This window comes from Prauserella sp. PE36, from assembly GCF_003311655.1.
Lineage (GTDB): Bacteria > Actinomycetota > Actinomycetes > Mycobacteriales > Pseudonocardiaceae > Prauserella_A > Prauserella_A endophytica.
Map to the genome: position 1 here is coordinate 1 of NZ_QEQT01000065.1, position 56,409 is coordinate 56,409.

General features: G+C 68.2%; 56 protein-coding genes and 1 pseudogene. 24 read left to right on the forward strand and 33 right to left on the reverse strand.

Translation table 11 applies throughout. The features are described from left to right. Positions 1-111 precede the first annotated feature (111 nt). Positions 112-1,374, forward strand: a complete 1,263-nt coding sequence (locus DI005_RS18000) for an IS256 family transposase (RefSeq protein WP_369973599.1) — start codon at positions 112-114, stop codon at positions 1,372-1,374. A gap of 130 nt (positions 1,375-1,504) precedes the next feature. On the opposite strand, the gene DI005_RS18005 is transcribed toward DI005_RS18000, so the two are convergent. From DI005_RS18005 to DI005_RS18040, 8 genes are all read right to left on the reverse strand, one after another. Next, positions 1,505-2,020 carry an NUDIX hydrolase gene (locus DI005_RS18005; RefSeq protein WP_091679574.1) on the reverse strand — a complete coding sequence of 172 codons (516 nt, stop codon included), beginning with the start codon at positions 2,018-2,020 and terminating at the stop codon, positions 1,505-1,507. Between the two features lie 9 nt (positions 2,021-2,029). Continuing rightward, positions 2,030-2,497 carry a hypothetical protein gene (locus DI005_RS18010; RefSeq protein ID WP_112276282.1) on the reverse strand — a complete coding sequence of 156 codons (468 nt, stop codon included), beginning with the start codon at positions 2,495-2,497 and terminating at the stop codon, positions 2,030-2,032. Next, complete coding sequence (locus DI005_RS18015; protein WP_113642908.1) at positions 2,497-4,968, reverse strand: hypothetical protein; 2,472 nt, start codon at positions 4,966-4,968, stop codon at positions 2,497-2,499. The genes DI005_RS18010 and DI005_RS18015 overlap by 1 nt, the downstream gene beginning before the upstream one ends. After that, positions 4,965-6,830, reverse strand: coding sequence for a hypothetical protein (locus DI005_RS18020; RefSeq protein ID WP_091679566.1), 1,866 nt, complete (start codon positions 6,828-6,830; stop codon positions 4,965-4,967). Before DI005_RS18020 ends, DI005_RS18015 begins: the two co-directional genes overlap by 4 nt. Positions 6,831-6,949: 119 nt before the next feature. Continuing rightward, a complete protein-coding gene (locus DI005_RS18025) occupies positions 6,950-8,404 on the reverse strand; it encodes a site-specific integrase (protein WP_091679564.1) in 1,455 nt (484 codons plus the stop codon). A 99-nt stretch (positions 8,405-8,503) separates the two neighbouring features. Beyond that, positions 8,504-8,716, reverse strand: coding sequence for a hypothetical protein (locus tag DI005_RS18030; RefSeq protein WP_199542942.1), 213 nt, complete (start codon positions 8,714-8,716; stop codon positions 8,504-8,506). Then, on the reverse strand, positions 8,709-9,083 hold the full coding sequence (locus tag DI005_RS18035) for a hypothetical protein (RefSeq protein ID WP_233520190.1): 375 nt from the start codon (positions 9,081-9,083) through the stop codon (positions 8,709-8,711). Before DI005_RS18035 ends, DI005_RS18030 begins: the two co-directional genes overlap by 8 nt. Beyond that, a complete protein-coding gene (locus tag DI005_RS18040) occupies positions 9,083-10,366 on the reverse strand; it encodes a helix-turn-helix domain-containing protein (RefSeq protein WP_091679590.1) in 1,284 nt (427 codons plus the stop codon). Before DI005_RS18040 ends, DI005_RS18035 begins: the two co-directional genes overlap by 1 nt. A 450-nt stretch (positions 10,367-10,816) precedes the next feature. Here DI005_RS18040 and DI005_RS18045 point away from each other — a divergent pair, with 450 nt between their 5' ends. From DI005_RS18045 to DI005_RS38605, 6 genes and pseudogenes are all read left to right on the forward strand, one after another. Beyond that, positions 10,817-11,002: an FxLD family lanthipeptide gene (locus tag DI005_RS18045; RefSeq protein ID WP_009151814.1), complete on the forward strand. Its 186-nt coding sequence runs from the start codon at positions 10,817-10,819 to the stop codon at positions 11,000-11,002. Between the two features lie 81 nt (positions 11,003-11,083). Next, a complete protein-coding gene (locus tag DI005_RS18050) occupies positions 11,084-14,197 on the forward strand; it encodes a lantibiotic dehydratase (RefSeq protein ID WP_177242877.1) in 3,114 nt (1,037 codons plus the stop codon). Beyond that, a complete protein-coding gene (locus tag DI005_RS18055) occupies positions 14,194-15,444 on the forward strand; it encodes a lanthionine synthetase C family protein (RefSeq protein ID WP_113642909.1) in 1,251 nt (416 codons plus the stop codon). Before DI005_RS18050 ends, DI005_RS18055 begins: the two co-directional genes overlap by 4 nt. A 45-nt stretch (positions 15,445-15,489) precedes the next feature. Then, the gene (fxlM, locus tag DI005_RS18060) at positions 15,490-17,583 is read left to right on the forward strand and encodes a methyltransferase, FxLD system (protein WP_091679559.1); all 2,094 of its coding nucleotides are present in this window, start codon (positions 15,490-15,492) and stop codon (positions 17,581-17,583) included. 227 nt (positions 17,584-17,810) lie between these two features. Beyond that, complete coding sequence (locus tag DI005_RS18065) at positions 17,811-18,713, forward strand: hypothetical protein (RefSeq protein WP_233520183.1); 903 nt, start codon at positions 17,811-17,813, stop codon at positions 18,711-18,713. Positions 18,714-18,872: 159 nt separating this feature from the next. Then, positions 18,873-19,424: pseudogene (locus DI005_RS38605) on the forward strand (methyltransferase domain-containing protein). Positions 19,425-19,558: 134 nt separating this feature from the next. Here the strand turns inward: DI005_RS38605 and DI005_RS18075 are convergent. From DI005_RS18075 to DI005_RS18100, 8 genes are read right to left on the reverse strand one after another with little or no spacing between them, the layout of a single operon-like run. Then, positions 19,559-20,164 carry a copper resistance CopC family protein gene (locus DI005_RS18075; RefSeq protein WP_113642910.1) on the reverse strand — a complete coding sequence of 202 codons (606 nt, stop codon included), beginning with the start codon at positions 20,162-20,164 and terminating at the stop codon, positions 19,559-19,561. Continuing rightward, positions 20,161-20,592 carry a chromate resistance protein ChrB domain-containing protein gene (locus tag DI005_RS18080; RefSeq protein ID WP_113642911.1) on the reverse strand — a complete coding sequence of 144 codons (432 nt, stop codon included), beginning with the start codon at positions 20,590-20,592 and terminating at the stop codon, positions 20,161-20,163. Before DI005_RS18080 ends, DI005_RS18075 begins: the two co-directional genes overlap by 4 nt. Continuing rightward, positions 20,589-21,134, reverse strand: a complete 546-nt coding sequence (locus tag DI005_RS18085) for a Chromate resistance protein ChrB (protein ID WP_233520184.1) — start codon at positions 21,132-21,134, stop codon at positions 20,589-20,591. Before DI005_RS18085 ends, DI005_RS18080 begins: the two co-directional genes overlap by 4 nt. Continuing rightward, positions 21,131-21,343 (reverse strand): DUF378 domain-containing protein, encoded by a 213-nt coding sequence (locus tag DI005_RS18090; RefSeq protein WP_091679556.1) that lies wholly within the window; start codon positions 21,341-21,343, stop codon positions 21,131-21,133. Before DI005_RS18090 ends, DI005_RS18085 begins: the two co-directional genes overlap by 4 nt. A 44-nt stretch (positions 21,344-21,387) precedes the next feature. Further along, positions 21,388-21,546 (reverse strand): hypothetical protein, encoded by a 159-nt coding sequence (locus tag DI005_RS38230; protein ID WP_158559835.1) that lies wholly within the window; start codon positions 21,544-21,546, stop codon positions 21,388-21,390. A 4-nt stretch (positions 21,547-21,550) separates the two neighbouring features. Continuing rightward, a complete protein-coding gene (locus tag DI005_RS38615; RefSeq protein ID WP_233520191.1) occupies positions 21,551-21,916 on the reverse strand; it encodes a DUF1259 domain-containing protein in 366 nt (121 codons plus the stop codon). Continuing rightward, positions 21,811-22,524 (reverse strand): DUF1259 domain-containing protein, encoded by a 714-nt coding sequence (locus DI005_RS39000; RefSeq protein ID WP_233520185.1) that lies wholly within the window; start codon positions 22,522-22,524, stop codon positions 21,811-21,813. The genes DI005_RS38615 and DI005_RS39000 overlap by 106 nt, the downstream gene beginning before the upstream one ends. 59 nt (positions 22,525-22,583) lie before the next feature. Continuing rightward, complete coding sequence (locus DI005_RS18100; RefSeq protein WP_113642912.1) at positions 22,584-22,916, reverse strand: PepSY domain-containing protein; 333 nt, start codon at positions 22,914-22,916, stop codon at positions 22,584-22,586. 188 nt (positions 22,917-23,104) lie between these two features. Between DI005_RS18100 and DI005_RS18105 the strand changes: the two genes are divergently transcribed. Genes DI005_RS18105 through DI005_RS18125 form a run of 3 tightly spaced genes read left to right on the forward strand, consistent with a single transcriptional unit; the run spans position 23,105 to position 27,242 of the window. Further along, positions 23,105-23,809 carry a response regulator transcription factor gene (locus DI005_RS18105; protein ID WP_199542961.1) on the forward strand — a complete coding sequence of 235 codons (705 nt, stop codon included), beginning with the start codon at positions 23,105-23,107 and terminating at the stop codon, positions 23,807-23,809. Beyond that, positions 23,806-25,203 carry a cell wall metabolism sensor histidine kinase WalK gene (locus tag DI005_RS18110; protein ID WP_091679549.1) on the forward strand — a complete coding sequence of 466 codons (1,398 nt, stop codon included), beginning with the start codon at positions 23,806-23,808 and terminating at the stop codon, positions 25,201-25,203. The genes DI005_RS18105 and DI005_RS18110 overlap by 4 nt, the downstream gene beginning before the upstream one ends. Then, positions 25,200-27,242 carry an ABC transporter permease gene (locus tag DI005_RS18125; RefSeq protein ID WP_091679546.1) on the forward strand — a complete coding sequence of 681 codons (2,043 nt, stop codon included), beginning with the start codon at positions 25,200-25,202 and terminating at the stop codon, positions 27,240-27,242. Before DI005_RS18110 ends, DI005_RS18125 begins: the two co-directional genes overlap by 4 nt. 120 nt (positions 27,243-27,362) lie before the next feature. Here the strand turns inward: DI005_RS18125 and DI005_RS18130 are convergent, their stop codons facing one another. After that, the gene (locus DI005_RS18130; RefSeq protein WP_177242876.1) at positions 27,363-27,782 is read right to left on the reverse strand and encodes a hypothetical protein; all 420 of its coding nucleotides are present in this window, start codon (positions 27,780-27,782) and stop codon (positions 27,363-27,365) included. After that, a complete protein-coding gene (locus DI005_RS38235; protein WP_113642913.1) occupies positions 27,779-28,633 on the reverse strand; it encodes a hypothetical protein in 855 nt (284 codons plus the stop codon). Before DI005_RS38235 ends, DI005_RS18130 begins: the two co-directional genes overlap by 4 nt. Between DI005_RS38235 and DI005_RS18140 the strand changes: the two genes are divergently transcribed. The 3 genes from DI005_RS18140 to DI005_RS18145 all read left to right on the forward strand — a co-directional run bounded on the left by DI005_RS18140 (position 28,632) and on the right by DI005_RS18145 (position 29,681). Further along, the gene (locus DI005_RS18140; RefSeq protein ID WP_113642914.1) at positions 28,632-28,862 is read left to right on the forward strand and encodes an OST-HTH/LOTUS domain-containing protein; all 231 of its coding nucleotides are present in this window, start codon (positions 28,632-28,634) and stop codon (positions 28,860-28,862) included. The two genes, DI005_RS38235 and DI005_RS18140, sit on opposite strands and share 2 nt — an antisense overlap. Before the next feature lie 92 nt (positions 28,863-28,954). Then, positions 28,955-29,077, forward strand: coding sequence for a hypothetical protein (locus DI005_RS39470; protein ID WP_255565718.1), 123 nt, complete (start codon positions 28,955-28,957; stop codon positions 29,075-29,077). Positions 29,078-29,237: 160 nt separating this feature from the next. Then, positions 29,238-29,681, forward strand: a complete 444-nt coding sequence (locus DI005_RS18145) for an ATP-binding protein (protein WP_342741757.1) — start codon at positions 29,238-29,240, stop codon at positions 29,679-29,681. A gap of 885 nt (positions 29,682-30,566) precedes the next feature. Here the strand turns inward: DI005_RS18145 and DI005_RS18150 are convergent. The 4 genes from DI005_RS18150 to DI005_RS18165 all read right to left on the reverse strand — a co-directional run bounded on the left by DI005_RS18150 (position 30,567) and on the right by DI005_RS18165 (position 32,819). Then, positions 30,567-30,842, reverse strand: a complete 276-nt coding sequence (locus tag DI005_RS18150; protein ID WP_091680110.1) for a hypothetical protein — start codon at positions 30,840-30,842, stop codon at positions 30,567-30,569. A gap of 13 nt (positions 30,843-30,855) precedes the next feature. Next, entirely contained in the window at positions 30,856-31,734 is an 879-nt protein-coding gene (locus tag DI005_RS18155; RefSeq protein WP_113642915.1) for an inositol monophosphatase family protein, read from the reverse strand. 62 nt (positions 31,735-31,796) lie between these two features. Continuing rightward, entirely contained in the window at positions 31,797-32,243 is a 447-nt protein-coding gene (locus tag DI005_RS18160; protein ID WP_113642916.1) for an NUDIX domain-containing protein, read from the reverse strand. A 90-nt stretch (positions 32,244-32,333) separates the two neighbouring features. Then, positions 32,334-32,819 carry a 6-carboxytetrahydropterin synthase gene (locus DI005_RS18165; RefSeq protein WP_091675155.1) on the reverse strand — a complete coding sequence of 162 codons (486 nt, stop codon included), beginning with the start codon at positions 32,817-32,819 and terminating at the stop codon, positions 32,334-32,336. Between the two features lie 440 nt (positions 32,820-33,259). On the opposite strand from DI005_RS18165, the gene DI005_RS39005 reads away from it, so the two are divergent. After that, on the forward strand, positions 33,260-34,540 hold the full coding sequence (locus tag DI005_RS39005) for a helix-turn-helix transcriptional regulator (protein WP_091675156.1): 1,281 nt from the start codon (positions 33,260-33,262) through the stop codon (positions 34,538-34,540). A gap of 15 nt (positions 34,541-34,555) precedes the next feature. Here DI005_RS39005 and DI005_RS18175 read toward each other — a convergent pair whose 3' ends face one another. Further along, positions 34,556-35,200: an HAD family hydrolase gene (locus DI005_RS18175; protein WP_091675157.1), complete on the reverse strand. Its 645-nt coding sequence runs from the start codon at positions 35,198-35,200 to the stop codon at positions 34,556-34,558. 172 nt (positions 35,201-35,372) lie between these two features. On the opposite strand from DI005_RS18175, the gene DI005_RS18180 reads away from it, so the two are divergent. After that, the gene (locus DI005_RS18180) at positions 35,373-36,236 is read left to right on the forward strand and encodes a hypothetical protein (protein ID WP_091675158.1); all 864 of its coding nucleotides are present in this window, start codon (positions 35,373-35,375) and stop codon (positions 36,234-36,236) included. Between the two features lie 76 nt (positions 36,237-36,312). Here the strand turns inward: DI005_RS18180 and DI005_RS18185 are convergent, their stop codons facing one another. Beyond that, entirely contained in the window at positions 36,313-36,909 is a 597-nt protein-coding gene (locus DI005_RS18185) for a hypothetical protein (protein ID WP_091675159.1), read from the reverse strand. A gap of 77 nt (positions 36,910-36,986) precedes the next feature. Here DI005_RS18185 and DI005_RS18190 point away from each other — a divergent pair, with 77 nt between their 5' ends. Genes DI005_RS18190 through DI005_RS18205 form a run of 5 tightly spaced genes read left to right on the forward strand, consistent with a single transcriptional unit; the run spans position 36,987 to position 43,986 of the window. Further along, the gene (locus DI005_RS18190) at positions 36,987-38,273 is read left to right on the forward strand and encodes a site-specific integrase (protein ID WP_199542952.1); all 1,287 of its coding nucleotides are present in this window, start codon (positions 36,987-36,989) and stop codon (positions 38,271-38,273) included. Further along, positions 38,270-38,578 carry a hypothetical protein gene (locus DI005_RS38625; RefSeq protein WP_199542954.1) on the forward strand — a complete coding sequence of 103 codons (309 nt, stop codon included), beginning with the start codon at positions 38,270-38,272 and terminating at the stop codon, positions 38,576-38,578. The genes DI005_RS18190 and DI005_RS38625 overlap by 4 nt, the downstream gene beginning before the upstream one ends. 8 nt (positions 38,579-38,586) lie before the next feature. Next, positions 38,587-40,365 (forward strand): hypothetical protein, encoded by a 1,779-nt coding sequence (locus DI005_RS18195; RefSeq protein ID WP_143101884.1) that lies wholly within the window; start codon positions 38,587-38,589, stop codon positions 40,363-40,365. Next, a complete protein-coding gene (locus DI005_RS18200) occupies positions 40,362-41,621 on the forward strand; it encodes a hypothetical protein (protein WP_091675161.1) in 1,260 nt (419 codons plus the stop codon). Before DI005_RS18195 ends, DI005_RS18200 begins: the two co-directional genes overlap by 4 nt. A 46-nt stretch (positions 41,622-41,667) precedes the next feature. Beyond that, complete coding sequence (locus tag DI005_RS18205; RefSeq protein WP_091675162.1) at positions 41,668-43,986, forward strand: site-specific integrase; 2,319 nt, start codon at positions 41,668-41,670, stop codon at positions 43,984-43,986. Between the two features lie 182 nt (positions 43,987-44,168). Here DI005_RS18205 and DI005_RS18210 read toward each other — a convergent pair whose 3' ends face one another. The 4 genes from DI005_RS18210 to DI005_RS18225 are packed head-to-tail and all read right to left on the reverse strand — an operon-like array spanning position 44,169 to position 49,205. Beyond that, positions 44,169-45,386, reverse strand: coding sequence for a PLP-dependent aspartate aminotransferase family protein (locus DI005_RS18210; protein ID WP_199542956.1), 1,218 nt, complete (start codon positions 45,384-45,386; stop codon positions 44,169-44,171). Further along, a complete protein-coding gene (locus tag DI005_RS18215) occupies positions 45,386-46,549 on the reverse strand; it encodes a cysteine desulfurase family protein (RefSeq protein WP_091675163.1) in 1,164 nt (387 codons plus the stop codon). The genes DI005_RS18210 and DI005_RS18215 overlap by 1 nt, the downstream gene beginning before the upstream one ends. Next, entirely contained in the window at positions 46,546-47,850 is a 1,305-nt protein-coding gene (locus tag DI005_RS18220) for an MFS transporter (protein WP_091675164.1), read from the reverse strand. Before DI005_RS18220 ends, DI005_RS18215 begins: the two co-directional genes overlap by 4 nt. Then, positions 47,847-49,205 (reverse strand): rhodanese-like domain-containing protein, encoded by a 1,359-nt coding sequence (locus DI005_RS18225; protein WP_091675165.1) that lies wholly within the window; start codon positions 49,203-49,205, stop codon positions 47,847-47,849. Before DI005_RS18225 ends, DI005_RS18220 begins: the two co-directional genes overlap by 4 nt. A gap of 82 nt (positions 49,206-49,287) precedes the next feature. On the opposite strand from DI005_RS18225, the gene DI005_RS18230 reads away from it, so the two are divergent. Together DI005_RS18230 and DI005_RS18235 are read left to right on the forward strand one after the other, a co-directional pair. Beyond that, positions 49,288-49,941 carry a metalloregulator ArsR/SmtB family transcription factor gene (locus DI005_RS18230; RefSeq protein WP_091675166.1) on the forward strand — a complete coding sequence of 218 codons (654 nt, stop codon included), beginning with the start codon at positions 49,288-49,290 and terminating at the stop codon, positions 49,939-49,941. A gap of 58 nt (positions 49,942-49,999) precedes the next feature. Continuing rightward, positions 50,000-50,248 (forward strand): hypothetical protein, encoded by a 249-nt coding sequence (locus tag DI005_RS18235; RefSeq protein WP_091675167.1) that lies wholly within the window; start codon positions 50,000-50,002, stop codon positions 50,246-50,248. Here DI005_RS18235 and DI005_RS18240 read toward each other — a convergent pair. The 3 genes from DI005_RS18240 to DI005_RS18250 form a co-directional block, all read right to left on the reverse strand. Continuing rightward, positions 50,245-50,883, reverse strand: coding sequence for a class I SAM-dependent methyltransferase (locus DI005_RS18240; protein ID WP_091675168.1), 639 nt, complete (start codon positions 50,881-50,883; stop codon positions 50,245-50,247). The genes DI005_RS18235 and DI005_RS18240 overlap by 4 nt on opposite strands. Beyond that, positions 50,876-51,607: a TetR/AcrR family transcriptional regulator gene (locus DI005_RS18245; protein ID WP_091675169.1), complete on the reverse strand. Its 732-nt coding sequence runs from the start codon at positions 51,605-51,607 to the stop codon at positions 50,876-50,878. The genes DI005_RS18240 and DI005_RS18245 overlap by 8 nt, the downstream gene beginning before the upstream one ends. A 108-nt stretch (positions 51,608-51,715) precedes the next feature. Next, positions 51,716-52,891, reverse strand: a complete 1,176-nt coding sequence (locus DI005_RS18250; RefSeq protein WP_091675324.1) for a cytochrome P450 — start codon at positions 52,889-52,891, stop codon at positions 51,716-51,718. Between the two features lie 152 nt (positions 52,892-53,043). Here DI005_RS18250 and DI005_RS18255 point away from each other — a divergent pair, with 152 nt between their 5' ends. Then, complete coding sequence (locus DI005_RS18255) at positions 53,044-53,640, forward strand: TetR/AcrR family transcriptional regulator (RefSeq protein WP_233520186.1); 597 nt, start codon at positions 53,044-53,046, stop codon at positions 53,638-53,640. Here the strand turns inward: DI005_RS18255 and DI005_RS18260 are convergent. Continuing rightward, positions 53,621-54,205, reverse strand: a complete 585-nt coding sequence (locus tag DI005_RS18260) for an NYN domain-containing protein (RefSeq protein WP_199542958.1) — start codon at positions 54,203-54,205, stop codon at positions 53,621-53,623. The genes DI005_RS18255 and DI005_RS18260 overlap by 20 nt on opposite strands. A gap of 201 nt (positions 54,206-54,406) precedes the next feature. Here DI005_RS18260 and DI005_RS18265 point away from each other — a divergent pair, with 201 nt between their 5' ends. After that, positions 54,407-55,051, forward strand: coding sequence for an HAD family hydrolase (locus DI005_RS18265; RefSeq protein ID WP_113642917.1), 645 nt, complete (start codon positions 54,407-54,409; stop codon positions 55,049-55,051). An 11-nt stretch (positions 55,052-55,062) separates the two neighbouring features. On the opposite strand, the gene DI005_RS18270 is transcribed toward DI005_RS18265, so the two are convergent. After that, positions 55,063-56,361 (reverse strand): helix-turn-helix transcriptional regulator, encoded by a 1,299-nt coding sequence (locus DI005_RS18270; protein WP_091675172.1) that lies wholly within the window; start codon positions 56,359-56,361, stop codon positions 55,063-55,065. Positions 56,362-56,409: the final 48 nt, after the last annotated feature.

Sequence of the window (56,409 nt, forward strand, 5' to 3'; positions counted from 1 at the left end):
CGGGACTGTGTCGTGAGCGGTGTTTCCGGCCCGACACGCCGGGGGTGAAATCCGGCGGGATGGGTACGGACAGTGATGGCATCCGATGCTGTGAGCGCGGATCAGAGGAAGATGAGGAAGTCGGAGCGGGAGCGGTCGGCCGAGCAGGCTGCCGCGGCGGCGATGGTGGCGCAGGCGCGGGAACGTGGCCTGTCGCTCACTGGGCCGGACGGGCTGTTGAAGCTGTTCACTAAGAACGTTCTGGAAGCGGCGCTGAACGAGGAGATGACCGAGCATCTCGGGCACGCGAAGAATCGTGCCGATTCGAATCGTGATTCGGCGAATGTGCGGAATGGGGCCCGGGGGAAGACGGTGGTTTCGGACGCGGCTGGAGAGGTGAACATCGTGGTTCCCCGGGATCGGGAATCGACTTTCGAGCCGAAGATCGTGAAGAAACGTCAGCGTCGACTGACTGACGTGGATGAGATCGTGTTGTCGTTGTATGCGAAGGGGTTGACCACGGGCGAAATTTCGGCGCATTTCGCCGAGATTTACGGCGCGTCGGTGTCGAAGGAGACGGTGTCTCGGATTACCGACAAGGTGATCGAGGAGATGCAGGACTGGGCAAGCCGTCCACTGGAGCCGGTCTACGCCGCGGTGTTCGTGGACGCGATCGTGGTCAAGGTGCGGGACGGCCAGGTCGCCAACCGGCCGTTCTACGCCGCGATCGGCGTCACCACCGACGGCCGCAAGGACGTGCTCGGATTGTGGGCCGGTACCGGCGGCGAGGGCGCCAAGTTCTGGATGAGTGTGCTGGTGGATCTCAAGAACCGCGGCGTTAAGGACGTGTTCTTCCTGGTTTGTGACGGCCTCAAGGGGTTACCGGAGGTGGTGGAGCAGGTGTGGCCACAAACGATCGTCCAGACGTGCGTTCTGCATTTAATTCGTAATTCGTTTCGGCTGACTTCCCGGAAATACACGGACGCGTTGAAACGCGACCTGAAAGAAATCCACACGGCACCCAACGCCGACGCCGCCGCAACGGCACTGGACGAACTGGACGAGAAATGGTCGAAGAAATACCCAGCCATGGTTCGACTCTGGCGTAACGCCTGGACCGAATTCGTTCCTTTTCTGGACTACGATATCGAGATCAGGAGGATGATCTGCTCGACGAACGCGATCGAGTCGTTGAACGCACGCTACCGGCGCGCGATCCGGGCACGTGGGCACTTCACCACCGAGCAAGCGGCGATGAAGTGCTTGTATCTTGTGACCCGCAGCCTCGACCCCACAGGGACCGGGGCGGCACGATGGATGATGCGTTGGAAGCCAGTGATCAACGCGTTCTCCATCACCTTCGGTGACCGCTGGCCGGTGACCGAGACCTACTAATCGACACCGCCGGAAACACCGTTCGCGTTACGGACCCGCCTCGTCTCGATGCTCGACAAGATTGAAAGGCCGCCGACCACCAGGACGAGCCGATGGTCTATCGCCCCGGCGGCATCCCACGAGTGCCCGACTACTGCGCTGATGCCCCTGCCTGGGCGTAGCGTCGGATTCTTGTGATGTCCTCGGGAAAGGCGCCTGTCCAGTCCTGCGCTAATGGGTTCCATGCTGCGGATTGATGACGTTCGCCGTTCAGGGGAAGCGAGGGGTCGACAACGGCGGCATAGGTCAGCCCGAGCGTGGGTGTCCAATCCGAGCGGTAGGAACGGACGGTCACCGCAGCAGGGAGTTCGAGGAGGTCGGCGGCCATCCCCGTTTCCTCCTCCAGCTCACGGCGCGCTGCCTGTCGAGGTGTCTCTCCTCGTTCGACCATTCCTCCAGGGACAACCCAGCCCCGCCACCGGTGGCGGACAAGAAGGATGTGCTGGAAGGTGCTGTCAAAGGCCCAGACGTCGGCGGCAAAAGGGGCCATGGGGCCGTGGCACGCGTTCTTCAGCCACATTCGTGCGTCGTCGAACTCGAACTCCGCGAGACCGGCGTCGACGATGGCCGCGTGCAGTGTGTCCGGACCAGGGGCGTGAGGGGTCACCGATCCAGGCTAGAGCGGGCGGGTTTGCCGATGACCTCGTGCACGCTCGATGCCACGAACAGGTGAAGATTCGGACCTGGCTGCTCTGGTATCCATTGAGGTCACTGGAGGTTGTTTGTCAAGCCTCTTCCTCAGCGTCAGGTTCTCGTGGTAGAGGTCGGCGGTCACGCTAGCGAGCGCATCGAGCTTCCCCTGCAGTTCGGTGACGGCCCGCTTTTCGGCGCGTAGCGCGGCTGTGAGTGCCTCGATCTTCTCGTCCCGACGAACCTCACCGGTGGAGCGCAGGACCGGCCGGGCAACTCGGGTGTCCCACTCGGCCAGAATCTCGCCAGCACGGTGAACGGTGGCATGGCTGACGCCCGCTTCGCGGGCCAGATTTTCTTTGGTCAGTGCGCCGTCTGTGTGGATCGGAACTCCGTCGAGCAGTCGTTGTATCGCTGCTCGGAGCTTGGTCTCGGTCGGGGGCGAGACGGCCATCAGGGGCGCTCCTTGGTCAGCCAGGTACCGGTGATCAGCCGGACTTCGGACAGGCGGTTCTCGAGGGCTGCGCGGCGGGGTGTGGCCAGCCGCGGGTCGCGGAGCATGCGCGTCAGATCGGCGTCCTCGGCGAGCCAGACTGGGCCGTGCTTGTCCTGGTCTACTGCCGAGTTTCGACACCGTGCGGGCTGGCAGGCTCCCAGGACGGGCGTTTTCCCTCGCTGCCCTTCGGGTAGCGAGTTCTGGCATTCCGCCTGAGCGGGGTCCCAGAGACAGTGGTTGACCGTGCCGAAATGCAGGTCAGCAAACTCATCCCGTAACAGCAGGACCTCGATTTGCTCGTCAGCGAGTTGAGCTCGCAGAGCTGGGGCTCTGTTCATCGTCGCAATCACGTTGTCGAGGCCGGAGTGGAGCTTGGCCGCTGCGGGACCGACTGCGACGTCGGTGCCGGACCGGCGGGATTTGAGGAGTTCGACGAGTCGCCCAGCGGCGGCGAGTTCGAGCTGGTTGTCGAACTCCTTGGCCCAGTGGGTATCCATGCGGGAGTAGCCCTGGGTGATTCGGTTGGCCAAGGTACGACGGGCCAGGTGCTTGAGTTGATGGCCGAGGGCGATCTCGGAGTCGGGCTCTTGACTGCAGATGATCGACATGGTTCTTCGGAACATATGCGGACGGATGCGGCCGGCCGGGATCTCTTCCAAACCCGTTCGTTCGAGGGAAGCGTTGACTCCCGCGACGAAGAAGTCGATCTCGCCGGCGGCATCGATTCCGCGCACCGTGTCCTCGTTGTGAGCGGTCACCCTGGGCGGATCGAGAGCGACGAACAGGTGAGTGTGATGCCAGGACAACCGGTCAAGAACTGCCAGAGTTTCGACGACCGGCGCGCTGATCCACCAGTTGAGTTCCGGTTGCGCCGGGTCGTGCTTGAGCTTTCGGGACTTGACTGCGGGCGCTCCGTAATAGGCAGTGAGGGATCCGCGCTCGATTTCCTGGATCTCTGAGTCCCGCATCATCGTCAGTCCTGCCATGAACACATAACATGCCGCCCTGACCATGCGGATTTCGTCCGCGAGTTCCTCGACGCTGATCTGGCCGCGCCACGGCCGCGTGGTTCCGTCCTGACGGGTGACTGAGGTGAAGTCCTTGCAGGGCATCGGAAGTGAGCGGGTCGTCATGGTTCCGGCGAGCTTCTGTACCCGCCCGGCCGCGGCAGCGTCCTCGACCTTCTGTCTGCGCGCGGCGCTAGTCACGGAGCGCTGTGTAAAGGGTGCTGTGCCCGCGGTGCCGTAGATCAGTGCTTCCAGTGCAGTCCAAATGATCGTTCCAGGTTCGAGGTCGGAGCGCGGCGCACGTGGCTGCTTGGTGCGGATTGGGATCAGGTTGTCGGGATTGGTAAGCCAGTCGTCGAGAACCTGATCGAGTGCAGCTGTGCTTCGGCCGAGGTAAATGGCGGGATGGTTGACCACGTCGGTCCGGGCCCGCGTCTCTGACCAGGAGTAGGCCTGTACCTGCCCCCGTTCCACGGCTCGAAGGACGGCGTCTCGCCGGCGCTGCGCCGCTCCCTTCCTTGTGGTCTGGAAGAGCCCCGTGTTGGTGCCGCCTGTGATCGTCAGCGCGAGATGATGCCAGATCGGCTCCCCAGCCGACTTCGTCTGGTGGTCGTACTTGTGGACTGGAACGAGGTTGTCGGGGTTCGCGAGCCAGTTGTCCACCAGCTCGTCGTTTCCCGCCGGAGTGCGGAAGGCCGGTCGACGTTCAGGGCTGTCGCCAGGATCTGGTTGCTGCGCCAGCTGATCGCGTAGGTCGAGGATGTGCGGCGAGAACTCGTGGATGTAGGCCCATGCGGCCCGCAGAAGCGGCCACCACGTTGATGGCGGTATGGATGCCGTCGACGGAGTATCGCTGCGGTGCCTGATCTCCCGGAAAGTATCGGTGTTCCACAGCCCTTGAGCCATGCCGCCGTGAGTGAGTACCGGCGCGAGCGTCGAGAGCCAGCTCAGTGCCGTCGCGTCGGGTTTGAGCGCGTTCGCCCTGGCGGTGATGTGTTCCACGAATCCGGCCCAGTCTTCTTCGCGCCAGGCCGCGATGTCGGCGGGCATGTCGTTGGCCAACGCCCAGGCAGCGAGTTTGCCCAGTGTGTAGGCGCATTGCCGGACCGTGCTGTGCGCCGCCGGCTCGGCGACAAGAGCGATCCCCGCGTCCCGAATGACTTTGTGCGTGGGGTTGAGCATGCTGAAGCAGATTTCCCGGATCCGCAGGTTCCAGACGGAATCGATCACCGTGAAGTTGACCTTCCACGCCGCCGGGCGGACGTTGCTCGGACGGCGAATACACCCGAAACTCCAGGACCTGCTCTCGCCGAACTCGGGAATAGGGACGCCTTCCACGAGCGGGTGGCCGGATCCGAAGACCGCCTCATCAGCGGAAACAAGGGTGGAAGTCACTGCCGTCGGCTGGGGCGTCGTGCTCACCGGTCATACTCCGTCCTCATACCCAGCGGCAGGTCCAGCCGCAGCCCCTGGTCGCCTATCGCTTCGTGGGCGTCGTGGAGCTGCTGTGCTGTGCATTCCGCGAACACCTCGGCCAGGGCTGTGGCCTGGGTCCCCCAGATTGCCGTCCAGCGGATCGGGTCCAGGGCGTCGCGCATCCGCTCGATGTGGGCTGCCAGCAGCAGCAGCCTCGGCAGCTGCGAGATGAATACGACGGCGTTGCGGCAGATCATGCACATCGCCGGGGCGACGTGGCAGGGCTTCCCGCCAGGGGTGAATGGCGAATCGTAGGGATCACGGCAGTGAGTCAGGCCCATGTCGTACTCCCCGGCGCGCATCGCGGCGGCGTGTTCCACAGTCATCCCCGCGGCCTCGGCGACCTCGGGTTCGGCCAATCGATGCTCTGCTTGAGTGTCGAGGAGCATCGGCTTGGTCGTGATCGTGTGGAAGACGCGTTCTTGTGCGCGGTTGATGGATCGTCCGGCGAGTGTTAGCGCCGTCGTTCCGTGGGCGTAATGGTGACGGAAGACCTCGATGTGATGGTCGTCCGCCGCCACATCGGTGAGGGTTCCGCCGAGGGCGGCCACACGGGCGGTTTTCACGGTCTTGCGGAGCCTTCGGGCGTAGTGCGGCTGAGAGATCGCCATAGCGGGTGTGCCGTCGTCGTTGCGATGCCAGCTGATCCACGCGCTGAACCCGTTGTGGTCCTCAGTCCATGTGGCGACTCTGGCCCGCATAGTGGTCCTGGGACGGCCCGCTTCGACCGCGAGGAACAGCACGTCCTCGGAGTCGAACGATTCGCGTGCCTGCCAGGTGACCTCCATCAACCGCCGTAGGAGCCCACCGACATCCCACCTGCCGACGGCAAGATACACCTCGCTTCCGGTGTCCCCATCCAGATCCGCGACATCGCCTGTGCTGGCCTTGCTATCAGGAAGGTCCGGGTGGAAATCAGCCCGGATGCGATTCGCGCGGAGTTTGGTCTGCCGCACTCGCACGCCCGCGTCAGAGAACTCCAGGTCCGCCATACGCAGGTCGAGGAGTTCCTCGGGGGTGCAGTCGGCCATGCCCAGCAGCAGGAGTACCCGGAAGGGCTGCAGGTCCTGCTCGGACGGGAACAGCAACCGGTTGATCGCTTTCAAGCAGGCATAGACTCCACGTTCCCTGCCAGGCGGGTTCGCTTCGATAACGTCCTTGATCGGCTGCGACCACGATGACGAATTCATGGGCAGGTGCTCGAGGAGATCTGTGGTCGTCAGAAGGCGATGCTTGGCGGCCCAGACCAGGTTGGCGAGGTCATGCCAGCCTTCGCGGCGGGGGTCAGCTCCGGATCTCAGCAGATGCTGCCCCCGAGTGAGGCGTTTCTCCAGTGCCCGGACGTCGGCCCTTGCGGCCTCCTGCAGTGCCAACCGTTCCTCGTTGGAGTATTCGTCAAGGACCGCGTTGGGGCGGCGCTTGTATGTCGGAGGCCCCGCCGCGCGACGACGAAGGGTCTCCGGAACATTCGGGTCGCGCTCCGCACGCATATCGATCAGCGCCAGCACAGCCGCGGCCTTGCGGTAGGGCTCCGCTGATCGCAGCCCGTGCCGCCTCCGCAGATCTGCCTCCCAGCAGAAGAGGGCTTCGATCAGATCGATTTTCATCCCGGCCAAACGCGCCTCTGCAGGCTCGCACCCGACGGTCGGCAAGTGTTCATCGAGGAACGTTCCCAGCTCCCGCACGGCCGTGAAATAGCAATCGGGCTTGCGCAGCGAGACCCGATGGGCGTACGCCACAGCCTCGTCCGCCAGCTCCGCGACCAGGACGGAACATCGGAACAGGGAGGGGGCGATACTCAACCGCACCGTTCGCCCTCGCCGTTCCCGGACTATAACCCGGTCCCCGATCCTATCGGAGTTGGCGGGTTTCACTTCTGGCACCACCATCGTACGTGGGCGCGAAGCACGTTCGCCTCTGCGGGCCATCACAGGACCGCGCGTTCCGCGGCAAGAGCCGCGTACTCCGCGTAGGTCTTGTCTGATTCATTCCACTCGGCAATAGCTTGGGCCACAAGAACGTTGGTGTTCCGGACGTAACGCAAATACTTCATCGTCGACCCAGGATTCAGATGTCCGAGTAGCCGCTGCAAGATCAACTGCGGATTGCGGCAGATGTGGTCGGCCAGGTAAGCATTGTGCCCACCGTTGAGTCTGCGGTCCGTCTCCTGTGCAATCACCAACTGGGTGAGCTGCTCCAACATGTAAACCGAGAACGTGTGCCGTAGATCGTGGATTCTGAACCTGCGCGGCATCACCATATCGACACCGTTTTCAGCTGCAATCCGAAGAGATCTGGCGTGCGCATCATCGAAGATCTGTTCCCACCGTTGCTTACTGAGCATCCGGCCACCACGGCCGACGAACAACGCCATCGGCTCCAGACCGCAAGGCCCTTCGGTCACCGCGATTCTCCGCAGCTCCGCGGTCATCTTCTCGATCGAGAACGTCCGGCGTCTCCCATGCAGCCGCCCGCTGACCTTCATCTGCCGCTCGTCGATATCGGTGACGACGAACAGCTCGGCTCTGCGCCTGGTCAACGCCGGTGCCGCCCTGCGAATCGTGGCGGCCCGCTCGGTGCGCCGGTAAAGGTCGAGCTCTTTCATCACGGAATGCTGGATCGTCACATCGCGGGGCAGGCTGTACTTCGCGATCATCTCCAGCCGTACGTCGACCGGCAGGCAGTCACGACGCGGGAGTCCGACCTCGATGTCCAGTAGCGAGGTGAATTCCCTCAAGCGCATCCCTGTCGTCACCGCGAGCTCCGCTGCCGCCGCGTTCCTGAGCGGAGCCGAACCTCGGAACGACAGGTCGACCCGGTCTGCTGGAAGCATTCCCCGCAAGCCGACCTGCTTGAGGAATCGCCACTGCCGGTGGGTCAGATGGCGAATGTCCAGATCCGATACCGCACCCCAGGCCAGGACGTCCCGGCCGTTGCGCAGCCGGCGATAAGGCTTGCGGTCCAGCCACTGGGCCTCGACCGCCCACTCATAGAAGTTGTTGATCAGCGCTCGTCGGCGCTTCCAGGTCGCCGGCGCGTTCGGCTTGTCCTGTAGCTCGGTCCGCTCAGCGCGGTAGGCGATCAGGTTTTCCTCAGTCGCCGACAGGACGTCAGTCGACGGTTCCAGCTGAGCCAGGAAGTCGACGAGGTCGAGCAGGTCGTAGGTGTAATCGGACAACGTCTTAGGTTGGTGAGTCTTGGCCATTTCGAACATGAACGAACACAGTGGCTCGACCGGCCGCATATCCCGTCCGAGGAAGAACGGAGTCCCATCCTGCGGCGAACCCTTCCGCCGCAGGACAGTGAGACCGTCAACGCCAAGACCAGGCACGGGCTCAAAATATCGACGGACCTTGTCCCTCGACACGAAGAAGTGATCCATCGTTCGCCCCTCAGTGAGAGCTATACGGCTCCCAGAACCTAGCGGGCACGAATCAAAGGCGACAGAGCGGTACGAACGCCACGGAACGGTGAGACAGGCTCAAATACTTGCCATAACAGGCGGTACCCAGCCTCGCACCCGGTGCCGCACGAGCAGCACGTGGCGGTGCTCCGGGTCGGTGACCCAGACCTCGGCTGCGAGCGGCTCCAACGCGGTCGAACGTGCGTGTAGCCACGCCTGAGCGTCGTCGTACTCGGTCTCGGCAAGGCGAGCATCGACGGCCGCAGCGTCGATCGTCGCCTGGTCAGGCATCGCGTTCGATGCGCTCGAAGATGTCGATATCCGTCGCCTTCTGCCAGTCCGGCAAATCGTTCCAGTCCGCGACGTACGACGGCTTCGGCTCGGGGAAGTGCTTGAAGATCTGGCCGATCCAGCACAACGCCACAAAGCGGCCTTTCTGGTCTGGGGTCAGTTTGGTGGTGGCGCCGTCGGTGGCCTTGATGAAGGCGACGACCTGGTCGTACACGGCGGTCGCGGCGTCGCGTTCCCAGTCGGGGGTCTGGTCCCACGGGGTGATGTAGCCAGGCTTCGGCTCACCGGGGTAGTGCTTGGTGACTCCGGCGATCCACGCCTCGCGGAACACGCGGCCACGGTCGTTGTGCATTCGGTCGTCCTCCATCACGCGGCGCGGTTGCCGACGAGTTTGGTGATCTCGGCATCGAGTCGCTGGATTTGTTGGTCGTTGAGCAAGGAAGCAAGGTGTGGCTGAAGGACCCGCAGCTTCTGTGCGATGACCCCCGAGCGGGTCTGGCGGGCGGTAGTCAGGACGGTGTCGGCGTAGGTGACGACCTGGTCCGGGTCGCGACGGTGCACGCCGATCATCGCCAGGTCGGTCAGGACGCCTGCTTTCCGGCGGGCGGTCAAGGTGCCCTGCAGGGCGTCGACCAGAGCCGCTTCAGCTAGGTCGTGGCGGCCCAGCGTGACGTAGCAGGTTCCGCGTTCTTCAGCCAAGCGGGAGCCATCAAACCGGAGCCAGCCGCCGTTGTGCACCTGGCCCCGTAGGCGCTGGACCTCAGCAGCGGTGTCGAGGGCATGTTGGCAGGAGTCAAAGTCGCCGAGGCCGGCGAAGGTCTCGGCCTGCACCACGGCGACCCAGTGTCGGGTCGACAGGCTGGGGTCGCCTCGACGTGCGATGGTGGCGGCCACGTCGAGCATCGGCGCGGCATCCGCGAATCGGCGCTCGTACACGGCGACGAAAGCATGCCTGGTCAACGCGCAGGCCCACAGGTCGGAAGCGACGGCCTCCTTGCTCGCTGTTGCCGCAAGCGTGTAGCAGTGAGCGGCGTCGGTGTATCGGTTGCCGTCGAAGAAGATTTCCCCCGCCAACTGGAAGAGGTCGGCGGTCAGCTCGCAGAGCCGTTGTCGGATGGTCGGTGTCTGCGGTCGTCGCAAGGAGTCGCTGAGTACACCGAGTTGGGCTCGGACCAGCGGCAGCACCTGGGCCTTGGTCGGCGACAGTGCGTACACGCGCCACAGGTGGGAGTTGAGCTGGGCGAACTCCGCTGCTCCCGCCGTGTCCACCGTGCCCGCGTGAGCTGTGGCGGCGAGCCGGTCGACGTCGCCGAGTACTGTCTCGCCAGCAGGCAGCGCGAGCAACGCGCCGGTCATGCTGAACAAGCGCAGCAGGTCACGACGGTTCATGTCGTCGGCCTCCGCAGGGTCGGCTGGTTCAGTGGCAATGGTAGAAGCTTGCCGGTTCGGCGTGAGCAACGCATCCAACTGGTCGAGGCTCACATCGAGGGTCTTAGCCAAACACGGTCGACGGTACGGCTGCGGGGTCAGGGTGCCGCGTTCCCAGCGTCCGACCGTGGAGAACTCCACGCCCACCGCCGCGCCGAAGCTCTCCTGGGTGTAGCCCATCTGCTCACGCCGCGCGGCGAAGGCATCTCGTCGGTCACTCATGAACACCACCTCACCCCGTCGGTCACCTGCCACGATAGCCAGCTACGGGTCAAGGCTGATCACCCGCTCGGCGAGCTGTACCCGTTCGGACTACCGCCTCTGAAAAGGCGTTTATGCAGGTCAGAGGTGATGACGCCTCATTGCCGCCTCATCGACGCCGCGTCGGCGCTCTGGCTATCGTTGATCACCAGGGGTTTGACTGATATCGCTGCGGTCCGGGCGAGCTTCCGCTTCGGCGCAGCCCGAGTATCCGGAAGCGTCTTTCACCGGGACGTGCCGTCGAGGGGTGTGTGGTGGTAGGACTGCCCTCCACTTCGATGGAATTCCGCTCGCGGGTGTGCTGGCGGGAGCGCTCGGTACCTCGGTCGAGTTCCGGGCTGGTCCGCCTGGCGGGCGAAGTCACGGCCGACTCGCCGGGACTCGGAGCGTAAAACCCACGAAGGAGGATCTGTGACGGTTCAGATGGAGTGGTCGCCGACCACGGTGGCCACGCCCGCCGCGGAGGTCGAGATGGGCTCGGAGTTCGACCTCGACATCACGCTGGTCGAGGTGGTGGACCCGGCGCATCTGATCAACATGACGGATGACGGCTGCGGGACGACGTGCGAGAAGTCGACCTGCATCAGCGCCGCCTGATTGTCACGAGCGACCGGACGCCCGCCAGGGGCTTCTTGGGCGGGCGTCCGGTTTCCATCCGTCGCTTTGGAGAGGTGTCCCGTGTCCACGGCCTTGCCCGACCGCGTCGGCTTTCGAGCCGCGGGTGGCCTGTTGGTCCGGGCTGTTGCAGAGGGCGAGCTGAAACTTCCGCCGTGGCCGACGCTGACCGCGACCGGGGCCGACGCCGTCACCGCGTGGGTGGACTGGCTGCGCGAAGTGTGGGAGGTCGAAGCCGTCCGTGACGCCATCGGCCTGGCCAGCCCTGTCCTTGCTGACCGCGTCCACAACCTGTGTGGCGCTCAGGTTGCCAGCGAGCGCGAATCCCGGCGCGTGGTGCTGTCCGTTCTGCGGTACCTGGCACGGTTGACCGGCCGTCCGACTCCCAACGGCTTGTTCGCCGGGGTCACCGCCGCGCGGTTCGACGCGGATCCCTCTCAGCGTTGGGGTGATGATCATCGCGCGGACGCTGCGGCCGACGCCGGGTGGCTGGCTGAGGTCATCCGACGGTTGGAAGGTCAGGCCGAGATCCTGGAGCGCTTGGTCCTCGTCGCGAACTCCACGTTGATGGTGCGCGGTGAGCGGCTTGTGGTTCCGTACCAGCCGACCGTCAACCATCGAGGCACCGGCGCAGTCGAAGTCGAACTTCGCTACACCGGCCCGGTGCGCGCGGCCGTGCGAGCTGCGCGGACACCGATTCCTTTCGATGACATGCGCGAGCAGGTACAGGCCGAGTTCCCGAGCACCGCCGGGAGCACGGTGACCGGCTTGCTGGCCACGTTGGTCGCTCGTCGCGTGCTCGTCACCAACCTCCATGCGCCGAGCACGGAGCCCGACGCACTTGGCCACTTGGTGCGCGAGCTGGCCACGGTCGGCGAGGCTGCCACCGAGCGGTGCATGACGCTGAACGACATCCACGACATGTTGCGGCGACATCGGAACAGCCCAGCGGAAGCGCGGCGCAGGCTACGGACCGACGCCGCCGCGTCCATGAGCCGCCTGGCTCCGTCACGGCGGAGCCCAGTCACGGTCGACCTGCGGCTGGACCTGGACGTCGTGCTCCCCAGCGCAGTCGCCCGCGAAGCGGAACGTGCCGCGCTGGTCCTGGCGCGCCTGACCTCCCGCGCCAGCAGTACGGCAGCCTGGGCGGACTTCCACCGACGCTTCTACCAGCGGTTCGGCACCGGCGCACAGGTGCCACTGCTCGAGGTCATTGCCGACAGCGGGATCGGCTGGCCTGACGGCTACCCCGGCACCAGCGGAGTGGTCACACGACCCCAGCAGACGCCTCGGGACGAACGGCTGCTGGCGTTGGCCCAGGCCGCCGCGTTGGACGGTCAGCAAGAGGTCGTCCTCGGCGAGAGGTTGATCGCCGAGCTGGAGCTGGCGCCTGTGCACTCGATGCGGCTGCCCTCGCACCTCGAGTTGTGCGCCCGTGTCGACTCCCCGAGCCTGCAAGCCCTGAAGCAGGGCAACTTCCAGCTCGTCGTTACCTCAGTCTCGCGATCGGCCGGCGTCGTCAGCGGCCGTTTCCTGCACCTGTTCGACGAACACGACCGCCGAATGCTGATCACGCCGCTCGCCCCGCCCGCGTCTGACGGGGTAATCCAGGCCCAGTTGTCATTCCCGCCTCTGGACCCCGCCACCGCACACGTCGCCCGCAGCGCCCAGGTCCTGCCAACCATCGTCAGCCTCGCCGAACACCGCGACACCGCCGCGTCAACGGCGGTCCTCACGGCGGCGGACTTGGCGGTCAGTTGCGACAGCGACCGCCTGTATCTGACCGCACCCGCCCTCGGCGCGAGGGTCGAAGCGTGGGGCTTGCACGCACTCAACCTACGCAAACACACTCCGCCGCTGGCCCGCCTCCTGGTCGAACTGACCCGCGCACACTGCGCGGAGGTCACCGACTTCGACTGGGGCACGGCGGCCACGTTGCCGTTTCTTCCTCGGCTGCGCTTCGGCCGCATCGTGCTGTCCCCGGCCCGGTGGCGGTTGGCCGCAGCCGACCTTCCCGACCGGACCTCCAGCTGGGCGACCTGGGACAGCGCCCTGGCCGAGTGGCGCACCCGCCGCCGCCTCCCGCAGGCGGTGTTCCTGGTCGACGGGGACTGGCGGTTGCCGCTCGATCTCGTCGAGGACGCACACCGGGTCCTGCTGCGCGAGCACCTCGGTACCCACCCCCACGCGGTGCTGGAGGAAGGACCCGCTGAGGACGCCGCCGGATGGCTCGATGGCCGTGCTCACGACGTCGTCGTGCCCATGGCCAGCTGTCAGCCGCAGGCCACGACGCGGCCACCGCGCCCGACGCCCCAGCGGATCGTCCGGCCAGGTGAGCACGGGCTGTCGCCGGGTGGTTCCCCCATGCTGTTCGCCAAGCTCTACGGCGACCCGCAACGTCACAACACCGTGCTCGCCAAGCACCTGCCCGCACTGCTGGCGGAGTGGGGCGATGCCCAACCGCGGTGGTGGTTTCTGCGATTCCGCGAGGGCAACGAGCACTACCTGCGCTTGCGGATCAGTCTCCTCAGCACTGAGCCAGTGGTGTTCGGCGAGGCGGCCGGCCGGGTCAGCGCCTGGGCCGACCGGCTCCGCCGCCTCGGCCTGCTGCGCGACATCGCTTTCGCGACCTCCTACCCGGAGACCGGCCGCTGGGGCTCAGGTGCGGCACTATCAGCCGTCGAGGCGTTCTTCACGGCTGACTCCCGCGCCGTGCTCGCCGAGCTCGCCTGGCCCGCGCGACCGCACGACCATGCTCTGGCCGCGGCGAACTTCGCCGCCATCGCCGTCGCCTTCATGGGAGGGACCGAGGCCGGGATGCGGTGGCTGGTCGACCATGTCCCGGCCAAACCTCCTACCGTCGTGCCCCGGCCGGTGTTCACCGAGGCACAATGCCTCGCCGACCCCTCCGAGAATTTCCGCGCCTTGCGCAGCACGCCGGGTGCGGCTTCGGTCGTCGCGACATGGGCCGAGCGCGCCCAGACCGTAGCTGCCTACCGAGCGCACCTGTCCGGGGCTGAGGCCGAGGGCGTCGACCCGGACGCCGCCTTGGGCTCGTTGCTGCACACGCACTTCCTGCGGGCCTACGGCATCGAGCCCGACGACAAGGCGGTGTGCCTTTACCTGGCCCGGACCGCGGCCCTGACCTTCGCCGCCCGCACCGGAGGACCGCGATGAACGCCGACCTCGCCTCGGATGCCGCGGTCGAGTACGCGACGGGGATCGCCGATCGCCTCGCCCGGCCGGACGCCCCCCACCTGCCCACGGACGAGCCGTGGTGGCACCAATCCCTCGCCCACGGCGCTCCTGGTGTGGCACTGCTGCACATCGAGCTGGCAGCCGCCGGGATACGGCCGTTCGACCGCGCCCATGACTGGCTGACCGCCGTCACCAGCAAGCCGATCACCGCCGGAGCGAGCACCGGCTTGTTCTACGGCGCGCCGGCAGTCGCGCGCGCCCTCGCGGGAGCCGCCACAGTCCGTCCCGGCACGTACCAGTCCGCCCTCACGCCCTTGACCCGGCAGATCGCCGCCGCCGCCCACAACCGCGTCGACAAGGCCCACGAGCGCATGGACGTCGTCGGGATGTTGCCGCAGATGGCCGAGTTCGACACGATTCGGGGCCTCGCTGGTCTCGGTGCCCATCTGCTGCACCACGACCCCGACGGCACCGCCCTGCCGGCCGTTCTGGGCGCCCTCGTGCGGCTCACCCAACCGGTGATGGTCGAAGGAGAGGCCCTGCCGGGGTGGTGGACCCTCACCGGTCCCACCGGCCACGAGGACGACGAGTTCCCCGGAGGCCACGGCAACTTCGGCGTAGCACACGGCATCGGCGGCCCGCTGGCACTGCTGGCCCAGGCCCTGCGCCGGGGCATCGCCGTGGACGGGCAGCGCCAGGCCGTCGCGACGATCTGCGCGTGGCTGGACTCCTGGCGCATAAGCACTCCGAGCGGGCACCGGTGGCCCTACATGGTCACCCGAGACGAGGCGCGTTCGACGCCGATGTACGTGCGGCACAGCGGGGCCAGCCGACGCCCGAGCTGGTGCTACGGAACAGCGGGCATCGCCCGCACCCTGCACCTCGCCGCCCTGGCCCTCGACGACGCCGATCGCCGCCAGATCGCCGAGGAAGCCGTGATCAGTGCGGTGACCGACCCGGAACAGGATGCGTTGATCAGCGACGCTTCGCTGTGCCACGGCTACGCCGGACTCGCCCGGATCACCGCTCATACCGCCATCGACACACCGGAGCCGGCCGCTTCCCGACTCCGCGCGCTGGCCACCGAGATGCTGCACCGCGCCTGCGCCCAGGCCGTTCCCGAAGGCCCCGGCTTCCTCGAAGGCGCTGCCGGGGTCGGCCTAGCTGCCCTCGCCGCTGAGATCGAGCCCGCGACAGGCTGGGGCACCGGCCTGCTCATCACCTGATCCGTCCGAACGCGATCCGTCCGACCGAGAGGAGATTCCGCGCTGATGCTGCCGGACAGCTGGCACCACTACCTGGTCGAGTTCGCCGACCCGACCACGGCCGAGCACACCGCCGCGACCCTGCTCGTACCCGCTCTCGACCAGGCCCAACAGGACGGCGAACTCGACACGTGGTGGCACCTGCGCAAGACACCCGCCTGGCGGCTGCGTTACCAACCGGTCAACCCCGAGACGAAAGCGGTCGACACGCTGCTGTCCGACCTGGAGGCCGATGGGCATCTCGCGCGCTGGACTCGCGGCATCTACGAACCCGAAACCCTTGCCTTCGGTGGACCCGCCGCGATGGACATCGCGCACTCGCTGTTTCACCACGACAGTCGCCACTGCCTCGCCCGTGCCACGAAACCCGCTGCCTTGGGTCAGAGAGAGACCACCGTCCTGCTGTTCAGCTCGATGCTGCGCGCCGCCGGGCTGGACTGGTTCGAGCAGGGCGACGTCTGGGACAAGGTGGCTGCGCTCCGGCCCACCGCCCAACCCCACTCCAACAACTCTCCGCACACCGAGCGGTTGAGCCAAGCCGTGCGCCGACTGATGACCACCAACACGCACAAGGTCGCCGACGTCGCCCCCGACGTGGTTCCCGAGACCTGGTGGACAGCGTTCGACACGGCCGGCCGCCAACTCGCCGAACTCGCTCGCGCCGGACACCTCGAGCGGGGCCTGCGCGCCGTCCTGGCGCACCACTTCATCTTCCACGCCAACCGCGCCGGTCTCTCCGGCACCGACCAGGCCACCCTCGCCGCGCTGGCCGTCGACACCGTTTTTTACAGCACGCCTACCCGGCAGGCACCAGCCGGGACCACCTCCAACACCGTTAGGGTTCCCGCAATGACAACCACCGTCAGTGACGCTTCCACCGGCTCCGCCGACGAGCTGCGTACCAAGCTCGCCGACCGCCTCGTCAAGGACGGCACCGTCCGCACCGACGCTGTGGAGGCCGCGTTCCGGCAGGTGCCCCGACACCTGTTCCTGCCCGACGTCCCCCTGGTCGAGGCGTACGCCGACGAGCCCGTCTACACCAAACACGAGGGCGACGGCACCCGAATCAGCGCCGCGTCCCAGCCCAAGATCGTCGCCATGATGCTCGAACAGCTCGGCATCCAGCCCGGCGAACGGCTGCTCGAACTCGGCGCGGCCACCGGCTACAACGCCGCCCTGATGGCCACCCTCACCGGCGCCGACGGGCATGTCACCACGATCGACATCGACGAGGACCTCGTCGCCGGAGCACGCGAGCACCTGGCCGCAGCCAGCATCGACAACGTCGAGGCGGTCGCCGCCGACGGCGCACTCGGCCACCCAGAAACTGCGCCTTTCGACCGCGTCATCGCTACCGTCGGTGCCCACGAGGTCCCGGCTGCCTGGCTCGACCAGCTCACACCCGGCGGACGTCTGGTAGCTCCGGTGCGCCTGCGTGGTTGTGCCTCTCGCAGCATCGTCTTCGAACGCGACCAGGACGGCTGGCGCAGCCTGGGCAGCGAGATGGCGATCTTCATGCCGCTGCGTGGCCTTGGCGACGACGCTCGCCGCGTTCTGGACCTCACCGGCACCGGGGAGGTGACGCTGCAAATCCATAAGGACAACAACCACGCCACCGACCCGGACACCCTGACCGGCGTCTTCGACAGCCCTGCCTGCGAAGTGTGGACCGGCGTGCACTTCGTCCCGATGGAATCCTTCGAATGGCTGGATCTCTGGCTGGCTTGCCACCTGCCCAACCCGCTGATGCGCATGGAGGTCGCTCCCGCTGCGAAGGAAAGCGGCCTTGTGCGGCCGATGTTCCCCTCGGTGGCGATGGCCACCACCGCCGCCGACGGCAGCCTCGCCTACCTCACCATCCGCGCCGCGGACCCCGATCCGGACGGCGGCCGACGCTACGAGGTCGGCGTCATCGGCCACGGCCCCAACGCGCAGGAACTCGCCGAGCAGGTCTCGGTCGAGATCTCGACTTGGGACCAGGGCTTCCGCGCCAGCACCGTCCGATTCGCCATTCCCGACACCGCGCCCCAGCCGGACACCAACCCCGGCTTCGTGGTCCTGGACCGCCCCACCAAGCCCATGACCGTCACCTGGGAGTGACGCCCGTGGACCCCGCCGGCCAGTTCGCCCGCCGCTTCCCCCTCGTTGCCCGAACCCGCCCGGCCTGCCTCCCGCTGGCCCGGCGGGTGGCCGAGCTGTGCGACCGAGCACGCCAAGTCGAGCACAGCGGCGAGCTCGCCGAAGCCGCCGCCGTGCACAACAACGCGGCGCTCATCGCCTCCGACTGCGGCCTGCCCGAACTGGCCCGGCGGTGGTGCCACCAGCAGGTGAACATCTACCTGCGCGCCCGCCCCTTGGGCGCGCAGGTAGCCCGCCTCGCTCTCGAACCGATCACCAACCTCGCCCGCCTCTACATCCGCGAGGGTCAGGGCGAGCGCGCCTTCGCGCTGATCGACACCCTGTTCACCGCGGTCTCCGCCCGAACTGACGCCATCGTCGACGGCATCGAGATCCCGGCCGACCTCACCGACTCCGCCGAGACGCACCAGCACATCCGCAGCTGGCTGTGGGCAGTCCTGCTGGCCACCGGTGGCCGCGCTCTGGCCGCAGCCGGCCGCTGGGCGGAGGCACGCGCCCGGCTCGACGCGTACAAGGGCGTCGGGCGACGGATGCTTGACGGTCGCCAGATCGCGGTCATCGCCCACGCCGTATCCGGGGACACCGACAGCGCCCTCACCCTCTTGGCCGACACAACACCAGGAGACCCTTGGGAGAACGCCGTGACCGCCTGCCTGACCATCCAGTGCCACGGCGCCTCGGGCGTCGCCGATCTGCCCACGCTCCTGAACCAGTACCACCGACTCGACACCTCCGCGCCCGGCTTGGCGGTCTTCCACACACGGCTCGGGTTGTCCTTCATCGACGCCATCGGCACCGTTGACGATCCACCCGTGCACCAGATCGCCGTTGATCTGATCGACTACGCCGCCGCGACACGAGACGGATACGTCGCTCGCGATGTACTCGCCCACAATGGTTGCCGCGAGCTGCTCACCGACTCCCAAGCGCGCGAGTTGTCCGATTCGGTCGAAGCGTGCGCGCTCGGCAGCGGCACGCTCCCGGCCACACTGCTGGCAGACCTCACGACAGCACTAGCCTGCGCCGAAGAGGCCATGGCACGCAGCGTGAAGACGATGTCCTGCAACGTCAACGCTCCAGCGAACCCGTAGCGCGGGTCCTAGTGAAGCCGTTGCACCACAACGGGTTTGCTTCCTCGGCCCGAGAAACAGCCCGTGTCGATCACTAACGATGCCCGCCAACCCGACGATCGTTGATACGAAGGAACGATGCACACCACCACTACTTCGCCGGAAGCGCTACGTGCGGCAATGGTCGAGAGGATCCAGAAGGCCGGGCACGCAAAGCACAGCGACGTCGAGCGGGTTTTGCGCGACACACCGCGGCACGAGTTCGTGCCGGACGCCGACCTGGCGGTCGCTTACGACCCGTGGCAGGCGGTGGTCACCCACCGGTTCGAGGACGGCCGGTCGTTGTCCTGCGCGTCGGCACCTTGGCTAGTAGCCGCGATGCTCGACCAACTCGACGTCCAGCCGGGCAACCGCATCCTGGAGATCGGAGCGGGGACCGGTTACAACGCCAGCCTGCTCGCCCAGTTGACCGGCCGCGCGGACCTGGTGACCACCATCGACGTCGACCCGGACGTGACCGCGAAAGCCTCACAAGCGCTGGCCGCCGCCGGCTAGGGCGACGTGCACGTGATCACTGGCGACGGCGGGCTCGGCTACCCCGACCACGCCCCGTACGACCGCATGATCGCCACGGTCTCACCGTGGGACATCCCCGCCCAGTGGTGGAAGCAGCTCGCACCTGGAGGACGGCTGGTCGCCCCGTTGCGGTTCCCTGTCAAGTCAGCTTGTTGAGCTTCTCACGGCCAGGCTGGCGGTGAGTCGATGGCTCTGGTGTTGTTGGAATCTGACACCGCATTGGCTTTCGCGCTGGTAGGCCAGGACTACGGGAGCTATGCCGACCGAACGTCTCGTGACAGCGGTTGTCGTCATGTCCGGTCTGGCCGCTGCGCACGTGATGCACGGACGCGTCGACGGCGACGCATGGTGAGCAGAGTTAGTCCTGCCAGGAGGCTGAGTGCGATCGTGGCGGCCAGCGGCGTGGTGATCGTGGACTGGTTGGTGGCTGGTGGCGCTGTCGGCGGTACTGAGTGGGGGGTGGTGGCTGGTGTGGTGGCAGTGTTTTCGGGGGTCGTGGTGACGCCGGGGGTGATGGTGAAGCTGTGTGATCCGCTGGCCTGGTGGCCGTCGAGGTCGATGACCTGCCAGGTGACGCGGTAGGTGCCCGGCTGGGTGAGTGTGTGCAGTGGCTGGGAGATCATGTCGTGCTTGACGATGGCGTTGTCGCGGGCGACGTCGTGGCCGTTGGGGCCGGTGACCCGGATGCTGAACGTGTTGATCAGTCGGTCGAAGGTCAGGTACACCCAGTCGACCGGTTCGGTGAGGACGGCATTCGCTGGTGGGGTGGCTTCTTCCAGCAAGGGCACCGCTGATGAGGGGGTCGCTGTCGCGGGGTGATCGGTGCCGAGCAGGCTTGCACAGAGCAGGGCGGCCAGGATGCCGAGGGTGGCGCGGCGGATGTTCCCTGCGGTCATGCGGGTTCGCGGCCGAGCATCTGAGCGCGGTGGTAGTACTCGTAGAGGCCGTCGAAGATGGGTTTGGTGATGGTGAGGGTGTGCTGGTCGTCGCCGATCATGGATAGGCCGCGGAGGATGGCGTCGAGGCCGGGGGCTTCGGGGGCGTCGTAGCGTTCGTCGTCGAGGTCGGCTTCGTGGATGATTTCGGCGATGCGCCAGAGCACGGGGTCGGTGAGGTCGTGGCGGCGCAGGATGGTTTCGAAGCTGCAGTCGTCGCCGTGGTGGCCGAGGTCGACGCCGCGCATGTCGAACGGGGTGGCGTCTGCTGGGACGTCGGCGGGGTCGGTGACGAACACGAAGGCGGCGTCCGGGTCGATGCATCGGCGGATGAGCCAGGCGCAGGCGGCGCGGTCGATGTGGATGTGTTCGCGGGTGGCCCACTTCATGCGGTCTCCTCGGTGTGGAGGTCGGGGTGCAGGGCGTCCACAGCGGCCTGCGCAGTGTCGCGTTCGGGTGGGGGGAAGTAGTCGCGGCGGTGGATACGCCGCAGCTCGGCGCGCAGGGTGCGCAGGGCGCGGCGGCGCTCGGCCTCGCGCAGCGAGCGAGCCTGTTCGGCTTCGGTGAGCACAGCGCGGTACTCGGCGGCGCGGGCGGCGGCCATGGTCTGGGCCAGGCCGCGTTCCTGTCCCAGACTGGTTGGTTGGGCCAGCCACACGTCGGCGGTGCCGCCGGCGGCGAGGATCTCCTCGGCGATCCAGTCGAGGTGTTCGCGGGTGCGGGCGTCGGCGGGCAGCGCGACCAGCCCGTCGCCGAGTTGGGCGACACCGAGGCGTTTGAGTTTGCGCCAGACCGTGATCCGCGGGGTAGACGGCTCGCGGGGCATGCGGTAGGACAGCAACACCCACTGCCCTGCCCGCTGCCCGGCCCGCTTCTGCGCTGCCGATCCCGTCGATAGTCGCTCGTGCGCTGGATCGGTGGAGTTGCTCACTGATGTGTTCGGTCTCCGACGACGACGCGGCCGATCCAGTACAGGCCCGCGAGTCCGATCAGCACGAACACGATGTCGTCGAGCGGATCGGCGATGGGTTCCAGTGCCCGATCCAGCACGTTGATGTCGGTGACGAACGCCGCCCAGGCGAACGCGCCGATCAGCAGTAGCACGAAAGCGATCCAGTCCAAAACGGTGCGTGGCCGCATCCTGTGTTCCTTCCCGTTGGTGTGCCTGTTGTCATGGTGAGGGTTCACCCGGCGGGCTTGATCTTGGTGGGCGTCGGTCGCGCGCCGCAGCGGGCGACCAGGTCGCGAAGGTTCATCGTGTCGTTGTGGCCCTGCCAGGGCACGGCCGTCCCGTGCTGCGGACGATACGAGCCCGTCGGGTAGCGGGGGACGGCCGCTGCCATCGTGTCAGCTTGGGGGTTGCAGGTTGGTGGCGTCCAGCGCGGGGCGGAGGGCTTTGGCGAGGGTGACGCCGTCGTCGACGGCCCAGAAGTGCATGTAGAACAGGCGGGGTTGTTCGGTGAGGCTGTGGTTGTGCACTTCGACCAGGTTGATCCCGCCTTTACGCAGCGCCTGGATCACCTTCTGGACCTCGGGTGCGGTCATCACGAAGTCACCGTTGATCGCGGCCCGTCCGCCGCCGAGTGGCTGGAAGTTGATCGCGGTGGTCACCCCGAACGTGGGCGGGAGGACATGCCCGTCGTCGGTGATGGTCTCCTTGCGGGCGATGCTGAACTTGTAGATGCCGCCGTCGGCGGTGCCCTTGCGGCCCAGGGCCTGGTCGAGCCGGCGGTGTCCAGGTCGATCGGCGGCTGCGGACCGGGTGGCGCAGGGGCTGGGATGGCGGTGGCGTCCAGTGCGGCTTTCACGCCTTTGGTGAGTGCGGCGGGGTCGTTGCTCATGGCGTGGATGTGGGTCCACCAGACCGGCGGTGTTTGCTGCAGCAGGTGTTTGTGCAGCGCGGTCTGCGCGATGCCGTGGGATTGGAGTGCGTCGGTGACCTTGGGCAGTTCGGCCTCGGTGACCACCAGGTCGCCCATGAGCATGACGCCGTCGCGGTACTTCGCGAAGGCGGCGTAGCCGCCCAGCGACAGCCCGGGTTTGATCTCGACGCCGCCGGAGGTGACCTGCAGGTCGGTGCGGGGCAGGCCGATGCGGTAGACGGTGTTGTTGTCGCCGAACTTCCCGGTGCGGCCCAGGGTGTCGGTGACCGGCTTCCAGTCCGCCTCGGTGGTGGGGATCGGCTGGTGGCGCCGATGCTCGGCGTCGGCAGCGGTGTCGCTGGCGGGGGTGGTGTCGGTGCCACAGCCGGCGAGCGGGACCAGCAGCAGCGCGGCCAGCGGCAACACCACGCGGGCCGCGCGGGCGGGGGTGAACGGCATGTCCTTGCCCTCCTCGAACTCGATCGTGGTCGGTGTAGATCGTGGTCGGTGGTACGCGGTCAGCCCTCGTCACCGTCGGCGTCGTGGTCCTGGCCGGGAGCCTCGGTGCCCACGACGTGGAAGGTGCTGTCGAGGTGGACCTCGACGGTGGAGCCGTCGGGCTTGGTGACGGTGACGCCGTAGGCGGCGGCACCCTCGTCGGTCTCGGTCTCGACAGCGCCGGCCTTCCCGCCGGGCACCGTCTGCACGGCCGCGGCTCGTGCCTGGTCGGCCGCGGGGCCGCTGACCTCGTCGCCGTCGCCGGACATCGCGGAGGCCAGGCCCACGCCCCCACCAGTGAGGACGAGCACTCCGGCGGCGATCCCGATCCCGATCTTCGTCTTGCGGTTCATGCCTTCTCCATTCTCCACGCTCCTGTAACCGTGGTTGCATGAGGTGGTTGCATGGGTATGGGTAGTCGGTGGAGATGAAGCCGTGATGAAGACACGACGGCGGTCACCCGGATGTGGTGGCACCGTGCCCGTGAAGGGGCGCCTGTGCAGGGTGCTCGGGGGTGGCGCCTGAAGAGAGGTGATGGATGGTGCGGGTACTGGTGGTGGAGGACGAGCCGAAGATGGCGGGCCTGCTGCGCCGTGGCCTGGTCGAGGAGGGCTACGCCGTGGATGTCGCCGCGGACGGGGCCGACGGGTTCGGGGCGGCGGTCAGCCGCGACTACGACGCGGTGGTGCTGGACGTGATGCTGCCCCGGCTGTCGGGGTTTGAGGTGTGCCGGCGACTGCGCCGCCAGCAGGTGTGGGTGCCGGTGCTGATGCTCACTGCCCGTGACGCGGTGACCGATCGGATCAGCGGCCTGGACGGCGGCGCGGACGACTATCTGACCAAGCCGTTTCACCTGGCGGAGCTGTTTGCTCGGTTGCGGGCGTTGACCCGCCGCGGCCCGGTCGCCCGCCCCACCGTGCTGGCGGCGAGGGATCTGCGGATCGACCCGGCCAGCCGGCGGTGCTGGCGCGGCGAGACCGAGATCGCGGTGACGGCCAAGGAGTACGCGCTGCTGGAGATGTTTCTGCGCCAGCCCGGCGTGGTGCTCACCCGCGAGCTGCTGCTGGAGCACTGCTGGGACTTCGCCTACGAGTCGCGCTCCAACGTCGTCGAGGTGCACATCCGCGCGCTGCGGGACAAGATCGACCGGCCGTTCGCGGTGGTCTCGCTGGAGACCGTGCGCGGCGCCGGGTACCGGCTCCGCCCGGATGGCGGGCGACCACGGGTCGAGGTGGGGGCGCGATGATCCGGCGGTGGCCGATCCGGATCCGGCTCACCGCCGCGTTCACGGTGATGATGGCGCTGGTGCTGTGTGGGGTCGGGATCGTGACCGTGACGCACACCCGCGAATCGCTCGACGCCTCGATCAGCGAATCGTTGGAGCACCGGCTGCGCGACCTCCAACCGATCGCCACCACCGCCGCACCAGTGCTGTCCAGCGGCGGCCGGGACACCGGCGAGCAGGTCCTCGACGACGCAGGCCAGATCATCGCCAGCTCCCCGGACGTGGCCGACCAGCCCCTGCTGACTCCAGCGGAGCTGGCGACCGCGCGGCGCGGCGAGCTCGTGGTCGATCACGCCACCGCCGGACAGCTGGACGGGCCGGTGCGTATCGCCGCCGCCCCCACCGGTGCGGACGGCCGGATCGCCGTGGCCGCGGTGACCCTCGCCGACCGCGACGCCGCGGTGGCCGACCTACGCCAAGAACTGGCGGTCGGCCTGCCGCTGGCGCTGCTCGCCGCCGCGGTCGGGGCCTACCTGCTGGCCGCCGCCGCACTGCGCCCGGTGGAACGGATGCGCGCCCGCGCCGCCACCATCACCGCCGCACACCCCACGCAGCGTCTACCCGTGCCGTCGGCTCGCGACGAAATCTCCCGGCTGGGCACCACGTTCAACGATCTGCTCGACCGCCTGCACGCCGCTGTCGAGCGGGAACGGCAGTTCGTCGCCGACGCCAGCCACGAGCTCCGCACCCCGCTCAGCCTGCTGACCACCGAACTCGAACTCGCGGCGCGCCGACCCCGCACCACACGGGAACTGACCGCCGCGCTGGGCTCGGCATTGGAGGAAACCGAACGACTGTCCCGCCTGGCCCAGGACCTCCTCCTGCTCGCCCGCACCGACCAGGCCGGTCCGCCGGCCCGGCCCGGCGAGCCCACCCTGGTGCGGCCCGTGCTGGAGTCAGTGATCGCCCGCTACCGCAGCACCCTCGACGAGCACCAAGTGCTCCTGGACTGCGCACCGGAGCTCACGGTGCGCGCCGATCCCGGCGATCTCGACCGGGCGGTGAGCAACCTGATCGACAACGCCGTCCGGCACGGGCAGCCACCCGTCATCATCACGGCCAGCCCGCCCGACACCGAGCTTGGGGTGAGCATCCGGGTGCGTGACCACGGCTCCGGCATCGCCCCCGAGTTCCTGCCGCACGCGTTCGACCGCTTCACCCGCGCCGACGACGCCCGCACCGGCGGCGGCACCGGACTGGGCCTGGCCCTGGTCGCCGCGCTGGCCCGCCGCAACGGCGGTGCCGCGACTGCCGCCAACCATCCCGACGGCGGCACCACCGTCATCCTCACCCTCCCCGCCGCCAACCGTCCCGACGCCACCGTTCCGGACGCCCCGGCCGCCGCAACCGGATGAGCACCGTGCCCGGTTTTCTGCTGGACCGGGTCACGGTGACCCGCGGCCCAACCCGACTGCTCGACGGAGTCTGCGCCCGTCTCCCGGCCGGAGCGTGCACGGCGGTGGTCGGTCCCAGCGGCGCCGGCAAGTCCACCCTGCTGCGCCTGCTCAACCGGCTGGAGGACCCCAGCACCGGCCAGATCCTGCTCAACGGCACCCCGCTCACCGAGCTCGATGTGCTGGCACTGCGGCGCCGGGTCGGCCTGGTCGCGCAACAGCCCGGTGCTGCTCACCACCACCACCAACGCTCCGCGCTGCTGCCCGCGATCGACTCCACCAAGGTCGTCGGCCTGATCAGCCTGCCCGGCGCTATGACCGGACTCATCCTCGCCGGCGTCGACCCGCTCACCGCCATCCGCTACCAGATCTGGTCATGTACATGCTGCTCGCCGCCACCGCCCTCGCCGCACTCACCACCGCCCGACTCGCCGAACACGCCCTGTTCGACCACGCCCACCGCCTCATCTCACTCCCCGAACCCCACTAACCGAGCACACCCACCGCCGCACTTACGTGGAATGCGAGCAGGTCACGGCCGTAGGTGTGCGGCGGTGAGTGACACTCCCCACAGCCAATTGCAACCGTGGTTACATAGCACGGTGGAGAAGAACGAGGAACGACACCCACCATCGTCGGAGCCTGCGAGCCTGGACGTGATCCCACTGCGTACCGCGACCTGGGCGTGGTTTCTGATCTCGCTGCAGACCTTCGGCGGCCCCGCCGGCCAGATCGCCGTCATGCAACGCACCCTGGTCGAGGAGAAACGCTGGATCGGCCACCAACGCTTCCTGCACGCACTGAACTACTGCATGCTGCTACCCGGCCCGGAGGCCCAACAACTGGCGATCTATGTGGGATGGCTGCTCAACGGCCGCCGCGGCGGGATCATCGCCGGCACCCTATTCGTCCTGCCCGGCATGCTCGCCCTGCTCGCCCTATCGGCCATCTACGTCGCGTTCGGCGACACCACTCTGGTGACCGCGATCTTCGCCGGGCTCGCCCCCGCCGTGGTCGCGATCGTCGCTCAAGCCGTCGCCCGTGTCGGCAAACGCGCCCTGCACCACCCGGCGCTCGTGGCGATCGCCGCCGCCGGGTTCATCGCGCTGGCGGTGTTCGCGGTCCCATTCCCGATCGTCATCGCCGCCGCAGCGGCCATCGGCTGGGCACTTGGCCGGTTCGCGCCCAGCACGATCAAACCCCCGCCCACCAACGGCGCCGCCGACGGACCAGCACCGTTGATCGCCGATGACACCTTGCACCACGAACCGCCCTCGGCGCGGCGCGGCCTGACCGTGCTCGGTGTCGGTCTGCTGCTCTGGGCCGCCCCGATCGCCGCCGTGGCGGTGTTCACCGGCGTGGGCAGCACGCTCACCACGCAGGGGCTGTTCTTCTCCGGCACCGCCGTGGTCACCTTCGGCGGCGCCTACGCCGTGCTCGCTTTCGTCGCCCAGCGCGCGGTCGAGGTCTACGGCTGGCTCTCCGCCCAAGACATGGTGCGCGGACTCGCGCTCGCCGAGTCCACCCCCGGCCCGCTGATCATGGTCGTGCAGTTCGTGGCCTTCCTCGGCGCCTACCACCACCCCGGTGGCCTCGACCCATGGGTGGCCGGGGTGCTCGGGGCGCTGCTGACCACCTGGGTCACCTTCGTGCCCTGCTTCCTGTTCATCCTGCTCGGCGCCCCCTACGTCGAACGCCTCCGCCACAACCGCGCCATCTCCACCGCGCTGACCGGCATCACCGCCGCTGTCGTCGGAGTGATCGCCAACCTCGCCCTCTACTTCGCCCTCCACACCCTCTTCACCACCAGCGAGGCCCACCGATTCGGCCCGCTACAGCTGAACCTGCCCGAACTTGCCAGCTTCCGTTCCGTGCCCGCCGCGATCACCGCGATCGCCTTCGTCCTGGTGTTCGCGCTCCGCTGGCCGATGCTGCGCACCCTGGCCGTCTGCGCCGGCCTCGGCGCCACCGCCGCACTGCTCGGGCTTCCCCTCACCTGAATCGAGCCCACATGCCCATCGATCGTCGAAGCGCCCGCAGCGTACGGGTCTACGACGGCCGGACCAGCTGTTGTCACGTCGCAAGCCGCGCCGGCCGTGGCTTGCGTTTCAGTGCGTCACCTATCCCGTCGTGGTTGGGCGTCGGGGCCGGAGCGGTACAACGGCCGGCTCGTCCTGCGTGTTGGCCTCACGAAGCTGCTGGTTTTCCAGTGTGAGCACGTTGATGGCGCGAACCAGCGAGGACACGTCCTCGCGGAACTGCTCAAGCTCGGTGTTCTTGTTGGCGATCGTGTTCTTGAGCCGGACGATGGTCTGGCGCAGCCGGTCTTCAACCTCGGAGGGGCCGCCGTTCTCGCGGACCCGCGTGTAGAACTCGGCCCTGAGATCGGTGTGACGTTGGGTGAGCGCGTTGCGGGGAACACCGGCCTCCTGGGCGAGAGCGACGATCGTCAGGGCACCATTGGAGTTCTCCGCTTTACCGCCAAGGATGCGGTCCATTGCGGCGCGGATCCGGTCGCGTTCGTCGGGTGAGGGGCTCATTCGGCGGGGTTCTCCGCCATCATGCGGGTCCGGTCGTGCGTGGCCGCGTAGTCGCGGAGCCTTCTGGCGTTGGCCCGCAGGCGTTCGGCGACGGGATGCGGTGCGAGGGCGGCGCGCTTGTCCAGGGCGTCGGCTCGGCGGCGGAGCTGGATGGCGTGTTGGTCGGTGCGGACGATGTTGCCGCAACCGGGGACGCAGCGGTCCAGGCTGGGGGTGTCCTTGACACCATCCTTGACACCGTCGCGGTGACCCTTGCGATGGCACAGTGCCTGTTCGCGTTTGTAGTGGCAGAGCAGGAGGGCGTGCGGGTTGTCGTAGATGATGGCGTCCTCGTTGGTCAGCAGGCGCCGGGCGGTGCGGGCGGTGATTACGGTGCCGACGAAGCGCGGTGCCGTCGCGGCGGCCGTGATGGCGCGTCGGGCGGCGGGACCGGAGACCCCACCACCGCTGTCCAGATCGTCGTGCAGATCGGCGACGGTGTCGGCGACCGCGCGGACGGTCTCCATGTCCAGCAGTTCGTGGATGCCGCCGCGTCCGCGCGAGGCGTAGGCGCCGGAGACGGCGGTGCGCAGGTGGCCGTACTGGATGGCCAGGGCGACCAGGCCGTTCGGGCGGCGAGCGACGTGCCAGGCCAGCGACCGGCGGAACCGGGCGGTGCCGATCTTGCCGTGCGGGTCGGCGGGAATCGCCTCGCCCGGCAGGTGATGGGTGAGGGCCTCGGTGTTCGCCCAGGCCACGAAGTCCTCGATCCGGTGCCGGATGGCCGCAGGTTTCAGCGACCCGGTGCCGGGCCGGTGGTAGCGCAGATCATGGGCACGGCCGTCGAACAGCAGGCTTCCGTCGGGGACCATGCGTTCCAGGACACGGATCGCGTTGACCACGGGCGTGATCGCGACCCAGGGCACATCGCGTTCCACGCCGCTGGACTGGTGGTTGCCGTCCGCGTCCCTGGACCCGGCGTTCGACGAGCGCAACTACGGCTGTCGCAGCTTCCGCGACTTCCTGGCCCGCGTGGCGCACCGAGTCACCGTGGTGGGCGCCTCGGGGGGCGACATCACCTTGGCGCTCACAAGCCCCTGACCTGGTAGACCAGCCCGACCAGCTCTGAACCCGCGCCGACTAAGACGCCGATCCGTCAGGGCGCGAGGTCGTCGAGGCCGAATTGCTGTGCTGTGGAACAGGAGAACACCGATCTGGCGGCGTTTCGCACCCTGGCGCTGTCGCGGCTGGCCGCCCAGCACCAGGAGATCGCCCGGCTTCGGGCCGCCGCGACCGGCCCCGAGCAATCTCCGTGAGCTGTTCGCCGCTCGTCGGGCGCAGCACGAGTCGTGACCGTCTCCATAGTGTCCGACTGCCTACCGGCCACCCACGCTTAGACCCACGTGGGAGGGGGTACCAGCGAGCGGCGTGCGCCTTGAGCAGACAGGGCGCACGTTGCCTGCGGAGGAGATGCCGATGAGTGTCGAGGACGCCCCCGAACCGCTGACCCTGGACCTGCCCGGCTCCGTCGAGGTGCCGCTGCTGGTGCAGGTTCGGCAATGGGCCGGCTCAGCGTTGAACGACCTCGCGGAAGATCATCTGAATGCGGTGTTGCTGGTGTGCACCGAACTGCTCACCAACGCCTACGACCATGCCGACGGTTCCAGCCAGCTACGGCTACGGCGCAACCGCGTGCCGTGCTGGGTGCTCATCGAAGTCGACGACGGCGTGGTCGAACACCAACCCGTTGTGGGCCGGTCACGGCTCGGGGACCTGCGGGGCCGTGGCCTGATCCTGGTGGACAAGCTCTCCGAGGACTGGGGTGTCCGCACGCACGAGGCTGGCAAGACCGTCTGGGCGAGGGTCTCGTGCGAGGACGTCAGCCGCGGGATCTCCCGCTGTCCCGAACCCTCCGAGTGACACGGGCGAATCCAGGGGGAACGTCGAAGCAAGGCCCATCGTCTCCAGCTTCCGCCGAACTGCATCGGAAGCAATGAGCCGCAGCGCTCGGCCGTCGGCAACACAGCGGCGCACCAGCTGCAAGAACGGCCCGACGGCTTCCATCGTGAAGTAGTTCACCGCGGACAGGTCGACGACGGCCACGCCATCCGGCGGCATATTCAAAACCGATGTGACCAGGGTTTGGGCGCTCTGGGCGTCGGCCAGTGCCCCGTCGGCACGGACAGTGAAGGATTCTGCACTCATCTCGGGCTCTGGGGAGTCCATCGAGACGGCTGCCTCCGGCGGATCGATCGTGTCCAACGTGCCCGTTCCCTTCACCAGGCTCTCCCTGACCCTTCGGGTGCGAACGCACAGGTCACGAGACCACGTAGCCGCGTCGATCGTACTGCTGTGCGCAACTCGGCAGCCCTCCCACCTGCGGATCACCCCGTGAGTGATCAAACCGCAGGACATGCCGGAGACCATTCTTCAGCTCCTGAACCAGCCACGACCGGCCAGCACTCAACGCGATTTGCGACACAGGCAACGGCCTCGAAACGAGACAAGAGAAGGCTGTGTCGCCTGAACAGGACACGAACTCAATCCGACACAGCCAATGCGGCGAGAAACTGCCTGTCTCTTCGGGCGGGCCCGAGATCGTCGGGATCAGCGGGCTGCTTCCGCCGACGATACGCATCATGAACTCGTGGTAATGGGGAGGCTGGAGCACCTGCTCGCACATCTGAATGCGTAGGTCGGCAGTTCAGAGGGATGCGGCGCGAACCACGCCCCACGTGGGTGGAGATGGTCACCTCACGGCTCGGACGTGCGGCGCGGTCGGCGTTCATGTAGAGCCCGTTTTGGTCAGATGCGGCGCAGCGCCTCAAGGACGCGGTCCAGAAGCGCAAGATGCTCGTCGTCGGAGCGCTGTCCTTGCGCCGCGGCCCGAAGCGCCGCGGCGCGCTCCTGGTTGACGTCCAGTGGCTGAGCCAGAAGCCCCGCTGCGGGGAGGTCTCCCAGACTGGGTAGGTATTGCGTCAGCTCGCTGTGGTCGACGTTAAGTGTGGGAGTGTCGGCGGCTTGGGCCGGTACGGACGGCGGCACTTCGGACGAGCGGCGCTGAGTCGGCAGGATCACCACGGCGTACTCCCTTTCACGGCAGCACTTCCGTTCCGAGAGGAGCGGCCCGGTGACCGAAGTCGTCGGGTTCGTTGTCGTCGGGCCAGAAGCGGCTACCGCGCAGCACCCGTAGGAGCGGCAACACCTCGTCCCGTAGCCCTGGCGTCATCGCGATCGCGCAGCGCGACCTGGTCGAGTGCGGACTGCCGTCGGCGTCGAGCACGAGGGCACCGGCCTCGCGGGCGATAACGGCGCCGGACGCGGTGTCCCAGGTGTGGTTGCCGAGCAGTACGCAGGCGTCGAGGGTGCCGTCGGCGACCCAGACCAGGTCCAGCGCGGAGGAGCCGTACCGGCGCAGCCCTTGTGCTCGGGCGGTGAGTTCGCGGTCTACAGCGGCGCACAACACGTCGCGCAAACCTTCGTCGGCACCGCTGCCGTAGTCGCTGAACCCGACCAGGGCCTTGTTGAGGCCGTCGGTGGTGGAGGCGCTGATCGGGTCGCCGTCGCGGTAGGCGCCGTGGCCGTGGGCCGCCCAGTAGCGGTGGCCGAGGAAAGGCAGCGCGGTGACGCCGAGGACCGGCTGGTCGCGGTGGACCAAGCCGAGCGCGATAGCGCACAGCGGGTTGCCGTGCTGGTGGTTGATCGTGCCGTCAATAGGGTCGAGCACCCAGTACGTGTCCGAGTTGCCGACCGCTCCGGTCTCTTCCCCCACGAACCCGGTCTCGGCATGGCCGCAGGCGCTCAGTCGTTGCCGCACAAGGTGTTCGACGGTCTCGTCCACTTCGGAGACCGGATTGCGGTCTCCCTTGTACCGGATGTTGCGTGGAGGGTGGCTGAGCACGTGCTCGACCGCGAGGTCGATCGCGGCGTGGGCCGCCGGCAGGGCGGCGGTGAGGTCAAGTGCCGACGACATGGTTCCTTCGGGGTTGCTTCTTGGCGGGCATGGCGCCGCATGAACGAGCGGTGGACCTCCGGTTAGGACCGGGCAGGCCACCACGGCTGCTCGCGGGTCGGTCCGCCGTTGCGCAACCGATCCGCGAGGGTCGTCGGCCGCAGGTCCAGGTGGTCGAGTTCGGTATCGGTGGCCCAGCGCGCCTCGCCGTGGTCAACCCGGACCGCACTGGGGTCGATGAGAGTCACGTCGAACAGCAGGGCCAGCTCGAAGACGGTGGGTTGCGTGCCTGGGTGCTGGTTGCGCAGTTCCACGGCGGCGCAGAAGTCCAGGTGGGCCGCGTGGGCGTCGACCTGTTCCCGAAGGATGCGCCGCAGGGCGTCCTCGACAGCTTCACCGGCTCGTACGAAGCCGCCCGGCAGCCGGTACGTGATCGCGTCCGAGTCGCGGACGACTAGAAGTCGCTCGTCGTGTCCGACAAGGCCGTACACCGCGACGAGCGGGCCGAGGGCGGGCGAGGTGGTAGTCATGGTGCTTCTCACGATCGACGGACGGGGCAATATCGAAGGGGCACGTCAGGGTCGGGCCTGCCCGTGCTCGGCGGCCAGTGCCTGGAGTGCTCATCGCGGCACCGAGGGCTCGTAGGCGGCGGTGTTGAGCCGGGTCTCGTGAACCAGGACCCGCTCGACCCTCGCGCCGTCGGCGCGAGGAAGCCCGGCCAAAACGCTCTCGGCGACCCGACCCAGCAAAACCGCGACGGCCTCCACGGTGGGCCACGCCAGCCCGTGGCCGAACTGCTCGGCAACGTCCGCCGGGCGCTCGACCCCGAAGCAGAACACCCGGCTGCCCTCCGCGATCAGCGGCTCGATCAGTCGGTCGCGCGCGCCGAGCATCGTCGCGTGGTCGAGGTGTTCGTCGATCCACCGCCGAAGCCCGACCTTGAGCGCGCCGAACTCCACCACGGTCACCTCGGGACTCAGTTCCGGGGCGCTCACCGTCACTGCGACCGACCAGGAGTGGCCGTGCAGGCTCACGCACTTGCCGCCCAGGTGCGGCAGTCTGTGTCCGGACTCGAACGAATGCTCGACGGTGATCTTGTGCGGCATCAGCGGACCAGCGTGCTCGGCCGGTCGATCGACAGGGGCGAGTGCGGCAGCATCACCTCGTGCATCTGCACTGAACCAAGCTCACTTCCGCGAAGTCAGGCGACCGGGATCGAGTACGGCCTGCGGTGACCGGTCGGGGGTCGGCCACCGCAGGCCCGAGGCCAGTCAACGGCGTCGCCCACCGCGATCACCAGAGCGATCGTGCGGCGGCTGCGAGGCGTCCACGGGGCGGCACCCGGCCCGATCAGGGTTTTTCCTGGCGGGAGATCGGCTGTGTCACCCAAACGAGTGCGGGGAGCGGGTGTTCGGCGTCCGGCCGTCTGTGGTTGGTGGTCGGAGGCCGGGCGACGGTGAGGCACTCATGGGGCGACACCGGCCGTACGCTGCGGAAACGGGCGAGTACTGTGCGCTATGGAGGGACCGGAAGAAGGGGACGCGCGATGGCGGCACGGCCACTCACTCCGCTGGCCGCTGCTCGCGAAGCCGCCAGCTACACCCAGGAAAGCCTCGCCGTCACGCTGAAGGTCGAGCGCACCACCATCGGCCGATGGGAACGCGGCGTCCAGTCGCCCCAGCCGTGGCAGCGGCCCGGCCTCGCGCGCGCCCTGCAGGTCTCTCTCGAAGAGTTGGACGACCTGCTGCGCCGCACCGCCCGACGCTCCAACAAGCCCACCTCAGCTGCGGTCCTGGCCTCGGCACCGATCGGCGTCGAGCTGGTCCCGCCGGCACCACCGACCAGCGACAGCCACCAGCGCGAACCCGTCGCCGAGGTCGACGTCATCCACGCCGCGATCCCACGCCTGCGCCGCGCCCTCGACCGACTGGACCTGCCCGACGACGGGTACACCAGGACCCCGGCTGGCCTACACGGCGACATCTCCCGCGCCAGCGACGACCGGCTGCAGTCCCGCTACGGCAACCTCGCCCGTCGCCTGCCCGACCTCATCGCCGAACTCGCCCGCGCCGGCCAGCTCGGCGACGTCGCCGGTCGCCGCCACGCCGCAGCCCTGCTCACCCTGGCGCTGCGTGCCGCCGACGGGGTGGCCTTCAAGTTCGGCTACCTGGACCTGTCCGCGCGGCTGATCGACCTGATGCGCTCGGCCGCCCAGCTCGCCGAGGACCCACTGCTGCTGGCCACGGTGGCGTACGTGCGCACCGAGACCTTCTTCGCCAACGGCGACCTGGACACCGCCGCCCGAGCCCTCGAACTCGCCGCCGACCACGTACCCGACCTCGACACCGCCTCGGCCTCGGCCGCCTTCGGCGCCCTGCACATGCGCGCCGCGGTCGTCGCGGGCCGGGCTGGCAAGCCCGATCGCGCCGCCGACCACCTGCGCGAAGCCCGCCGCGCCGCAACCGCCGTCCCCGAAGGCGTCTACCAGGGCACCGCGTTCGGGCCGGCCTCCCTATGCATCCACGAACTCGCCGTCGCCGTCGAACTGCGCGATCCTCTGGGCATCGAACGGGCGGCGGCGTGGCACCCGCCCGACAACCTGCCCGCCGAACGTCGCTCCCACTACTTCATCGACCTCGCCCGCGCCCAGCTCACGCTCGGCCGTCACGAGGACGCCTACCTGTGCCTGCAAGCCGCCCGCCAGGCCGCGCCCGAGCACACCCGCACCCATCCCCAGGTCCGCCATTCGCTGTCGACCTTGCTGCGTACTCACAGCGCCCCGAGCACGGGACTGCTCGACCTCGCCGCCTGGGCTCGTGCTCGTTGATGCCCGGCCGGACGTTTAGTGCGGCGCCAGCAGATTGGGCAGGTCGTGCAGGGAGTCGATCACCCAATCGGCGTCGCGACGCACCACCGGGTCGTCAGCCCAGAGGTAGCCCCACGGGCCACGCCTGATCAACGCCGTGCGGAACCCCGCCGCCTTCGCCGCCACCACGTCGTTGTCCCGGTGGTCACCCACGTACACCGTCTCGCCGGGTCCGTCGGGCACCATCTCCGCGACGCGCGCGAAGAACTCGAGCGAGGGCTTGGCGACACCCCACTCGCCCGACGTCGCGATCTGGTCCACCGGCAGGCCCAGCGCACGCAGCAGCTCGGCAGCGCGGGAGGTCTGGTTCCCGGCCACCCCCACCCACAAGCCGAGCTCCCGCAGCCGCGCCAAGCCGGGCCGGACGTCGGGGTAAAGGTCGTTGTCCTCGATGTGCTCACCCAGTCCGGCCTCTTCCCGTAGCCGCCGTTCGCGGGCAAGGTCGAATCCCGGCTTGAAGTACTGGAACGTCTCGGCGTTGTCCCGGCCGGCAGCGGTGACCGCACCCAGCACGGTCGAGAAGGTATGACGTGGCACGCCGATCCAGTCGGCCCACGCACCCCACTCGCGCGAGTCGTCCAGCAACGTCTCGCCCACGTCGAACACCACCGCGGTCACCATGCTCCTACTCCTACGTCACCCACGATCACCCCGCCACAGAGGGTCTTGCGGCCCGCACCGCCCCGCTGACCTCGCCGCCGCGGAAGCCGGTCGAGGCGCCGCGTGGTCTGCCGCCACACCGGCCACGCAGCCTGCACCGACGTGGGCAGATCGGGGCTGCCATCCTGAACCGATGAGCACCTCCGGTCCGGGCCGCGGTCGTGACGACTTGGGACGCGCGCTGTTGGCCCAGCACCCTCGTGGCGAGCAATGGCGACAGCTCGACGTGACCATCGCCAACCTGACCTTCGAGCAGATCACTCGCATGGGCTCGCTCGGCGAGGAGCGCGCCTCCGATCGCCAGGCCGTTCGGGACAGGATCATCAACCGGATCTCCGACCCCGAGCTGGCCGGACGGCTTGCCTCACGGTGGATCCGATGGAAGGACACCTTCGGCCTGCCGATGCCCGCCGAACTCGACGACCCGATCGCCGTGCTGCAGCACCCCTACCTGCTGGCCCGGCAGGCTTCACCGGACCACTCCGGCTGGCACAAGGTGGTCCTGCCCGTGTTCGACGCCGGACTGGCGATCGCAGCGGCAGGCCACGACGACACGGGAAGCGCCGACTACGAATTGCTCATCGCTCCGTGGCGGCAGACCTGTCTGCCCTCGCGACACACCGCGACTGACGCCTACGGCCCGCACACCCAAGCCGCGCTGCGAGTCCTGCGCCATGCCGAAGCCACGCCGGCAGGGGTTGTGCGCCGGATGGGTCGAGTGTGCGCGGAAATCGACGAGCAACGCTGGCAAGCAGCGTGTGACACGGTCACCGAGGCGTCGATCGCGTGGGGGTTCCCGCTCCGGGCGCGCTCGCTGTACTGGGAGACCGTTCCAGCCGCCGAGGACGCCGTCGGCGAGTCACCCACAGACACGGCGGTCGTCAACGCACTATGGGGCGCGGCGATCTCGCAGGCGTTCGCCGGACGACTCGACTCCGACACCAGCGCGCTGTTGGCCAGCGCCTGGAGGACGGCGGGACTTCCACTCCCCGGATGACCCACCTCGCCGCGCTCCACGGCAACGGTCAGGCCGCGCCTCTGCCTGACACCGAGGTCGCAGACCGGCGACGAGATCATCCGGCCGGGTCGTAGGTGAGGACGAACCTGCTGTGGGTCTTGTCGATGGCAGGGCCCGCCAGTTCGCTGTCCGGGGTACCAGCCGGGTAGACGATGAGCGATGGCGTGTGCTGGTTCCGCTCGGGCGCCCAGGATCGGATCTCGTCGCAGAGGTACTCGGTCAGCTCGTCGGCGGCCGGGCCGTGACCGATCGCGCCCAACTCCCACCGCACCTCGTCGTCGGATTCCAGGCGGCGGGCGGTGAGGTACACCAGCGTGTCGCCCTCGACCAGCGCCATGCGCCACCACCCTGCGACCGGATCGCACACCTCGGGCGGGACGTCGGCGTGGACCTTGATCCGGCACACGCGCGGGTCGGTCACGGTCAGGCGGAGCCAGATCCCGTCATGCGACTCGTTCCTGCCGATCGTGGTCCCGGACCAGGCCGTGACACGCGGCTGGTCGAGCACCCCGCGCAGCGCTTCGGGGTCCACGGCCTGATCGCGGTCCCAGTGGAGCGACACCAGCTCGTCGGCGGTGATCGAGCCGCTGAGTTCGCCCTCACCGTCACCGACCAGGTACACGAAGCCGCACAGGTAGAGCGAATCGGACACCAGGCGGCCATCGGTGTAGGTGAAGGCGACGCTGCGTCCCTGGCCGCGCCATCGCAGTTCCCTATTGAATGTGGGTGTTGATCCACTTCGAGAGGGACGGTGGCGTGGCGGGCTGGCGGGTGTTCTGGGTGCCGCAGGATGCGCTGCGTGGCGGGGTGCGACGACAGGCGCTGGCGGGCTGGGCGGATCTGGCGGCGCGCGAAGACGAGGCGGGCGTACGGGCGGGGGATCCGATCTTCTTGTCGCCGGAGTATCGCGTGGATCCGCTGTTGAGTTTGTACGGGCGGTCGAAGCGGTTCCGCGAGTACACGACGGAGACGCGGCGGAACTACGCCACGGACATCGGCTTGTTTCTGACGTTCTTGTCCGTTCGCGGTCGGGTGTGGACTGCGGCGAGCGAGAGGGATGTGGAGGATTACGAGCATTGGCGCCGGTTCGCGGAGCGGAATCCTGCGCGGGTCGGGGGTTCGAAGTGGGATCGCGAGTTGGCGGCGTTCGCGAGCTTGTACCGGTGGGCGGTCAACAACCGTCACGTGCGGCGCAGCCCGCTGGCGATGAAGCAGGTGGTGGGTCGTGAGGGTGCGGTGTTGACGGTGCCGGCGGCCAGGGCGAAGGACGCGCGGCCGAGCAATGTGCACTGGCTGACGCCGCGGACGTGGCGGCGGTGGATCGAGGTCGGGCTGCGTGGGCATTCCCGTGACGGAGTTCCGGAACATGGCTGGGTGGGTCGGCTGGAAGACCGCAACGTGGCGTTCGTGCGGCTATTGGTCACCTCGGGGCTGCGGCGGGCGGAGGGCGGGTCGTTGCTGACGTTTGAGGTGCCAGCGCGGCAGGTGGAGGGTGCCCGCTATTACCGCGGCAAGGTCGCTGCCGAGGTGACGCGGTCGAAGAAGGCGCGCACGTTCTACGTCGCCGCAGACGCGGTCGGGGAGATCGAGGCGTATGTGGAGTCTTCGCGGGCGTGGGCGGTGCGCCGAGCGCAGAAGAAGGGGCGCTACGACCGGCTGCCGGGCAGGCGGGTGGTTGTCGAGGTGACCAGGGGCCGCAAGCCGACGGTGCGCTGGCGTGACGAGGCCGGCGTCACTGGTGAGCGAGGGTTGGATGATCTGACGGTGCGGGAGCGGATGACGCTGTTCGCTGAGGGGCCGCGGGGGTTGGAGCCGTTGTGGTTGTGGCTCAATGAGCAGGGCCTGCCGTTTCAGGTGCATTCCTGGGAGGGGTGTTCACCGCCGCGAACGGGCGCTGCGAGCGGGTGCTGTCCCCGCCGAACCGGATGGGCCTCGATCCGCATCAGGTGTTCGCTCCGTACGCGACGCCGCACTCGGCGCGGCACTCGTTCGCGCTGTTCATGTTGGTGGTGTTGAACACCCTGATGGATCTGAAGTACGGGTTGAGTCCGGAGGAGCGGCGGGATTTCCGGCAGCTGTACGGGGATCCGTGGTTCATGGTGCAGTGCTTGTTGGGGCATTCCTCGCGGGAGACCACTGTGGACCGGTATCTGGCGCCCGTGGCGGACCTGCAGTTGCGGTCGATGCTGGCCGGCGCGGCTGAGTCGGCGGCGGCACCGATGCCCGAACTGGACGTGGTGTTCGCGCGGATCGCGCGGGAATCGGAGGGCATCCAGGACCTTGATGACTGTATGCGGCCTGCGGGCGGTGGGATCGCGTGAGTCACAGCATGAGTCGTCGAGGGCGCCGGGCGTCCCTGCCGTCGGCCGGCCATGCCCGCCCGGAGTATGTCGCGGCGGATGGGCTGGTCGTGCACCACTACAACAGCGCTGGCCGGGTCCAGGAGTACGACTTCGCTGCACTGCCGGTCGCCGAGCCGCTGCAGCGCTCGCTGGCCGCGCTGTTCGCTGCCCGCTGCACACCGCACCATTGGACTGTGCACGCCAGTTCCACGATGTATTGGCGGCAGCTGGAGACGTTCACGATCTTCCTGTCTCAGCAGGCGCGGCCACCGCGTGACGTGGACGAGCTGACCGCGAGTCTGATCGAACGCTGGCGGGAGAGCGTGCTGGCCACTGCGGGTGGCTACACCACGTTCACTGCGGTCACCAGCCTGCTGCGCGGCGACCCCCGGCTGCAGACCGGGCCGATCGCGGACACGCTGGCCCGGCGCGCCCAGCGACCCCGCAGTGGGATCCAGTCCTACAGCGAGGCCGAGTTCGACCGGGTCAAGCTCGCCGCTCGGCGCATGTTCCGTGCGGCGTTGCTGCGGATCGAGCACAACGCCGCCCACCTGCAGCGCTGGCAGGCGGGCGAGTTCACCGAGGGCAGCCGCGACTGGGTGCTCGGCGAAGCCTTGGACGTCCTCGCCCGCACCGGCGACCTCATCCACTATCCCGGCCGCCGCGCGAGAGGCGGGCGGGGCATCGTCTACAAGTACCGGAAGGCGTTCGGGGGCATGGCCGCGGCGGTGACGTGGCAGCGGCTGTTTCTGTCCCGTATGGAGGCCACCGCGCTCGGGGTGCTGCTGCTGGCGGAGTTCGGTTGGAACCTCTCGGTGATCGACCGAGCCGCGATACCCCGAGCGTTACCCGACCCTGGCGAGGATGGCCGGCCGACGTACCGCATCCCGATCGAGAAACGGCGCCGTGGTGCGGGCCGCTTCTACGAGACCCGCAACGTCACCGATGATGGTGCCGCCTCGCCGGGCCGGCTGATCACGCAGGCGCTGGCGGCTACTCGGTTTGCTCGTGCCGTCGTCGCGGACCGCGCCCCGGATGTCGATCTGCTGGTCGTCTGGCGCACGCACGTCGTCGGCCGGGAACGCGCCGACGGGGACCGGCAGCCACCGGTCGGTCCGTTCCATTTCGGGGTTCATCGCGACGCCGGTGCACGGTGGGCACGCACGGTGGGGTTGCGCGGGTCGCCGTTTCAGCGGGGACGGCAGACGGTGAACGCGCTCAATCGCCGCGAGCCGGGCCAGAACAGCCAGGACACGCACGACCGGCACTACGTGCTGGTCGACAAGCGGGTGCAGTCCGAGGCTGTCGCGATCATCGCGGCCGGTGCGGACGAGGCGACCGCGCACGCGCGTCGAGCGGTGCTGGTGGCTGAACTCCGGGACGCGCCGGACCCCGGCGATGTAGAGACCGCGACGGCGGACTGCGCCAACATCGAGCACAGCCCCTACCCGGCAGCTGGCGGTGGTTCTGGTGGTGGTTCTGGTGATCGATGTGGGGCGTCGTTCCTGATGTGCCTGGGTTGCGTGAACGCCCGGATCCATCCCGGCCACCACGGTCGGCTCGCCCACTTGCACCACGCGGTGAGCCACCTGCGCTCCGTGCAGGCGCCGACGGTGTGGGACGCGGACTGGGGCGAGACCCACGCCCGTTTGGACGACCTGAAGACCAAGCTCGGCGCCACCGTGTGGACACGAGCGAAAGCCCAGGTCACCGACACTGACCGGGAACTGATCGACCTCATGCTGACCGGAGACCTCGACACGTGACCGCCGCCCTGGACCTCAGCCGCCACTACCGTTATCTCCTGCCGCTGCCGGAACCTGGCACTGCGGTGGTCCTGCCGCCGTTCGTCGTGGCGATGCACGCCCATCTCAACGCCCGCTATGCCGACGCCGCCTGGCCGCTTGGCCCGCTGACGGCCAACCCCAGCGCGTACCGGAGGGTGATCTACTGGCGCAACTGTCCGGCGGTGTTCGCCGACGAACTGCGGCTGGCCTCTTGGACGATGATCAACGGCCGCTTGCGGCCCACGTTCCTGCGGGCTCGCGGCGCCCGGCTGCGTTCCCGCCTCAGCGCCGCACAGATACACGAGACGATCTCGGCCTGGATACGCCTGGCGAACTGGCTAGAGGCTCACGGCATCCGGCGTCTCGCCGACTGCACCACCAGTGTCCTGCACTCCTACGGGCAACATCTCCTGAGCTGCCACACCAACCGCAACCACACGCACAAGACGTTGGGCGCAGTGACCCGGCTGTGGGCGTTCGATCAGCTGTGCGCCCGGCCTGCCGGGATCGGGCGGCCTCCGTGGGACGAACGCGGAGCTGATGACTACCTCCCCGCCGCCACGATCACCGGTGGGGAGAACGAGACCGAGCCATTGGCCGAACAAACGATAGGCCCGCTGCTGATCTGGGCGATGCGCATGATCGACGACCTGGCCGAGGACATCCTCGCCGCCTGGGTCGAGACGCAGCGGCTGACTGAGGTCGCCCGCACCACGACCGGGACACCGCACGGGAAAGCCGCGTTGGAGGCGTTCCTCGCCCCGCTGCTGGCCGCCGGATCGCCGTTGCCAGCCAGCCGGATCCGGGGCGAGGTTTGTCTCGCCGCGACCTACCTCAGCGGCATCACCGGAGCCTCACGCGCCCAGATCGACAAGCTGAACCAGCGCGAGGGCCTCGCGGCCGTCGCCGCGCAGCGGCCAGGGCCGTGCCCGTTGGACGTCCCGATAACCGGCCGGATCGCCGGGTTGCCGTGGCGGCAGGCTCTGGACTTCGCCGAGACACCAGTGCTGATGCGGCACCTCGGCACAGCGGCCTTCATCGTCTGCGCCTACTTGACAGGGATGCGCACCGGTGAGGTTCTGGGCATGAGAACCGGTTGCTGCCCCGACCCAGAACCCGTCACGGACAAGAACGCGGACAGGAACAACGCCGACGGGAACGCCGGCAGGCACTTGATCCGGACGCACGAGTACAAGAACGCCATCGACGAAAGGGCATTTTCTTGCGCGTCATGACGATCTCGTCGCGCGCTGCGCCCACGGGGTCGGACCGATCGACGCCGTGCCCGCCGACCGCGTGGTGGCCACCCTGTCGGGCGTGCCGGGCTGGTCCGACGCGAGCGCCAAGGAGCAGGCCGCCCGCCAACGCGGAACCAGCCGGGTGCTTCAGTGGTTGCTGACCTATCCCGGAGACGGCTGGCAGGATCGATGGCTGGCCGCGAACGCCGACGCCGGAACAGAGTGGTTCGACACCCTGGTCGCCGCCGACCACAGGGCACCGCTGACCGCGCGCAACGAGGTCACTCGCGGCGTGAACTGGCTGCTGCTGAGCCGGGCGATCCTGCCCAGCTACCGGTTCCTGGCCCAGTATCACAGCCAGACGCTGTTGGACCGTGTGCAGGAGATCCGCCGACCCGACCTGTTCGCGCAGGCCCGGAAGAGCACCACTACCTACCCTCATCTGACCGGTCGACGGTTGGTCGCGGGGCTGAGGGTGCTGTGCAAGATCGTGCTGCACACCGGCCGCGATCTGGACCAACTCGGCGCCGACGACGTCTTCGAGTACCGCGCCTGGTTCATGCGAAACACCGGTCGTTTTGCCGGCGGCACTCACGAGGCATGGGACCTGTTGCGTGCCCTCGATATCCTGCGCACGGACTTGTCCCTGCGGGACACCCTCCGCACGGGCCAACGCAGCCCGGCCGAGCTCGTCGACCGCTACCCGATTGCGTGCCGCCCGGTCCGAGATGTCCTCGTGCGGTACCTGGACGAGCGCAGCGCCGGCCTGGACCACAAGAGCTTGATCACCTTGTCCTACTACCTCGCCGCTGTCTTCTGGGCGGACGTCGAGCAGCATCATCCCGGTATCGACACGCTGCGCTTGCCGCCGGAGGTGGCCGAAGCCTGGCGCGGCCGAGTGCGTTTCTGCGTCACACGCCGTGGCCATCAACGACCTCGCCGGGACCACCTGGGCGTCATGACCCGAGTCCGGACGCTCTACCTCGACATCCAGGAATGGGCGACCGAGGACCCCGCGGCTTGGGCCGCTTGGGCCGCGCCCAGCCCGGTCCGCGCGAGCGACCTCAAAGGCATGGGCAAGGCCCAGAAGAAAACGACGGCCGCGATGCACCAGCGTGTGCGGGAACGACTCCCTCAACTGCCGATGCTGGTCGACTACGCCGAACGCCACCACAAGGACCAAGCAGACCTGCTGGATGTAGCGCGGGCGACCCCGGTGGGCGAGACGTTCGTCCGCAACGGGGTTCGTTACCGCCGGGTCGCCTACAAGACGACGAGCCCCACGAATAGCGACGTCGGATCATCGACGTTGCCGGTGGAGAATACCGCCACGGGCGAACGAATCGACGTGCTGCGCGGCGAGGACGAAGCGTTCTGGGCGTGGGGAATCATCGAAACATTGCGCCATACCGGAGTTCGGCTGGAAGAGTTGCTGGAGGTGACACACCTGGCGTTGGTGTCGTACCGGCTTCCGGACACCGGCGAAGTCGTACCTCTGCTTCAGATCGTCCCCTCGAAGTCCAACGAGGAAAGACTACTGTTGGTCAGCCCCGAACTCGCCAGCGTTCTGGCTACGATCGTGACCAGGCTCCGCGCGCATAATGGCAACACCATACCGCTGGTGGCCCGATACGACCCGCACGAACGGACCATCGGTCCACCATTGCCACACTTGTTCCAGCGCACCCTCGCCGGGAAGTCGAAAGTCATCAGCACCGGCACGGTCTACAAGTTGCTCGCGGACACGCTTACCCGAAGCGGGATCTGCGACGCCGCCGGACAGTCGATGAACTTCAGCCCACATGATTTCCGGAGATTGTTCACCACTGACGCCGTCACCGGCGGCCTTCCCGTCCATATCGTGGCACGCCTATTGGGGCACAAAAACATCAACACGACCCAAGCATATCTCGCCGTCTTCCAGGAAGAACTCGTCAAGACCTATCGCAGCTTCCTGGCCAACAGGCGAGCGCTCCGACCCCACGAAGAATACAGGGAGCCGACGGACGAGGAATGGACAGAATTCCAGCGACACTTCCAACTGCGTAAACTAGAGCTTGGTGAATGTGGACGCCCGTATGGAAGCAGCTGTCAGCACGAGCATTCTTGTATTCGCTGCCCGATGCTTCGGGTCGACCCCAGACAACGCGGCAGGCTCGTCGAGATAATTCATAACCTCAAAGAGCGCATCGCCGAAGCCACGATGAATCGGTGGCTGGGCGAAGCCCAGGGACTTCAGGTCAGCCTCGCCGAGGCGACGAAGAAGCTCGTCAGCCTTGACCGCAGGCTCGAACGCAACCGCGCCGGACACGGCAAGGACACCGTCGGTTTGGGGATGCCGGTGATCGGCATACCTTGCTGACCGTGCTGCTCGGCCGGTAGCGCGCGTGATGTACGAGCGCTACCGGCGACGACAACCTCGTTGAACGCGCCACGCAAGGGCATCGGCGAGTCGGTGGCCCGAGGCAGTGCCGAAACCAATGACCACCGCAGCGGCCACATTGGTCAGGACTGGCCGACCGACCAACGATGGGACGGCCTCGATCAGACTGTGCGGGTCGGGAGCGTCAGCGCTTGGTCCAGATCCGCGATGAGGTCGTCGGCGTCTTCGAGCCCGATGGAGAGGCGGACCATACTGTCGGCGATGCCGCGACGGGCTCGGTCGGCGGGGTCGAGGCCGTGGTGGGTGGTGGTGATGGGTTGCGTGACAAGGCTTTCCGCGCCGCCGAGGCTGGCGGCGATGCTGAACACTCGGAGCCGGTCGACTACAGCCGCGGTGGCGTTGGCGTCGCCGTCGACGAGGAAGCTGAGCATGCCGCCGTGGCCGCGCATCTGGGTTTTGACGATGGTCGCTTGGTCGCCGGTGGCCAGGCCGGGGTAGTTGACCTTGGTCACGCGGGGATGCTCGGCCAGGTATTCGGCGACGGCGGTGGCGGCGGTGTTCTGGGCACGGACCCGGACGACGAGGGTGCGGATGCTGCGGGCGAGCAGTGATGCGATCTCGGGGGCGATGACTTGGCCGAGGTTCTTGCGCCACGCGGCGATCGGGGCGAGCAGTTCGGCGGGGCCAGCGACGGCTCCGGCGGTGAGGTCGCTGTGGCCGCCGAGGTATTTGGTCGCGGAGTGGATGACCAGGTCGGCGCCGTGGTGCAGCGGGTTCTGGTTGACCGGGGTGGCAAAGGTGTTGTCCACCACGACCAGGGCCCCGGCTTTGTGCGCCTGGGCGGTGATCGCGGCGATGTCGAAGATGTCGAGGTTGGGGTTGGACGGGGTTTCGAAGAACACGATCCGGGTGCGGTCGGTGAGCACGTCGGGTAGCTGATTGGCTTCGCCGGCGGTGAGGAAGGTGGTCTCGATTCCGAGCCGGGGCAGGTTCTCGCCGAGTAGTTCGAAGGTGCCGCCGTAGACGTCGCCCAGGCACACGATGTGCTCGCCGGTCTTGATGTGGGACAGGAAGGTCGCGGCTTCGGCGGCCATGCCGGATCCGAACGCGAGCGCGGACTGGGTGTCTTCGAGGTCGGCGAGTTTGCGTTCCAGGGAGCGGATGGTGGGGTTGAGGCCGTAGCGGGTGTAGAGGTTGCCCTCGCGTCGGCCTTCGACGACGTCGAGCAGGTCGGCGGTGGAGTCGAAGGCAAAGGTGGAGTGCCCGTAGAGCGGCGGGTGGATGGCGCCTTGCGGGTCGCGGACGTCTCCGGCGTGCACACACCGGGTGGACAAGCCGGGTCGCTGTTCGGGCGTGGTGTTCACCTTCGGGTCGCTCATCAATCCCTGCTTCCTGTCGTGGTTGTGATCAGCTCGGTGGCGCGGTCGATGTCGGCGGGGGTGCTCCAGCGACCGAGGGACAGCCGCAACGCGGACAGGCTCCGTTCGGCGTCGAGGCCCATCGCGGTCAGTACAGGTGAGGGCTGGTGGTCACCGGCGTGGCACGCGGAGCCGGTCGACGCGGCGATCCCCGGTGTCGCGGCGAGCAGGCTGTGCCCGGTCACCCCGAGGATGCTGATGTTGAGCGTGTTCGGCAGCCGCGCCGCCGCGGGCCCGTTGAGTTCCACCCGGCCGGGCAGTCGCGCGGCGAGCTGGTCGTGGAGCCGGTCGCGCAGGGTCTGGATGCGCTCGTGGCCTCCTGCTGCAAGGTCGGCGGCGGCGAGGTCGGCGGCGGTGCCCAGTGCGACGGCGAGGGCGACGTTTTCGGTGCCGGCGCGCAGGCCGTGTTCCTGTCCGCCGCCGTACACCAAGGGCTCCAGTGCCAGGCCGGGTCGCGTGTAGAGGGCGGCGATGCCTTTGGGGGCATACATTTTGTGCCCGACCACGGTGAGCAGGTCCACGTCGAGGGCGGTCACGTCGAGCGGGATCTTCCCGACGGTTTGGGCGGCGTCGCAGTGGAACACCGCGCCGTGCTCGTGGGTGATGCGGGCCAGTTCGTCGATCGGTTGCAGGGCACCGGTTTCGTTGTTGGCGGCCATGATCGACACCAGCACGGTGCGGCCGGTGAATGCGGCGGCCAGCGCGGCCGGGTCGACGCGCCCGTCGGTGTCGACGGGCAGGTAGGTCACCTCGGCGCCGTGCCAGCGTTGCAACGCCTGGCACGCTTGCAGGACAGCGGGGTGCTCGGTGGTCTGGGTGATCACGTGCGGCCGGTCGGTTCCGGCGGCCAAGACCACACCGCGGATGGCGAGGTTGTCGGCCTCGGAACCGGAGCCGGTGAACACGATTCGTCCGCCTGGCGCGCCGATCAGGGCGGCGACCTGGTCGCGGGCGTGCTCCAGTGCGGCGCGGGGCGTGGTGCCGTAGCGGTGGTCGCTGGAGGGGTTGCCGAATTCGCCGGTCAAATACGGCAGCGTCGCCTCGACGACTGTGGGATCGACGGGCGTGGTGGCGTTGTAGTCGAGGTAGATCGGGTCCTCGGCTAGTCCACTAGGGATGGTCACGGCGTGTCTTTCTCCTGTAGTGGAACGGGTTCGGCGCGCTGGTCGCGCGGGTGTGTCTCGTACATGCGTGCCGCGACGATCAGGCCGGAGGCGGCGGTGATCGCGGCGACCACCCACACCGCGGCGCGGATGCCCCAGAGGTCGGCGACGATCCCGGACAGCAGGGCGCCGACGGCGAACCCGCCGTCGCGCCAGAGCCGGTAGACCCCGACCGCGCGGGCACGCCAGGCCGGATGGGCGACATCGCCGATGGTGGCCAGCAACGTCGGATAGACCATCGCGGTACCCGCGCCCAGCAGCACCGCGGCCACCGCCCAGAGGGTGAACGTGTCGGCCAGCGCGATGAGGCCGAGCGCCGCAGCTTGGACGAGCATGCCGGTGGTGATGAGGTGTTTGCGGCCCCACCGGTCCGACAGCGGACCGGTGACGAGTTGCCCCAGGCCCCACACCGCGGGGTAGAGCGCGGCCAGGATCCCGATCCGGGCGACCGACAGCCCGGCCGCGGTGAACAGGATCGGGAGCAGTCCCCAGGCGAGGCCGTCGTTGAGGTTGTTGACCATCCCGGCCTGGCTGGCCGCGGACAGGGCGGGTTCGCGCACGCTGGTGTGGGCGAAGACCTGCTTGTTGGTCAGTTCGGAGTGCAGGTGGTCGTGCCGGCCGTCGGCGCGGGTGGTGTGCTGGGCGGCTTCCACGCGGGCGTGCTCGCGGGTCTCACGGACCACGAGCACGGACAGCCCGAGGCCGAGCGCGACGTAGGACAGGCCGAGCAGGAACGGCGCGGGCCGCAACCCGTAGCGGGCGGCGAGGTAGCCGGTGGCCACGGCGGTAACCGCGACCGCGAGGTATCCGGCGGCTTCGTTCAGACCCATCGCCAGGCCGCGGCGGGACGGGCCGGCGAGGTCGATCTTCATGATCACGGTGGTGGACCAGGTCAGTCCCTGGTTGATCCCGAGCAGCACGTTCGCCGCGACGACCCAGCCCCACGAGGGCGCCCAGATCAGCATGAGCGGCACCGGGATCGCGATCAGCCATCCAGCGACGAGCACCGGTTTGCGGCCGAACCGGTCCGACCAGGTGCCCGCGAAGTAGTTGGTGGCGGCTTTGGTGGCGCCGAAGGCCAGCACGTAGGTCAGCAGGAACGTGTAGCCGGTCAGGTGAAAGGTCTGCTCGGCCAGCGGGGACAGCACGGTGCGTTCCTGCCCGAGCACGCCGCCAACCAGCGCGTTGACGGCGACGAGCAAGCTGAACTGGGCGAGGTTGGCGCGGATCCCCAGCCGCGGGCTTCCGATGGCGCGGCTCATGTTCCGGTCTCCAGCCGGTGGCCGGTGGCCGTGGCCCAGTCGTCGGGGCCGCCGGTGAGCACGGCGAGGTCGCGGTGGCCGGCGCGTTCGAGCAGGCTGGCCGCGCCCATCGCGCGTTCGCCGTGTCCGCACATCACGACCAGCGGTTCGCCGGGCACGTCCTGCGCGCGGTCGGCGAGCTCGCCCAGTTCGACGTGCTGGGCGCCGGGCAGGTGCCCGGCGGCGAACTCGGGGGTCTGCCGGATGTCGAGGACCGACGTGTCGACCTGGTCGGGTCGCACGAGTCGAGTGCTGGTGGTGGGGTGCTCGGCGGCGGTCCAGGCGTCCAGGCCGCCGGTGAGTTCTCCGGCGAGGTTGCCGTAGCCGATCTTCGTGGCCTGCCACGCGATCTCCGCCGGGTCCTGATCGGACCGGCGCACGATGATCAGCGGCTGGTCGTGCGGTGCCAGCCACCCCAGCCAGGACGCGAACACCGGCCGCAGCGGGATCGACACCGCACCCGGTATGTGGGCGGCAGCGAAGTCGGCGACCGGCCGCACGTCGACCGCCACCGCGCCCTGCGCCAGCAGCGCCCGCACCTCGGCGACGCTGAGCGGCGCGAGCGCCGGTGGCTGGTCGAGCACGGCGGGGCCGCGACGGTTGATCTCGCCCAGACGGTGAAAGTAGGGCGGGAAGCTGCCCAGCGAGCCGAGCAGCGCGGTGACGAAGGCGTCCTCGTCGGCGGCGCGCAGCAGCGGGTTGGTGGTCTTCTCCCGGCCGATGGTGCTGGTGCGTTCCGAGCCCGGCGGAGCGGAGCAGAACGACCCGGCACCGTGGGTGGGCCACACCGCCACGTCGTCCGGGAGTTCGGCCAGCCGCCGCAACGAGGCGTACTGGGCGCGGGCCAGCGCCTCGGTCTGCTCGGGTGAGACCAGATCGGTCCGGGCCGCCGACCCCACCAGCAGGGAACCACCGGTGAACACCCCGACCGGCTTGTCGCCGTCCAGCAGCAGGAACGACAGATGCTCATGAGTGTGGCCCGGCGTGCCCAATGCACGCAGCCGCAACCCGCCGAGGTCGACCTCGTCACTGTCGCGCAGCCCGCTGTGGGTGAACTCGCGATGCCCGGCGGCCGAGGCGAGCACCTGTGTGCCCTCGGTCGCGGATAGCTGGCGGGCGCCGGAGAGGAAGTCCGCGTGCAGATGGGTGTCGGCGGCAAACGCCACCGTCAACCCGCGGCGTCGGGCGAGGCGCGAAGACTCCCGCAGGTCGAGGCTGACGTCGACCACCATTGCCCGGCCATCGCCGAGGTCGAGCAGGTAGGCGGAATTGCCCAGTCCCTCGTCGACGAGCGGGACGATGTCGACTGTGCTCACCTGGCACCTCCGTGGCTTCGCGGGCGGGTTGGGTTCCCGCATGAGTTCTGTTCTACACTATTCCAAGGATGATTGGAGAACCATGGGTGATCGAGGCGCGAAGACGGCGTTGTTCGAGCAGTTCGCCCGCGTGGGCAAGGCGCTGGGCAGCGGCAAACGGCTGGAGTTGCTGGACCTGCTGGCACAGGGTGAGCGCACGGTCGAGTCGCTGGCACGGGCCGCCGAACTCGGGCTGACCACGGCCTCGGCGCACCTGCAGACCCTCAAGCAGGCCAACTTGGTGACGACCCGCCGTGACGGCACCAAGATCTACTACCGGCTCGCCGGGGATGACGTCGCCGCGCTGTACGCGCTCGTCCAGGCCGTGGCCGTCGAGCACCTCGCCGACGTGGAGGCCGCACGCGCCACCTATCTCGGGCCAGAGACCGAGGAGGTCACCCGCGAGGAGCTGCTGCGACGGGTGCGTTCCGGCGGCGCCACCGTGATCGACGTGCGTCCGCGCGAGGAATACGCCGCCGGGCACATCCCCGGCGCGGTGTCGATTCCGCTGGAAGACCTCGCCGAGCGCTTGGCTGAACTTCCCCTCGATCAGGAGATCGTCGCCTACTGCCGCGGCGCCTACTGCGTGTTCGCCCACGACGCGGTCCGCCTGCTCATCGCCGCCGGTCGCCCGGCTCGCCGGTTGGCCGACGGCATGCTCGAATGGCGCTTGGCTGACCTACCGGTGGCAACCTGACCAAGATTTTCGGGCGCGGTGTCGAATCGGGCGTGTCGGTCGTCTCCTGGGCAAGGAGGTGTTGAGGCGGCTGCCTCGCGCCATCGCCCTTGCACGCTACGTGGCCGGTTCTGAGGCCGCACGGAATGAACTGTCCACATCGGATGGTGCGCTAGACCATTGTCACCGCTATCACGCCACCCGCGCCGAGCCGCTGCGCGAGCTCGACCACTTCGAGCAGGCCCAGGCCGTCGAGCGCCGCGCGCTGGAACTAACCGCCCGCCCGATCAAGCAATCCCTGCTGCGGCAACCCATTCTCGACAGCTAGCTACCCTCTGCTGCTGGTTTGACGGCCGCGACCCGCTCCACCATGCCGGCCTTGAGCCGCTCCTGTCGTTGGATGATCAACCCGGCCTCCTCGACCAGCGGCAGCGGGCGACGGGTTTGGTAGTCGCCCAGCATCCGCACGGTCAACTTCTCCAGCAACCACTGTCCGAAATGGATCACCCGGTGGTGGCTGCCGACGTGGTCGAGCAGCAGCAGCGTCCCGTTGGGACGCAGGACCCGGTACATCTCGATGATCGCCGCCCGCTCGTCCGGGAAACCGCACAACCCGAGAGTGCACACCACGGTGTCGAACGAGGCGTCCGGGAACGGCAACGCCTGCGCGTCGCCCTCGCGCAGGTCGATCTCGCGGCCCAGTTCGGCTGCGCGAGTGTGGGCGAGCTTCAGCATGGCGGGGCTGAAGTCGATCCCGGTCAACCGGACCGCGTCCGGGTAGAACGCCAGGTTCAGGCCGGTTCCCACCGCCACGTCCAGCACCTCGCCGTGGGCCTGCGAGCACACCCACTCCCGGCCGCCACCGAACTGCACCCGCTCGAAGAACCCGATATCGCGGTCATACCGCGGCGCGTACTTGTCCCACTTCTCCCGCAACCGGTCAACGCTCATTGCCTTACCCATCGCCTTGTCCCTTCGTTGATACCAGTCCGTGGGTGAGCAGCCCGGCCAGCGTGGCGGCCACGACCTCCGGCGGCGGTAGCTCGCGATCATCTGGATCAACACGGGCGGGGTCCCAGTGCAGGTGCACCGCCCACAACACGCAGGTCTCCAAGATCGTCCGCGCCACAACAGGCGCTGGCCCCGGCAGACGCAGTGCTCGGCTGGCCGCACGGCGCGTCAGATAGTCGGTCAGCACGGCGACCTGTCCCGCCCGGCCAACCCCGAACCACACCTCGCCGAGATCCGGCAACTCCGGCGCACACCGGTCGACCAGCTTGATACTCACCCGATGCCGCGCCAGCCGCCGATACAGATCGATGACGATCTCGGTGAGTTCCTCGGCGACCGGCACCCGCCGAGGCCCGGCCAACGCCTTCACCAGCCGCAGCTCGGTCACCTCGCCGCGGAGCCGATCGGCCACCAGCGTCGCCACTTCGCCCGCCACCGGGGTCGGCACCGGCAACTCGGCCAACTCGGGTAGCGGTTCTACATCGTCGGCGTAGCGCACCGCGGCGGCCAGCAACGCGGACTTGCTCTCCACGTACCCGTACACGGTGCCCTTCGCCACCCCCAACCGGTCCGCGACATCCTGCATCTGCGTGCGTTGGAATCCCTGCGCGATGAACGTCTCGGCCGCGGCCGAGACCAGGCGCGGGAAGAACTCCGCCGACCGAACCCTGGGCATGCGGCAACGATAACTGACCGACCCAGTCAGTCAAAGCTCGAATCGATATCGGTCGAAGCTGCTTCGGCCTGGATAGATTGTCCAGTCGGATGGCGTGCTGTCATGCGGTCACCACTGCACTGGGAGTGCGGTCAGACCGCCGGTCAGCACGTCGCGCCGCATGGTCAATTCCTCCACGCCGACGGCCAGCCGCAACGTCGGGAACCGTGCAGCGAGTTGGGTGAACACCGCTTGTAGCTCGATGCGGGCCAGTGGCGCGCCGATGCAGTAGCGGGCGCCGTGCCCGAAGGTGAGGTGCGCGGCGGACGAGCGGGTGATGTCGACCTGGTCGGGGTCAGCGAAGACGGCCGGGTCGTGGTTGGCCGCGCCGTTGTCCAGCAGCACCAACTCGCCTGCCTGGATGATCACGCCGTCGATCTCCAGGTTGGTCCGGGCGTAGCGGGGAATCCCACCGCCACCCTTGCCTGGTGCCCGCAGCATCTCCTCGACCGCGTTCGGAACCAGGGTCGGGTCGTTCACCAGGTTCTGCCACTGGTCGGGGTTGGCCAGTAACGCCAGTGCACCCAGAGCGATCTGGACCACCGTGGTTTCGTGTCCGGCGAACAGCAACGCCATGGACATGCCAGCGGCCTCGACGTCGGAGACACCTTCGGTCGCGCACAGTCGGGAGATGACGTCGTCGCCGGGATCGGTCCGCTTGCGGGCGACCAGCTTCTGGCCGTACGCGAACAGCTCGCCCAATCCCTGTTCCGAGCGGGCGCGATCGCGGATGTTGGCGGCGTCGTTGGTCCAGGCGCGGAACTGGTCACGGTCCTCGTAGGGCACGCCGAGCAGTTCGCAGATCACCAGGATCGGCAGCGGCACCGCCACCGCGGCGTGCAGGTCCGCGGGAGGCCCCTGCTCGGCCAACTCGTCCGACAACCGTGCGGTCAGGGCCTCGACCCTGGGGCGCAGGGCACGTAGGTGCTTGGGCGAGAAGTGGGGCTGCAGCAGCGACCGCATCCGGGCGTGGTCGCTCTTCTCGGTGACGAAGTTGCCCAGCGGTCCGCCGAACAACGCCGACTCCCCGGTTCGCGCCGCGGTCTCCGGTGCCGGATGGGCGCGTCCCAGCCGGTCGTCGTCCAGCAGCCGCCGTACCTGCGCATGACCGGTGACCAGCCATGCCTCATCACCCGTCGCGGTGCGAACCCGGTGAACCGGACCCTGGGACTGCAACTCCCGCAGTTGGGGCGCGACCCGCAACGGATCTACCTGCTCGAACGGCAACTGAACCGGGGCGCTCATCGCGACCTCCATCATTACACACCACTTGTACAAGCCGACTTCAACAACGTACTTATATAGTCTGCCTTTAACAAGAGGAGGTTGATGCGATGGCAGCCGCCCGACAATCCACGCAGCCCGCGTCGGAAAGTCAGTCCGAGCGTGTCCGGCGCATGCCCCGCGCACAGCGGCGCGAGCAACTCCTCGACGCGGCCACCCGCGCGTTCGCCCGCACCGGGTTCACCGCCACTGGCCTCGACGACATCGCAGCGGAGGCCGGTGTCACGCACGTGATCCTCTACCGACACTTCGCGTCGAAGAACGACCTGTACCGGGCGGTGCTGGACCGCGCCTGCACCCGGCTCGGGACCGCCGTCGGGATTGAGAACTACGACGAGGGCAGCATTCCCGCGCTGCTGCGTGCCGCCGTGGCCGACCCGGACGGGTTCCGGCTGCTGTTCCGCCATGCGGTCAGGGAGCCGGAGTTCCGCGACGTGATCGACCGGATCCGGTTGGCCTCGACCGAGATCGCCCACCGCCACCTCGCCGACGCGATCCCGGACGGCTCCTGGCAGGACTGGGCAGCCCGACTGATCCCCACCCTCACCCTCGAAGCTGTCATCGTCTGGCTCGACACCGGCCAACCCGATCCCGACGACGCCGCCAACCGCATCGAGTACGCCATCCACGGCGTGATCCAAGCCGCTCAGACCGGTTATGCACGAACGAGCGACGCCGACCAGAGAACGGTCAACACGGACAACTGTTAGTCCGGAGAAAGAGTTTGTACTCCGAGCACACCGCGACCAGCCGTGCGCTCGCCGCGGTCTCTGCTCCGACGCCGATGACGTGCTTGCCGAACTCCCGCAGCTTGGAAACGAGCGGAGAGAAGTCTGAATCACCGCTGACCAGCACGAACGCTTCGACAGACGGATGGATGATCAGCGTCTCCATCGCGTCGACGGTCATGCGGATGTCGGCGCCGTTCTTGCGCGACGGACCGTGCCCGATCTGGACAAGGTCGACGCCATCGCGTTCGAGCGCCTGCTGGTAGCGGCCGAAGCGCTGGTCGGCCCAGTCCGCATAGGCGCGACGGATCGTGGTCGAGCCGTATGCGCGACACAGCCACGTGAGTGCCTTCGCCGGTACCGGCTCGGCTCGGTCCGGCAGGCTCGCGCTCGCGCCGAGCACCAGGTTCTCGAAGTCGATCAGGAGCGCGACTTGCTCACCTCGGGAGCCGATCTCCCGGCTCCACGGACTCCGGCGGGCTTCGGCCGCGCGCACCATCCGCACCGCCTCGCTCTCGGCGAGCTCGGCGGACTCGTCGGTCGTCACGACGGCCGCCCGGCGCCGGGCGTGGTCCATGAGATCGGTCTTGTCGTCGCGCTGAGCGGAAGTTCGGCGGTGTCGTCCACGGCGGTCATCCTGCCGGGTCTTGCTCTGTCGGGTCGTTGATCATCCGCTGGATGAACAGGTTGTCCCCGATGGTGTGAGGCATCCAACCGACGAGCGAGACCGTTCTGATCTCATGGAGGCATGGTCAGCGCGGTGGTGTTCGACGTGGGTGAAACTCTGCTGGACGATTCACGCGAGTGGCGTGCGTGGGCTGACTGGGTGGGGGTATCGCCGCATACATTCTCGACCGTGCTCGGCGCTGTTACGTCGGCGGGCCGAGACAACGCCGAGACGTTCGAGTATTTCCGCCCTGGCTTTGACCTGGCTCGTGAGCGCCAGTTGCGGGAGGAGGCCGGGTGCGGGGAACAGATCGACGAGAGCGATCTGTACCCGGACGTGCGGCCGAGCCTGGCGGCTCTCCGCGCTGGAGGCTTGTGGGTGGGCGTCGCTGGCAATCAGACTCCGGGGGCCGCCCAGCTGTTGCGGGCATTGGGCCTGCCCGTGGACTACGTCGGTACGTCGGGCGAGTGGGGCGTGGCGAAGCCGGATCCCGCCTTCTTCGAGCGGGTGGTCGACGTCGCGCCCGGTCGGGCTGATCAGATCGTGTACGTCGGTGATCACCGTGACAACGACGTTCTGCCTGCGAAGGCGGCTGGTCTTCGTGTCGCGTTGATCCGGCGTGGCCCGTGGGGATATCTCTGGGCCGACGACCCCGTGGTCAGGGAGAACGCCGATTGGGTGATCGACTCGCTCGCGGAGCTGCCCGCCCTTCTTCTTGATCGGTAGCCCAATAGTCGTCAACGTGCGCGAGCCCAGGTAGCCAGCTCCAACAGGCGGTCGTCGGGGGAGCCGTGGGTGCGCAGCAGCGCCGACAGCGTCTGCCGAACCTGGGGATGTTCGCGGACGTGTTGCGGGGCAACCCGGCGGGCGGCTTCCAGACCGAGGTAGGCGTCTTGGTGGTGGCCGAGGCGAAGCTGGGCGCGGGCCAGGTCGATGTAGTAGTGCGAGCGCCGTTCGGCGGGGAGACGGTCGGGTGGGTGCCAGGCTGCCGCCCGCTCCACCGCCGCCGGGCTGTCGCCCAGTTCGACGGCGACGGCGAGTTCGTGGATGCGGACCGACGCCGGTCCGAAGGCCGTGCCGAAGTAGACGCCTTCAGGCACCTGGCGGGCGGCTCGATGAGCCTCACCGAGGTGATCCCACGCGGCGTCGGGCTTGCCAGCGCGGCCGGCGACGACGGCGGCTCGCATGTGCAAGGCGCCGTAGGCCGCGGCGGAGGACGCCGAAGCGCCGAGGTCAGCCGACAGATCGTCCGCGGCGGCCATCAACAGCCGCGAGGCCGACGTCAGGTCGCCTGTGGCGAAGAAGGTCTCGGTGCGCACGTAGGCGACAGCGGCCACCAGCAGCGGGTCCTCGGCCGCCAGGGCGGACACGCGCATCAGGTCGATGATGCGGGCGGACAGGTCGAGGTAGCCGAACTTGTAAGCCACGCCATCGGCCGCTCGGAATGCGAGGGTCAGCAGCGTGGCGGCGTCGCGCACCCAGTGACCGCCATCGGCGTGTGTCCGTGCAAGCTCGGAGATCAGGTTGGGCAGACGCCACGCCATCTCGACATAGCGTGCTTGCAGACGGTGCTCGATCATTCCTGCGACCTCGGCCGCGAGTTCGGCGAAGGACCGCGTCGGTCCGTCCTCGGGCAGATCGATGCTGTCGAGCGCCCGCCGCAGCCGTGGGATGGCGGCGTGCACCGCGTCATCACCGGAGAACGTGTCGACCAACTTTGACCGGCCGAGCTCACGGTCAGCGTGAGGCAGGAATGAAGGACCGGGTGTGAAGAATGGCTCGTGGTTGGGGCTTTCGAGCGCGACCGATGTGTTCGAGCGCCGTTTCGTTCGCCGGAGTAGGTCGTCGAGATGATCTAGGCTGATATTCAACGCTGTGGCAAGGTCGGGACGTTGCCACGGTTGGGGAGATTGGACACCGCGTTCCCAGCGGCCGACGGTGGTTCGGTCCACGCCCAGCTTGTCGGCGAAGGTCTCTTGCGTGTAGCCAGCGGCGTGGCGGCAGTCGGCCAACGGGCTTGACGGTTGGGTTGCCATCTCCTCACCCCCTGGTGTGCCGTTGTCACGCTACCCGGCGCGGTTGGT

Coding starts and splice junctions, on each gene's coding strand:
- DI005_RS18220 (WP_091675164.1), bottom strand. CDS start 47,850: ATGAGCCGCGCCATCGGAAGCCCGCGGCTGGGGATCCGCGCCAACCTC.
- DI005_RS18270 (WP_091675172.1), bottom strand. CDS start 56,361: ATGGCAACCCAACCGTCAAGCCCGTTGGCCGACTGCCGCCACGCCGCT.
- DI005_RS18140 (WP_113642914.1), top strand. CDS start 28,632: ATGCGTTCCAGGACACGGATCGCGTTGACCACGGGCGTGATCGCGACC.
- DI005_RS38235 (WP_113642913.1), bottom strand. CDS start 28,633: ATGGTCCCCGACGGAAGCCTGCTGTTCGACGGCCGTGCCCATGATCTG.
- DI005_RS18155 (WP_113642915.1), bottom strand. CDS start 31,734: ATGTCGTCGGCACTTGACCTCACCGCCGCCCTGCCGGCGGCCCACGCC.
- DI005_RS18035 (WP_233520190.1), bottom strand. CDS start 9,083: ATGGAGGACGACCGAATGCACAACGACCGTGGCCGCGTGTTCCGCGAG.
- DI005_RS18040 (WP_091679590.1), bottom strand. CDS start 10,366: ATGAGTGACCGACGAGATGCCTTCGCCGCGCGGCGTGAGCAGATGGGC.
- fxlM (WP_091679559.1), top strand. CDS start 15,490: ATGCTGCCGGACAGCTGGCACCACTACCTGGTCGAGTTCGCCGACCCG.
- DI005_RS18195 (WP_143101884.1), top strand. CDS start 38,587: ATGAGTCGTCGAGGGCGCCGGGCGTCCCTGCCGTCGGCCGGCCATGCC.
- DI005_RS18240 (WP_091675168.1), bottom strand. CDS start 50,883: ATGGGTAAGGCAATGAGCGTTGACCGGTTGCGGGAGAAGTGGGACAAG.
- DI005_RS39005 (WP_091675156.1), top strand. CDS start 33,260: ATGGCGGCACGGCCACTCACTCCGCTGGCCGCTGCTCGCGAAGCCGCC.
- DI005_RS18055 (WP_113642909.1), top strand. CDS start 14,194: ATGAACGCCGACCTCGCCTCGGATGCCGCGGTCGAGTACGCGACGGGG.
- DI005_RS18265 (WP_113642917.1), top strand. CDS start 54,407: ATGGTCAGCGCGGTGGTGTTCGACGTGGGTGAAACTCTGCTGGACGAT.
- DI005_RS18145 (WP_342741757.1), top strand. CDS start 29,238: ATGAGTGTCGAGGACGCCCCCGAACCGCTGACCCTGGACCTGCCCGGC.
- DI005_RS18180 (WP_091675158.1), top strand. CDS start 35,373: ATGAGCACCTCCGGTCCGGGCCGCGGTCGTGACGACTTGGGACGCGCG.
- DI005_RS18100 (WP_113642912.1), bottom strand. CDS start 22,916: ATGAACCGCAAGACGAAGATCGGGATCGGGATCGCCGCCGGAGTGCTC.
- DI005_RS18255 (WP_233520186.1), top strand. CDS start 53,044: ATGCCCCGCGCACAGCGGCGCGAGCAACTCCTCGACGCGGCCACCCGC.
- DI005_RS18075 (WP_113642910.1), bottom strand. CDS start 20,164: ATGACCGCAGGGAACATCCGCCGCGCCACCCTCGGCATCCTGGCCGCC.
- DI005_RS39000 (WP_233520185.1), bottom strand. CDS start 22,524: ATGCCGTTCACCCCCGCCCGCGCGGCCCGCGTGGTGTTGCCGCTGGCC.
- DI005_RS18000 (WP_369973599.1), top strand. CDS start 112: ATGAGGAAGTCGGAGCGGGAGCGGTCGGCCGAGCAGGCTGCCGCGGCG.
- DI005_RS18245 (WP_091675169.1), bottom strand. CDS start 51,607: ATGCCCAGGGTTCGGTCGGCGGAGTTCTTCCCGCGCCTGGTCTCGGCC.
- DI005_RS18160 (WP_113642916.1), bottom strand. CDS start 32,243: ATGACTACCACCTCGCCCGCCCTCGGCCCGCTCGTCGCGGTGTACGGC.
- DI005_RS18010 (WP_112276282.1), bottom strand. CDS start 2,497: ATGGCCGTCTCGCCCCCGACCGAGACCAAGCTCCGAGCAGCGATACAA.
- DI005_RS38230 (WP_158559835.1), bottom strand. CDS start 21,546: ATGGCAGCGGCCGTCCCCCGCTACCCGACGGGCTCGTATCGTCCGCAG.
- DI005_RS18250 (WP_091675324.1), bottom strand. CDS start 52,891: ATGAGCGCCCCGGTTCAGTTGCCGTTCGAGCAGGTAGATCCGTTGCGG.
- DI005_RS18110 (WP_091679549.1), top strand. CDS start 23,806: ATGATCCGGCGGTGGCCGATCCGGATCCGGCTCACCGCCGCGTTCACG.
- DI005_RS18130 (WP_177242876.1), bottom strand. CDS start 27,782: ATGAGCCCCTCACCCGACGAACGCGACCGGATCCGCGCCGCAATGGAC.
- DI005_RS18090 (WP_091679556.1), bottom strand. CDS start 21,343: ATGCGGCCACGCACCGTTTTGGACTGGATCGCTTTCGTGCTACTGCTG.
- DI005_RS18210 (WP_199542956.1), bottom strand. CDS start 45,386: ATGAGCGACCCGAAGGTGAACACCACGCCCGAACAGCGACCCGGCTTG.
- DI005_RS18230 (WP_091675166.1), top strand. CDS start 49,288: ATGGGTGATCGAGGCGCGAAGACGGCGTTGTTCGAGCAGTTCGCCCGC.
- DI005_RS18030 (WP_199542942.1), bottom strand. CDS start 8,716: ATGCCTGACCAGGCGACGATCGACGCTGCGGCCGTCGATGCTCGCCTT.
- DI005_RS18165 (WP_091675155.1), bottom strand. CDS start 32,819: ATGCCGCACAAGATCACCGTCGAGCATTCGTTCGAGTCCGGACACAGA.
- DI005_RS18175 (WP_091675157.1), bottom strand. CDS start 35,200: ATGGTGACCGCGGTGGTGTTCGACGTGGGCGAGACGTTGCTGGACGAC.
- DI005_RS18125 (WP_091679546.1), top strand. CDS start 25,200: ATGAGCACCGTGCCCGGTTTTCTGCTGGACCGGGTCACGGTGACCCGC.
- DI005_RS18080 (WP_113642911.1), bottom strand. CDS start 20,592: ATGAAGTGGGCCACCCGCGAACACATCCACATCGACCGCGCCGCCTGC.
- DI005_RS18025 (WP_091679564.1), bottom strand. CDS start 8,404: ATGGATCACTTCTTCGTGTCGAGGGACAAGGTCCGTCGATATTTTGAG.